The 57,671-nt window shown below is 63.2% G+C and carries 47 protein-coding genes and 1 pseudogene (1 of these 48 cut by a window edge); 14 read left to right on the top strand and 34 right to left on the bottom strand.

The features are described from left to right. From V1279_RS08060 to V1279_RS08025, 8 genes are all read right to left on the bottom strand, one after another. Window positions 1-179: the 5' portion of a Gfo/Idh/MocA family protein gene (locus V1279_RS08060; protein WP_334434169.1), read on the bottom strand. The gene continues 973 nt to the left of window position 1, outside the view; only the first 179 of its 1,152 coding nucleotides appear in the window; its start codon is at window positions 177-179; the stop codon falls past the left edge of the window. Then, window positions 176-1,579, bottom strand: a complete 1,404-nt coding sequence (locus tag V1279_RS08055) for a hypothetical protein (RefSeq protein WP_334434167.1) — start codon at window positions 1,577-1,579, stop codon at window positions 176-178. Before V1279_RS08055 ends, V1279_RS08060 begins: the two co-directional genes overlap by 4 nt. Before the next feature lie 12 nt (window positions 1,580-1,591). Beyond that, window positions 1,592-2,440 carry an ABC transporter ATP-binding protein gene (locus tag V1279_RS08050; RefSeq protein ID WP_334434165.1) on the bottom strand — a complete coding sequence of 283 codons (849 nt, stop codon included), beginning with the start codon at window positions 2,438-2,440 and terminating at the stop codon, window positions 1,592-1,594. A 187-nt stretch (window positions 2,441-2,627) separates the two neighbouring features. After that, window positions 2,628-3,626 carry an ABC transporter substrate-binding protein gene (locus V1279_RS08045; protein ID WP_334434163.1) on the bottom strand — a complete coding sequence of 333 codons (999 nt, stop codon included), beginning with the start codon at window positions 3,624-3,626 and terminating at the stop codon, window positions 2,628-2,630. A gap of 55 nt (window positions 3,627-3,681) precedes the next feature. Continuing rightward, window positions 3,682-4,491: an ABC transporter permease gene (locus tag V1279_RS08040; protein WP_334434161.1), complete on the bottom strand. Its 810-nt coding sequence runs from the start codon at window positions 4,489-4,491 to the stop codon at window positions 3,682-3,684. A gap of 276 nt (window positions 4,492-4,767) precedes the next feature. Then, a complete protein-coding gene (locus tag V1279_RS08035; RefSeq protein WP_334434159.1) occupies window positions 4,768-5,475 on the bottom strand; it encodes a TetR/AcrR family transcriptional regulator in 708 nt (235 codons plus the stop codon). Between the two features lie 88 nt (window positions 5,476-5,563). Next, complete coding sequence (locus V1279_RS08030) at window positions 5,564-6,412, bottom strand: VOC family protein (RefSeq protein WP_334434157.1); 849 nt, start codon at window positions 6,410-6,412, stop codon at window positions 5,564-5,566. Then, window positions 6,409-7,668 (bottom strand): Glu/Leu/Phe/Val family dehydrogenase, encoded by a 1,260-nt coding sequence (locus V1279_RS08025; protein WP_334434155.1) that lies wholly within the window; start codon window positions 7,666-7,668, stop codon window positions 6,409-6,411. The genes V1279_RS08030 and V1279_RS08025 overlap by 4 nt, the downstream gene beginning before the upstream one ends. 225 nt (window positions 7,669-7,893) lie before the next feature. Here V1279_RS08025 and V1279_RS08020 point away from each other — a divergent pair, with 225 nt between their 5' ends. Then, entirely contained in the window at window positions 7,894-8,787 is an 894-nt protein-coding gene (locus V1279_RS08020) for a sugar kinase (protein WP_334434153.1), read from the top strand. A gap of 125 nt (window positions 8,788-8,912) precedes the next feature. Continuing rightward, on the top strand, window positions 8,913-9,827 hold the full coding sequence (gene rbsK, locus V1279_RS08015) for a ribokinase (RefSeq protein WP_334434151.1): 915 nt from the start codon (window positions 8,913-8,915) through the stop codon (window positions 9,825-9,827). A gap of 40 nt (window positions 9,828-9,867) precedes the next feature. Here the strand turns inward: rbsK and V1279_RS08010 are convergent, their stop codons facing one another. Continuing rightward, window positions 9,868-11,088: an NAD(P)/FAD-dependent oxidoreductase gene (locus tag V1279_RS08010; protein WP_334434149.1), complete on the bottom strand. Its 1,221-nt coding sequence runs from the start codon at window positions 11,086-11,088 to the stop codon at window positions 9,868-9,870. Window positions 11,089-11,356: 268 nt separating this feature from the next. Here V1279_RS08010 and V1279_RS08005 point away from each other — a divergent pair, with 268 nt between their 5' ends. Next, window positions 11,357-12,154 (top strand): enoyl-CoA hydratase/isomerase family protein, encoded by a 798-nt coding sequence (locus V1279_RS08005; RefSeq protein ID WP_334434147.1) that lies wholly within the window; start codon window positions 11,357-11,359, stop codon window positions 12,152-12,154. A 264-nt stretch (window positions 12,155-12,418) separates the two neighbouring features. On the opposite strand, the gene V1279_RS08000 is transcribed toward V1279_RS08005, so the two are convergent. The 3 genes from V1279_RS08000 to V1279_RS07990 form a co-directional block, all read right to left on the bottom strand. Further along, complete coding sequence (locus tag V1279_RS08000; protein ID WP_334434145.1) at window positions 12,419-13,720, bottom strand: IS1182 family transposase; 1,302 nt, start codon at window positions 13,718-13,720, stop codon at window positions 12,419-12,421. A 91-nt stretch (window positions 13,721-13,811) separates the two neighbouring features. Further along, window positions 13,812-15,518: an IlvD/Edd family dehydratase gene (locus V1279_RS07995; protein ID WP_334434143.1), complete on the bottom strand. Its 1,707-nt coding sequence runs from the start codon at window positions 15,516-15,518 to the stop codon at window positions 13,812-13,814. A gap of 124 nt (window positions 15,519-15,642) precedes the next feature. Continuing rightward, window positions 15,643-16,461 (bottom strand): NAD-dependent epimerase/dehydratase family protein, encoded by an 819-nt coding sequence (locus tag V1279_RS07990; RefSeq protein ID WP_334434141.1) that lies wholly within the window; start codon window positions 16,459-16,461, stop codon window positions 15,643-15,645. A gap of 93 nt (window positions 16,462-16,554) precedes the next feature. Between V1279_RS07990 and V1279_RS07985 the strand changes: the two genes are divergently transcribed. Then, a complete protein-coding gene (locus V1279_RS07985; RefSeq protein WP_334434139.1) occupies window positions 16,555-17,523 on the top strand; it encodes an SMP-30/gluconolactonase/LRE family protein in 969 nt (322 codons plus the stop codon). A gap of 25 nt (window positions 17,524-17,548) precedes the next feature. Here the strand turns inward: V1279_RS07985 and bla are convergent, their stop codons facing one another. From bla to V1279_RS07970, 3 genes are all read right to left on the bottom strand, one after another. Continuing rightward, window positions 17,549-18,439 carry a subclass B3 metallo-beta-lactamase gene (gene bla / locus V1279_RS07980; protein ID WP_334434137.1) on the bottom strand — a complete coding sequence of 297 codons (891 nt, stop codon included), beginning with the start codon at window positions 18,437-18,439 and terminating at the stop codon, window positions 17,549-17,551. A gap of 150 nt (window positions 18,440-18,589) precedes the next feature. After that, complete coding sequence (locus tag V1279_RS07975) at window positions 18,590-20,020, bottom strand: aldehyde dehydrogenase family protein (RefSeq protein WP_334434135.1); 1,431 nt, start codon at window positions 20,018-20,020, stop codon at window positions 18,590-18,592. A 332-nt stretch (window positions 20,021-20,352) separates the two neighbouring features. After that, window positions 20,353-22,719: a transketolase gene (locus V1279_RS07970; RefSeq protein ID WP_334434133.1), complete on the bottom strand. Its 2,367-nt coding sequence runs from the start codon at window positions 22,717-22,719 to the stop codon at window positions 20,353-20,355. 137 nt (window positions 22,720-22,856) lie between these two features. On the opposite strand from V1279_RS07970, the gene V1279_RS07965 reads away from it, so the two are divergent. Beyond that, window positions 22,857-23,318, top strand: coding sequence for an Lrp/AsnC family transcriptional regulator (locus V1279_RS07965; protein WP_334434131.1), 462 nt, complete (start codon window positions 22,857-22,859; stop codon window positions 23,316-23,318). 728 nt (window positions 23,319-24,046) lie between these two features. Continuing rightward, the gene (locus V1279_RS07960; RefSeq protein WP_334434129.1) at window positions 24,047-24,940 is read left to right on the top strand and encodes a LysR family transcriptional regulator; all 894 of its coding nucleotides are present in this window, start codon (window positions 24,047-24,049) and stop codon (window positions 24,938-24,940) included. An 18-nt stretch (window positions 24,941-24,958) separates the two neighbouring features. Here V1279_RS07960 and V1279_RS07955 read toward each other — a convergent pair whose 3' ends face one another. Next, window positions 24,959-26,398 carry an FAD-binding protein gene (locus V1279_RS07955; RefSeq protein ID WP_334434127.1) on the bottom strand — a complete coding sequence of 480 codons (1,440 nt, stop codon included), beginning with the start codon at window positions 26,396-26,398 and terminating at the stop codon, window positions 24,959-24,961. 275 nt (window positions 26,399-26,673) lie between these two features. Here V1279_RS07955 and V1279_RS07950 point away from each other — a divergent pair, with 275 nt between their 5' ends. Further along, the gene (locus V1279_RS07950) at window positions 26,674-27,834 is read left to right on the top strand and encodes a DJ-1/PfpI family protein (protein ID WP_334434125.1); all 1,161 of its coding nucleotides are present in this window, start codon (window positions 26,674-26,676) and stop codon (window positions 27,832-27,834) included. 12 nt (window positions 27,835-27,846) lie between these two features. Here the strand turns inward: V1279_RS07950 and V1279_RS07945 are convergent, their stop codons facing one another. The 5 genes from V1279_RS07945 to V1279_RS07925 all read right to left on the bottom strand — a co-directional run bounded on the left by V1279_RS07945 (window position 27,847) and on the right by V1279_RS07925 (window position 34,898). After that, window positions 27,847-28,929, bottom strand: coding sequence for a zinc-binding dehydrogenase (locus V1279_RS07945; RefSeq protein WP_334434123.1), 1,083 nt, complete (start codon window positions 28,927-28,929; stop codon window positions 27,847-27,849). 136 nt (window positions 28,930-29,065) lie between these two features. Next, window positions 29,066-32,140, bottom strand: coding sequence for an autotransporter outer membrane beta-barrel domain-containing protein (locus V1279_RS07940; protein ID WP_442894740.1), 3,075 nt, complete (start codon window positions 32,138-32,140; stop codon window positions 29,066-29,068). Window positions 32,141-32,290: 150 nt separating this feature from the next. Further along, window positions 32,291-33,229 carry a DMT family transporter gene (locus tag V1279_RS07935; protein WP_442894879.1) on the bottom strand — a complete coding sequence of 313 codons (939 nt, stop codon included), beginning with the start codon at window positions 33,227-33,229 and terminating at the stop codon, window positions 32,291-32,293. Window positions 33,230-33,418: 189 nt separating this feature from the next. Then, window positions 33,419-34,261 (bottom strand): aldo/keto reductase, encoded by an 843-nt coding sequence (locus V1279_RS07930; protein ID WP_334434117.1) that lies wholly within the window; start codon window positions 34,259-34,261, stop codon window positions 33,419-33,421. 7 nt (window positions 34,262-34,268) lie between these two features. After that, the gene (locus V1279_RS07925; RefSeq protein WP_334446257.1) at window positions 34,269-34,898 is read right to left on the bottom strand and encodes a LysR family transcriptional regulator; all 630 of its coding nucleotides are present in this window, start codon (window positions 34,896-34,898) and stop codon (window positions 34,269-34,271) included. A 128-nt stretch (window positions 34,899-35,026) separates the two neighbouring features. Here V1279_RS07925 and V1279_RS07920 point away from each other — a divergent pair, with 128 nt between their 5' ends. Genes V1279_RS07920 through V1279_RS07910 form a run of 3 tightly spaced genes read left to right on the top strand, consistent with a single transcriptional unit; the run spans window position 35,027 to window position 37,008 of the window. Next, entirely contained in the window at window positions 35,027-35,896 is an 870-nt protein-coding gene (locus V1279_RS07920) for a VOC family protein (RefSeq protein WP_334434115.1), read from the top strand. 1 nt (window position 35,897) lies between these two features. Beyond that, window positions 35,898-36,284 carry a RidA family protein gene (locus V1279_RS07915; protein WP_334434113.1) on the top strand — a complete coding sequence of 129 codons (387 nt, stop codon included), beginning with the start codon at window positions 35,898-35,900 and terminating at the stop codon, window positions 36,282-36,284. 28 nt (window positions 36,285-36,312) lie between these two features. After that, window positions 36,313-37,008 carry an L-2-amino-thiazoline-4-carboxylic acid hydrolase gene (locus tag V1279_RS07910; RefSeq protein WP_334434111.1) on the top strand — a complete coding sequence of 232 codons (696 nt, stop codon included), beginning with the start codon at window positions 36,313-36,315 and terminating at the stop codon, window positions 37,006-37,008. 25 nt (window positions 37,009-37,033) lie between these two features. Here the strand turns inward: V1279_RS07910 and V1279_RS07905 are convergent, their stop codons facing one another. The 7 genes from V1279_RS07905 to V1279_RS07875 all read right to left on the bottom strand — a co-directional run bounded on the left by V1279_RS07905 (window position 37,034) and on the right by V1279_RS07875 (window position 46,379). Further along, complete coding sequence (locus V1279_RS07905; protein WP_334434109.1) at window positions 37,034-37,912, bottom strand: hypothetical protein; 879 nt, start codon at window positions 37,910-37,912, stop codon at window positions 37,034-37,036. A 116-nt stretch (window positions 37,913-38,028) separates the two neighbouring features. Beyond that, window positions 38,029-40,731, bottom strand: coding sequence for a nitrate reductase (locus V1279_RS07900; RefSeq protein ID WP_334434107.1), 2,703 nt, complete (start codon window positions 40,729-40,731; stop codon window positions 38,029-38,031). Window positions 40,732-40,744: 13 nt separating this feature from the next. Then, complete coding sequence (locus V1279_RS07895; RefSeq protein ID WP_334434105.1) at window positions 40,745-41,962, bottom strand: NAD(P)/FAD-dependent oxidoreductase; 1,218 nt, start codon at window positions 41,960-41,962, stop codon at window positions 40,745-40,747. Window positions 41,963-42,017: 55 nt separating this feature from the next. Next, window positions 42,018-42,812 carry an ABC transporter ATP-binding protein gene (locus V1279_RS07890; RefSeq protein WP_334434103.1) on the bottom strand — a complete coding sequence of 265 codons (795 nt, stop codon included), beginning with the start codon at window positions 42,810-42,812 and terminating at the stop codon, window positions 42,018-42,020. 11 nt (window positions 42,813-42,823) lie between these two features. Beyond that, on the bottom strand, window positions 42,824-43,732 hold the full coding sequence (ntrB, locus tag V1279_RS07885) for a nitrate ABC transporter permease (protein ID WP_334434101.1): 909 nt from the start codon (window positions 43,730-43,732) through the stop codon (window positions 42,824-42,826). A 63-nt stretch (window positions 43,733-43,795) separates the two neighbouring features. Beyond that, entirely contained in the window at window positions 43,796-45,115 is a 1,320-nt protein-coding gene (locus tag V1279_RS07880; RefSeq protein ID WP_334434099.1) for a CmpA/NrtA family ABC transporter substrate-binding protein, read from the bottom strand. A gap of 349 nt (window positions 45,116-45,464) precedes the next feature. Further along, a complete protein-coding gene (locus tag V1279_RS07875; protein ID WP_334434097.1) occupies window positions 45,465-46,379 on the bottom strand; it encodes an intradiol ring-cleavage dioxygenase in 915 nt (304 codons plus the stop codon). A 134-nt stretch (window positions 46,380-46,513) separates the two neighbouring features. On the opposite strand from V1279_RS07875, the gene V1279_RS07870 reads away from it, so the two are divergent. Together V1279_RS07870 and V1279_RS07865 are read left to right on the top strand one after the other, a co-directional pair. Then, on the top strand, window positions 46,514-47,788 hold the full coding sequence (locus V1279_RS07870) for a serine hydrolase domain-containing protein (protein WP_334434095.1): 1,275 nt from the start codon (window positions 46,514-46,516) through the stop codon (window positions 47,786-47,788). Window positions 47,789-47,931: 143 nt separating this feature from the next. Then, window positions 47,932-49,440: a sensor histidine kinase gene (locus tag V1279_RS07865; protein ID WP_334434093.1), complete on the top strand. Its 1,509-nt coding sequence runs from the start codon at window positions 47,932-47,934 to the stop codon at window positions 49,438-49,440. Window positions 49,441-49,456: 16 nt separating this feature from the next. On the opposite strand, the gene V1279_RS07860 is transcribed toward V1279_RS07865, so the two are convergent. The 3 genes from V1279_RS07860 to V1279_RS07850 all read right to left on the bottom strand — a co-directional run bounded on the left by V1279_RS07860 (window position 49,457) and on the right by V1279_RS07850 (window position 52,368). Continuing rightward, on the bottom strand, window positions 49,457-50,776 hold the full coding sequence (locus tag V1279_RS07860; RefSeq protein WP_334434091.1) for a TRAP transporter large permease: 1,320 nt from the start codon (window positions 50,774-50,776) through the stop codon (window positions 49,457-49,459). Continuing rightward, complete coding sequence (locus tag V1279_RS07855; RefSeq protein ID WP_334434089.1) at window positions 50,773-51,288, bottom strand: TRAP transporter small permease; 516 nt, start codon at window positions 51,286-51,288, stop codon at window positions 50,773-50,775. Before V1279_RS07855 ends, V1279_RS07860 begins: the two co-directional genes overlap by 4 nt. 81 nt (window positions 51,289-51,369) lie before the next feature. Beyond that, window positions 51,370-52,368, bottom strand: a complete 999-nt coding sequence (locus tag V1279_RS07850) for a TRAP transporter substrate-binding protein (protein ID WP_334434087.1) — start codon at window positions 52,366-52,368, stop codon at window positions 51,370-51,372. Window positions 52,369-53,262: 894 nt separating this feature from the next. Between V1279_RS07850 and V1279_RS07845 the strand changes: the two genes are divergently transcribed. Beyond that, window positions 53,263-53,658: a helix-turn-helix domain-containing protein gene (locus V1279_RS07845; protein WP_212418902.1), complete on the top strand. Its 396-nt coding sequence runs from the start codon at window positions 53,263-53,265 to the stop codon at window positions 53,656-53,658. Between the two features lie 404 nt (window positions 53,659-54,062). After that, window positions 54,063-54,884: an enoyl-CoA hydratase gene (locus V1279_RS07840; RefSeq protein WP_334434084.1), complete on the top strand. Its 822-nt coding sequence runs from the start codon at window positions 54,063-54,065 to the stop codon at window positions 54,882-54,884. A gap of 95 nt (window positions 54,885-54,979) precedes the next feature. Here V1279_RS07840 and V1279_RS07835 read toward each other — a convergent pair whose 3' ends face one another. From V1279_RS07835 to V1279_RS07825, 3 genes and pseudogenes are all read right to left on the bottom strand, one after another. After that, on the bottom strand, window positions 54,980-56,062 hold the full coding sequence (locus V1279_RS07835; protein ID WP_334434082.1) for an isocitrate/isopropylmalate dehydrogenase family protein: 1,083 nt from the start codon (window positions 56,060-56,062) through the stop codon (window positions 54,980-54,982). 163 nt (window positions 56,063-56,225) lie between these two features. After that, window positions 56,226-57,296 (bottom strand): alcohol dehydrogenase, encoded by a 1,071-nt coding sequence (locus V1279_RS07830; protein WP_334434080.1) that lies wholly within the window; start codon window positions 57,294-57,296, stop codon window positions 56,226-56,228. A gap of 134 nt (window positions 57,297-57,430) precedes the next feature. Further along, window positions 57,431-57,607, bottom strand: a pseudogene (locus V1279_RS07825) (oligopeptide/dipeptide ABC transporter ATP-binding protein); the annotation flags it as partial. Between the last annotated feature and the right edge of the window lie 64 nt (window positions 57,608-57,671).

Genomic DNA, 57,671 nt, shown 5'->3' with positions numbered 1-57,671 from the left:
CGCTCGACCTTGTCAGCGTCGCGGCCGATCAGGATCGGGTCGGGCAGCATACGGTCGCCGTTTGCGAGCACCACGCCACCCTGGTCGCGGATCGCGATGATGGAGCGGATCAGATGCTGGTTGAGCCCCATGCGGCCGGTCACGCCGTTCATGATCAGGCCGAGGCGTTTGGTCGTCATACTGCTTTCTCCAGGGGAATTCGTGTTGCCGGCTGCGCCAGCGGCTGCATCGTGGACCAATCCGGATGAACGGAGGTGGCAAAGCCGGGTGCCGTCAGCGATCCCGTCAGGAGATCGCCGTCGTGGATCGCGAGCCGGACCTTGTCGCCGTCGCGGACATAGAGATCGGGATGGCTGGCGAGAAACGCCTCCGCCTCGGCGGCCGGCGTATCGCCAAAGCCGTCGACATAATGGTGACCGTTGCGCTCGGCATGGGTGACGCCGATCAGCGCGCCGAGCGCGAGATCCTGCTGCACCGCCAGTCCCGCCTGGCAGGTCAGGTCCTCGCCGGCGATGAAGCATTTTTCACCGGCGGCGCTCCATTTGGCCGCGCGCGTCGCATTGATCACCGACTTGTAGATGCCCTTGCAGGATTTCGAGGAGATGCCGCGATAGCCAAGCGCTCTTGCCACCGGGAACACGTCGTAGGAATCATCGGCCTCGTCGATGATGAAATCGCGCCGCGCCAGCGCACCGAGCGGCGACTGCCGCATGGTGTCGCGCGGCATCGGCTGCTCGATGTACAGTAATTTTGCCGCGATCGGATTCAACGCAACATCGCGGTCGAGGCGATCGACCAGCGCGCCCAAGGCAGCGAGATCGGCATACTGCTCGTTGGCGTCGAGCGTGACACGGTAATCATAGGGCAGCGTGGCGAGCTCCCTGCCGATGCGGTTCAGTCGTTCCGCATCGTGCTCGGGATCACCGTTGAGCTTCAGCTTGAAGTAGCGGGCGCCGGCGTTTTCCTTTTGGTCGGCCACGCCGCCCTCGCCTTCGACCTTGTCGTCCATGCCGACGGTGTGCCGGATCGCGACGCGCTGCAGCCGCTTTCGGCCAGCGAGAAATCGCGCAATATCTTTATCGCCGAGATCGCGTGACAGGCGCGCATCGACGCCGGCGATATTATCGGCCATGCCGTCGAAGAAGTTGACGCCTACGCAACGCAGCAGGGCATCCAGGATCGCCTTGTCGATTTCAGCCGGTCCATAGGCTGCGGCAAGCGGCGGGATGTCTTCCTTCGCGCACGCCTCGATCTGCGCGCCGATACACGCCGCATGCAGACCGAATGCGGTGTCGAAGATCGAATGCGCCAGATAGATGTCTCGCGCGATCATCAGCGAGCGCCGCAGCTCGGTCACCGTCTCTTGCGGCGAAAGATGCGGCCGCTTATCGAACCATTTTGGTACCAGAAATTCAGCGCTGGCGCCGATCGCCCTGCCCTTGCCTTCGACCTCGATCTCGACGCGCACGAAAGCCTGCGGCGTCGCGTTGATCACGACCGCACCGAACCGGAACGGCCGGGCAAAAGTGACCTGCCGTTCAAAAAAAGCGATGTCCTTTACGGCTAAGCGTAGCGGCATTGAAAGCCTGTCTCAGTCCAGCGCGCTTTGGGTGAAGAAATGCTTGCGAATGCGCTGCACCAGTTCGGTGAAGGCGGGATCAGCCATCGCGTCCAGCGAGCGCGGGCGAGGCAACGGCACGTCGTAGATCGCCGCGATCGCGCCGGGGCGTTCAGTCATGACCAGCACGCGGTCGGCCAGAAACACCGCTTCCGGAATCGAATGCGTGATCAGCAGCACGGTCTTGCCGGTTTCGCGCTGGATGCGCATCAGCTCGACATTCATCTTCTCGCGCGTCATGGCGTCGAGCGCGCCGAACGGCTCGTCCATCAGCATGATCTTGGGATCGTGCACCAGCGCGCGGCAGATCGAAGCGCGTTGCTGCATGCCGCCCGAAAGCTGCCAAGGCAGTTTCTTCTCGAAACCTTCCAGGCCGACCAGTTTCAGCAACGCTTTCGCCCGCGGCAGATACTCGTTGCGCGGCAGTTTCTTCATGTCGATCGGCAACATCACGTTGGACAGGATGTTGCGCCATGGCAGCAGCAGCGCATTCTGGAACACGATGCCGACATTGCCGTGCGGCTTCGTCACCTGTTCGCCCTCGACCAGTATTTCGCCGGTCGACGGCGCGAGCAGTCCGGAGATCATCTTCAAGAGCGTGGACTTGCCGCAGCCGGACGGGCCGACCACGACGAAGAACTCACCCTCGTTGATGTGAAAATCCAGCGGCCGCAGCGACGGCACGTCGCCGTCGCGCGAACGATAGGTTTTTGAGACGCCGGACAGCGTGATGCCAGGCGCCGCGCTGCCGGCGCGATCCGACACCAGGCGCAGATGCGCGCCTGGCTGGTCGATCTCGGTGGGTTTGGTCGCGGGATTCATTTAGCCAAGTCCACTTTAGAAAAGTCTCTCCACCCGTCGCCCCTGCGAACGCAGGGACCCATGCGCCGTGCCCTTTCGTTCGGGCACGGGGGTGGAGACCTTCTGTAACAACGCAGGCCGGTGGCTGTAGGTCCCTGTTCCGTGCGCAACCGCGCACTACGCAGGGACGACGAGATCACAAGGCCCCTCACGAACCGCCCTGCGGCAGGTAGTCGTTGGTGTAAAACGCCTTCGGATTGTCCTTGGCCTTGGCGTCCAATCCGCCATATTCGACCATCAGGTTGACCGTGTCGGTCATGTTCTGGTCGGTGACCTGGAACGGCCGCTTGCTCTTGGTTTCCGCCGTGCGGTAGAGCGGGATGGTCAGTTCGAACCCCTTCGTCAGCGTCTCGATCTTGCCGCCCTTCGGGTTGGCGTCAAGGATCGACTGTGCGGCGCCCTTGGCGTCCTTCTCGGCGGCTTCGACCGCCTTGGTGGTCGCCGACATGAAGCGCTTGACCAGATCGGCGTTGGCCTTGACGAACTCGGTGTTGGCGACGACGCCCGAGCAGACCATGTTGATGCCGTAGTCGGCGAACTTGATCGCGTTGACGTCCTTGCCGGTGGCGTCCTTGATCTTCATCGACTGGTCCATGACGTAGCCGAGCAACAGATCAGCCTGGCCGTTGATCACGGCGTTCAGCTTGGTCTGGCCGTCGCCCGCCACCGTCTGGAAATCGCTTTCCTTCAGACCGGTCTTCTTCAGGAACAGCGGCCAGATCTGCGTCATGGAATCGGCCGGCGTGATCGCCACCGTCTTGCCCTTGATGTCCTCGGGCTTCTTGATGTTCTTTTCGACAAAGCCCATCGCCGACATCGGGCTGGTCTGCAGCAATACGCCGGTGGCGACGATCGGGGCGCCCTTCACGGCCGCGCGCATCATCGTGGGCACGTCGACATAGCCGAAATTGGCGGTCTTGGCCGCAACCGCTTGCGTGGTCGCCGCCGAACCGCGGCCTTCCTGGATCTCCAGGTCGATGCCTTCGGCGGCATAGATGCCCTTGGCCTTGCCGTAATAGAACGGCGCGTGCTCACCATAGACGTACCAGTTCAGCATCAGCACCACCTTGTCGGCGGCCGATGCGGGAACCACTGCAAGCGCGGTCCAGATCAGCGCGGCGGAGATCGCCGTTATCGTTCGTATCATGGTCATCCTCCCGTTGGTGTTGTTGCGAACCTTGGTGGGCCGCTTTTGGTTTGGCTTACGAAGCAAAAATGAGGTCCTCGCGCTGGCTGACATGCCAGGGGATCACGAGGCTTTCGATGCGGTCGACGATCCAGAACAGGACCACGCCAAGCAGCGCCAGGATCACCAGCGCGGCAAACATCGTCGGCAGATCAAAAGTTCCGATCGAGCGCTGCAACACATAACCGATGCCGGAATTGGAGCCGACGAATTCGCCGACCACGGCGCCGACGACCGCGAGCGTGATGGAGACCTTCAGCCCGGAGAAGATCGCGGGCATCGCATGCGGCAGGTTGACGGCGCAAAATACGCGGAAGCGGCTGCCCTGCATGGCTCGCGCGAGATCGACCATGTCAGGGTCGACCGATTTGAAGCCCTGCACCGCAGACACCACCACCGGGAAAAACCCGAGCAGGAATGCCGAGATCACTTTCGGGATGATGCCGAAACCGAACCACACCACGAACAGCGGCGCGATCGCGATCTTCGGCACCGATTGCGAGAATACGAGTAGCGGATAGACGTAGCTTTCCACCGTCTTCGATCCCGCAATCAGCATGGCGACGGGAATGCCGAACACCGCCGACAGCAGGAAGCCGCAAATGGTGGCATAGGTGGTGGGCCAGGCCTGCCGCAGCAGTTCCGGCCAGTCCGTCCACAGCACTGCCACGACATCGCCGGGCGCGGGGATCTGGTAGGCCGGAATCTGGAACAGGCGGATGGTGAGGTCCCACATCACAACGATGAAAAGCAGGAACAGAAACGGCCGCACCCATGCAGCATTCAGCGCTTTCGACACGCCACTCTCGCGCTTCAGCTCGGCCACGTCCCGCTCCCTGATGATCGTCTCTTCTGGAACGAAATTAACCCGTTGGATAAATACTAGCAAGCGGGTTTTCGTGCGGTATTTTGTCGTTCCTGCCGTCGTTCCCGCGAAAGCGCCCCCCCCCCCGGGCGTTATGCCCCCGGAATCCCGTCGCCCCTGCGAACGCAGGGGCCTATAACCACGGGCGCCTGTTTTGCGAAGACTGGGGCCGCCGTCCGGTACGACAACAATCAAGATCGGTGGTTATGGGTTCCTGCGTTGGCAGGGAACGACGGGTTAGACCGGCTGATGCGCCGGCGACCGCACGCCGGGCAATGCCGGCTTGCCGAAATCCGCCGTCGACTTGCCCGTGAGCGCCGCCAGCACCAGCGCCACCATATGGGCGAGGCGCTCGTCCCTCGCCTCTTTCTTCAGGAGGTCGCGGCCGAAGATCACCGAGAGTGTCGCGCTGTTGGAGAGATAGAAGAAGCACAGCCCGGCAATCGAAATGTAGAGCTGCACGGGATCGATGGCCACGCGAAAATCGCCGCTTTCGACGCCTCTTGTCACCACCGTGCGGATCATCTCGACGAACGGCGAGTGCATCGATTTGACCTTGGTCGAGCGCTTCAGATGGCGCGCTTTGGCGAGGTTTTCGGTGTTGAGCAGCGCCAGAAACTCCGGGTTGCGGAGGAAATAGTTCCAGGTGAAGTCGATCAGCCGCTCGATCGCCTCGGGCGGATCGAGATGTTCAAGATCAAGCCCGCGCTCCTCAGAACGGATCTTCTCATAGGCGCCTTCCAGCACCGCGAGGTAGAGGTTTTCCTTGTTGCCGACATGGTAATACAGCATGCGCTTGTTGGCGCCGGCATTGGCCGCGATGCGGTCGACGCGCGCGCCGGCCAGGCCATGGGCAGCGAATTCCTGCTTGGCGGCCTCGAGAATGCGCAGCCGCATGCCCGCGGGGTCGCGCTGCCATTTCTGAACGCGTTTTGCCTTTGCCAAATCAGTCGCCCGGTGCTCGCATGGGCCAAGCTGTAGCATGCAAGGTGCGGTTTGAGAATGAATCCTGCCGCATTTCCTTACCCTCCCCTCATGCATCCTTCCCCGCCGACGGCTGCACCAGCAGCGTCGGGACGCCGGACGTGCCGCTGCGCACCGTCATAACCCGCGTCCCCGGCTTGCGGCCGGTGCGGACTTCCGAGACGTCGACCCCTGCCTGAGTTAGCCGCGCATGGGTGGCGTCGATGTCGGCCACACGCCAGCACAGGCCGCGCAGCTGGTCCTGCGATGTATCTGCCGGCGTGCCCGGCCGGTGCGTCACCTCGACAATGAGGTCGCCGCAGCGGAAGAACATCAGCCGGCCCCAATCCGGGTGCGAGCGGTCGAGCGCCATGTCGAGGCCGAGCCGCGCGCCATAGAGGGCTGCGGCCCGTTCGGGGTCTGACGTCGAGACCACGACATGGTCCAGCGCCGTGATCGATCCGGTCGTGGTTCGCACCGACAGCGGACGCTCCTTGTCACGCTCGAGGAAGAACATGCGGACGCCGCGCGTGGCCTCCGTCGCCGCGCGGGTCCGCTTCCACGCCAGCGTCGCGCCGGAGATCGCATCGCGGCTTTCGACCTCGGCAATGGCAGCGGGCTTCAGCGTGAGCCGGTCGAGTCTGCGATGCATTTTGGCGATATCGCCGGTCCGGAAGCAGATGCTTGCGAGTCCCTCGCCCTGGGCCGCAAGCACCGCGCGAATCCGGGCCGCATTGGCGCCCTCGCCGCTCGGCGCCATCAATTCCAGCGTCGTGTTGTCGAGCGTGAACAGGACGCGGTCGGCGCCATCGCCGCTGTTCTGCCAGGCCGGCGCGCGGGCAAACAGGGTCTGGTAAGCCGCGGAGGCCGCGTTGATATCGCCGGTGAGAACGACGACGTGATCGAGGCCGGTGATCACGGGAACAGGCCTCGCGTGTTCTTGGCGGCGCGGACCTTCTCCACGCCGATCGCCATCGCCGCGGTCCGATGCGGGATATTGTCCGCCTTGGCGCGCGTCACCATGGTATCGAAGGCGCGATCGAGGATGGCGTATTCGCGCCGCGTCACTTCCTCTTCCTCCCAGAACAATTGCTGCAGGTCCTGCACCCATTCGAAGTAGCTGACCACCACGCCGCCGGAATTGCAGAGAATGTCGGGAATCAAAAACACTTCGCCCTGGCGCTTTTCCAGCACGAGGTCGGCCTCCGGCGTGGTCGGGCCGTTCGCGCCTTCGGCCAGCACGCGACATTTGAGATTTTCCGCGACGCTGGCATCGATCACCCGCTCCATCGCCGCCGGCACCAGAACGTCGCAGGGCAACGTCAGGATTTGCTCGGGGTCGAAAGTCATCTGGTTGGAGAATCCGGCGATGCTGCCATGCGCTCCGGCATGCCGCATCAGCGCGGGAATATCGAGCCCGGCCGGATCGTGCAACGCGCCGGTGTGATCGCTGACCGCGATGATCTTCAGGCCATACTGATGCAGCTCCAGCGCCGCATAGGAGCCGACATTGCCAAAGCCCTGGATCACGGCGGTGGCGGTGCCTGGATTGATCGACAGCTCCTTCAGCACGCGCCGGGCGAGATAGGCGACGCCGCGCCCCGTCGCTTCGCGCCGGCCAAGCGTGCCGCCTGACGATACCGGCTTGCCGGTCACGATCTCGGTCACGGTGCGGCCCTGGTACATCGAATAGGTGTCCATGAACCAGGCCATCACCTGCTCATTAGTGCCCATGTCAGGCGCCATCACGTCGGTATGCGGGCCGACGAACGGAATCATCTCCTGCATGTAGCGGCGCGACAGCCCTTCCAGCTCGCGCTTGGAGATCTTGGCGAGATCGACGTTGACTCCTCCCTTGGCGCCACCATAGGGCAGCCCCACCAGCGCACATTTCCAGCTCATCCAGATCGCGAGCGCTGCTACCTCGCCGATGTCGACGGAGGGCGCAAACCGCGTGCCGCCCTTGGTCGGCCCGAGGGTGAGGTGATGCTGGACGCGATAGCCTTCGAACACAGCGACCGTGCCGTCGTCGCGGTGGATCGGGCATGAGACGGTAACTGACCGCTTCGGCATCAGGATTCGGTCGCGCTCGTCCATGGGGATTTCGAGATGGTTGGCGATGACGCCAAATTGGTTAACCGCCATGTCGAACACCGGACCGGAATAAACGGTCATCATTTCCTCCACTTCTGTGGCGCCGCCGGGAAACCCGGGCAGCCGCCAGCCGTTATACGGCAGTATGCCTAGATCCCTAAGGACGGTCGTCGTATTCTCCTCATACTCCCATCTCAAGCTGCAAAGACGGCACGGTTGCGAATAATTTCAGCGAATGCGTCCGATAACCGGTGCTAATGTATCTGCGCCGCGCCGGGACACCCCCCAGCTTATGACGGAAAACGAATGCAGGCTCTCTTCATCGGACAGACCTATATCGACGTTACCTTCATCACCGACCACATGCCGACCGGCGACGAAAAACATGTGGCCTCGGCCTACGCCGTGTCGTTTGGCGGCAACGCCGTCACCGCGGCGTTCTGCTGCGCCAAGCTCGGCGTCGTGCCCGACCTGATCGCAACGGTGGCGAACGACTGGCTCGGCCGCATGTTTCAGGACATGAGCGCGAAATACGGAATCTCGATCCATCCGCGCAAGGTCAACTCCTCGTCGCTGTCGTTCATCATGCCGAAAGATGGCAAACGCGCCATCGTGCGCTGCCGCGACGACGAGCACATTCATCCCTTCCCGATGCTGAACTTGAAGGGCTGCCGCGCGCTGCATGTCGACGGCCATCAGCCGGACGCCGCCATTCATTACGCAAAACTCTGCCGCGAGGCCGGCATCCTGACCTCGCTCGACGGCGGCGGCCTGCGCACCAATACACATGAGCTCCTGGAATTCATCGACGTCGCCATCGTGGCGGAGCGGCTGTGCGAGCAGATGGACAAGACGCCGGAGGCCATGCTGGATTACCTGAAGAGCCGCGGCTGCCGGATCGGCGGCGTCACCATGGGTGAAAAGGGCCTGCTCTGGTATGACGAGACCGGCGCCGTCCGCCGCCTTCCCGCGCTTTCGATTCCGTCCGAACGCGTCATCGACACCAACGGCGCAGGTGACGTCTTCCACGGCGCGTATGTCTATTCCTATCTCGCCAATCCCGCTAAAAGCTGGCAGGAGCATTTCGAGTTTGCGCGCGCTGCCTCGACCTTCAAGATCCAGCGCCTCGGCAACGAGGCCGGCCTGCCGATGCTGGCAGATCTCGAGGCGATCATGCGGGAGTTTCGGATAAGCGCCTGACACGGCATAGCGTTTTCGAGCAAAGTGGGTACCGGTTTGCGTAGTGAAAACGCGTCAAAGCAAAAGGACTAGAGCCGGTTCTGATGAATCAGGACCGATACGGCTCTAGACGGGGAATTGCAAGCATGGGGCGCGTGTTCGTTGCCGGCAGCATCAACATGGATGTGGTGACGACGGCCGACCGGCATCCGAAGGTCGGCGAGACCGTCGCCGGCAAAGCCGTGCATTATTTTCCAGGCGGCAAGGGCGCCAACCAGGCCGTGGCCGCCGCAAAACTCGGGGCGCCGTCGACGCTGATCGGCCGACTGGGCATGGACGCGTTCGGCCAGCAATTGCGGCAGTTTCTCGCCGCGCAAGGCGTCGACCTCGCTCTGGTCAAGGACACCGCGGATATCCATACCGGGACGGCCGTGATCACCATTGCCGACGCCGACAACACCATTGTCGTCGTGCCCGGCGCCAATGCGCTGGTCAGTGCCGAGGATGTCGCCGCGCCCCTCCTTGCCAAAGGTGACGTCGCCGTCAGCCAGTTCGAAATTCCGCAGCCCACGATCGCCGCCTTCTTCAAACGGGCGCGTGCGGCCGGGGCGACCACGATTCTCAATCCCGCGCCGGCGATGGCCTGCAGCCCGCAATTGCTCGAACTCGTTGACATCATGATCCTCAACGAGACCGAGCTTGGGCTTCTCGCACAGGCCGAACTTCATGATACCGACGAGCCCGCCCGTTTCATTGAAGCAGCGCGACGCCTGCCAACCGCTTCAAACAAGATCATCTGCGTTACGCTGGGCAAGCGCGGCGTGCTAGCGCTTGTGGGCGGTGAGTCCTCGTTGATTGCGGGGCGCGCTGTGAAGGCGGTGGACACCACCGGCGCCGGCGATTGCTTTGTCGGCGCCCTCGCCGCGCAGCTTGCCGATGGAAAGCCGATCCGCGACGCGCTTGATTACGCCAATGCCGCCGCATCGATCTGCGTGCAGCGGATGGGCGCCGCACCGTCGATGCCGACAGCGGCCGAAGTGGCGGCGGTTTTGCGTTCGTAGCCCGGATGCAGCGCAGCGAAATCCGGGATCATCCTCCGACTTAAGTCAGGGCACCCTTCAGGTCGAAGCCGGCATCTGCCGCCTGCTCGGGCGTGATCGAGCCGTGGGCGGCAAGCAGGCGCCGTCCGAACATGTGATCGCCGGCGCGATTGACCGACTCGATGCCGACGAGCTGCCCATCCCTGTAGCAGAACGCGGAGAACGCCCCCTGGGCACGATCGCCGCGCACCGCAACGCGGTCGTAGCCGGTGGTCAGTCCCACCATCTGCAGCTTGTCGGGGCCCTGATCGCTCCAGAACCACGGCAAGCCGTCGTACGGCTTGGCATCGCCAGTCAGCCGGGCCGCGACGCAACGCGCGTGGTCGGTGGCGTTCTGCACCGACTCCAGCCGCAACGAGCCGCCGAACCGTGGGCTCGCATACAGCGTGCAATCGCCAATCGCCGAAATATTCGGATCGGCCGTGAGGAGATGCTCGTCGACAACGATTCCGGCCGCCACCGGCAAGCCGGCCTCCGCCGCCAGTTCGACGTTGGGCAGGACGCCGACGCCGACTACGATCAGGTCGGTTTTGATATGCCGCCCGTCGCTGAGGCTCACCCCGGTAACCTTGCTGCCGTCGCTCTCGATGCTCGTGACCTGCACGCCGAGATGAATCCGGATGCCGGCCGCGGCGTGCCGCGATTGAAAGTATTCCGAGATTTCCGCAGTCACCGCGCGCGCCATCACCCGCGGCGCGAGCTCGATGACGTCGACTTCGAGGCCCTTGGCCCGGGCGGTCGCAGCGAATTCCAGGCCGATAAATCCGGCGCCGATCACGATGACGCGCTGACCCGGAGCGATGTAGTCGCGCAACGACTGGCTTTCGTCGAGCGTCCGCAAGTAGCGCACGCTGTCAAGATTGGCGTTGGGAATGTCGAGCAGGCGATTGCGCGCGCCGGTCGCCAGCACCAGATGACCGTAATCGAGTGAAGCGCCGGAGGCGAGCAACACCTTGCGCGCGGCGCGGTCGATCGATACCGCGCGACCTGCGATCAGATCGATGTTCTGGTCATGATAGAATTTTTCCGGGCGGAACATCAGGCTGTCGGGTCCGCCGGTCCCTTTCAGATAGGCCTTGGATAGCGGCGGCCGCTGGTACGGCAGATGGCCTTCATCGTTCAACAGCGCGATACGTTCGGAAAAGCCGTGCTGGCGCAGCGACATCGCGAGCTGGAAGCCTGCGTGGCCCGCGCCAATGATGACAACCGGTCCTGCCGTCATGGGCACATCCTACGTTCGAGCGCACGGGAATGACCCATGTCGTTTCCTCTCCACTGATTTTGGCTTGCCTGTCTCGTCCCTTGGAAGCGGCGCTCGTGTCCGTTCCGAACGATGACAGGCCCTATCTGACCTCATGGCGCGAAGAGACGCAAGAGCGCCGTGGCCCAAGAGGCAGGATTGCGTGGTATTTTGCGGACCTCGCCGGGGATTGTCACCTCCTGCCTTCTGCTATTTAAATGCTGGCCCCGTTCCGAGCCGAGGCCCAGCCATGCCGACCTCCGATGATACCGCCGCCAACGCCCCTGCCCTGCTCAGGATCGAGGGCCCGATTGCCACCATCACTCTGAACCGGCCTGCGGCCTTCAATTCCATCAATCTATCGATCGCGCAAAAGCTCGAGCAGCTCGGCGCGGAGGTCGAGGGCAACGACGATATCCGTGTGCTGGTGATCGAGGGCGAAGGCCGTGCCTTCTCGGCCGGCGGCGATCTGCAGACCATCGGCGCTGCCGCTGCCAATGATACCATCGCGCCCGTGGTCGGCGAGCTGCTGAAGCACTACCACGCCTTTATCGAAACGATGCGGCGGATGCCGAAGATCGTTCTCTCCAGCGTCCACGGCTCCGCCGCCGGTGCCGGCATGAGCCTGGCCTTCGTCACCGACCTCTGCATTGCCGCCGATGACGCCCGCTTCACGCCGGCTTACGCCAAGATCGGCGTCTCGCCGGATGGCGGCAGCACGGTCGGCGTGGTCGGCACCGTCGGCACCCGGCGCGCGCTGCAGCTATTCTTGGCGGAAGACAGTTTTACCGCGCAACAGGCCTATGAATGGGGCCTGGTCGCCCGCGTCGTTCCGGCAGCGGAACTGAAGGGGGAGACGCGCAAATTCGCCGAACGGCTGGCGCAGAACCCGCCCGCGGCGATCGCAGGTACCAAGTCGCTGGTCTATCAGGCCGCGGTTACGCCGACCAGGCAGCAACTCGACGCCGAAGAAGCGAAGATCATCGACGCCATGCACACCGATGAGTTCCGCGTCGCAGTGAAGAAATTCACCAGCAAGTCGAAGTGAAATCGGTGGCGGCGTTAGCTGGCGCACCACTCGCGATGTCGTCCCTGCGAACGCAGGGACCCATACGCCGCGGCACTAATTGTTTGGAAGACGTCAGCCATCGCGCTTCTATCGATAGGACAACGCGGTATGGGTCCCTGCGTTCGAGCCTGTGAGGGAATTGAGCTTAGTAGGGGCGGGTTGCCGCTAGCGATGTCGGAGCGGCGTTTGGTGGGCCGGTCGGTTGATGCGGTTACCTCACTGGCTCTCTCCGTCGAACTCTGGTCACGTGGGTCTGCTTCGCAGCCGGTGCGCGGCCAGCAGATTATTGGCGAGCGCATGCCAGAGCGCCACTGCCGCGGCCTTGATCAGGCCACGCACCGGAATGAAGCCGAAGCCGTGGTTTTTGAGGTTGGCGTTGATCCGCTCGATGAGCTTGCGCCGTGCGTACACGTCGGTGCCCGCCTGCGTCGCCATCCGACTGCGCCACTCTTTGACACTGTCAGGCTCGCGGGCCCGCGCTCTGGCCCGCCTGACAAGCGTCTCGGGTTTGACATCCTGACGGTCTGAAGGTGGTGGCGTATAGACCTTCACCGGTCCGGCCGCATGCTCCGACAGAGTGGCGATGTCCTCGGCAGTCGCGTAACGGGTGTCGATGAGAAGCGTCTGTGGTGCTTTGCCGTAGCGGTTCACCAACTGATCCACCATCGGCATCGCCAGGCCGGCATCGTTGCGTCGATCCGTCATCTCTACTGCGACAATGATGCCTGGCCGGGGCGCCACCGCGATCTGTGCATTATAGGCCGGACGAATGGCCCCGTCCGGAAAGCGCATCGAGCGCGCCTGCGGATCACTCAGCGAGACTTTCGGCTCAGACTTCTTCGCCTCGTCCTTGGCATGGGTCTTTTCTCGTTTCGCCTTCTCCGCCCGCATCCGCTCAAGCGCTGCCCGCGCGCGTTCGGCGCGTTCCTTCACTTCCCGAGACCCTCGCTCCTGCGCCGCCCGCTTGCGGCGCGAAGACGCCTCCGGATCGCTCTCGGTTTCCGCCTTGAGCGCCGCAAGCCGCTGCTCCACGGCAGCTTCAATACGATCAAGCCTGCTGCCGCGCTTGAACGATTCACGGCTGGCATTCGCTCGAACCTTGGTGCCGTCCACCGCAATCTCGGCAAGCGACACCACCCCTTCGGCAATCAACGCCGTTACGCTCTCCGTCAGAAGCCGATCGAGAACCTCCACATGCGCAACCCGGAAGTCCGCAAGTCCGTGATAGTTGAGCGGTACCCCGCCGGCGATCCAGCGGTACGCCGGATCGTGCCGTGCAAGCCGTTCAAGTTGCCGAGCCGAACCTACTCCTTCGATCGTCGCATAGAGCCAAAGCGCCAATAGAACCGCCGGATCGGGCGGCGGGCGTCCAGGTTCCCCTTCACGGGCCTTGATCGCCTCGTAAAGCTGCGAAAGGTCCAAGCTCTCCACAAAACTCATCACAATGCGGGCGCGATGGTCGCTCGGAACCAGAGCTTCCAAATCCACAAAGTCCCACTGCGCCTGCGTCCGATCAGCCTGAATAAACCGTGCGTCACTGCTCATCGAATAACCTCGTTCGATGCAAGTGAATCACAGCGCAACCAGCCGCTCAATCCTATTCCCTCACAGGCTCGTTCGCAGGGACGACATTGACCTAGTCCCTGCCCTGCCCCCGCATGAAATCGAAGTCGCAGCCTTCGTCGGCCTGCAGAATCGTCTCGTTGAACAGATGCGCGTAGCCGCGCTTGGCCCATTCGGGTGTGACGGCCGGCGCAAGCGCTGCGCGGCGCTGCTCCAGCTCCGCCTCGTCGACCAGCACATCGATGCTGCGTTTCGCAACATCGAGGCGGATCATGTCGCCGTTCTTCACCAGCGCCAGCGGACCGCCCACGGCGGATTCCGGCGTGATGTGCAGCACGATGGTGCCGAACGCGGTGCCACTCATGCGCGCGTCAGATATCCGCACCATGTCCTTCGTGCCGCCGCGCGCGAGTTTCTTCGGGATCGGCAGATAGCCAGCCTCTGGCATTCCGGGCGCACCCTTGGGACCGGCATTGCGCAGCACCAGCACGTCATCGGCGTTGACATCGAGATCGGGATCGTCGACCCGCAGCGTCATGTCCTCCACGGATTCGAACACTACGGCACGCCCCGTATGCTGCAGCAGTTTCGGACTTGCCGCCGAATGCTTGATGACGGCTCCGCGCGGCGCAAGATTGCCGTGCAGCACCGCCATTGCGCCTTCGCTCTTGATCGGATTGTCGCGCGGACGGATGGCGTCTTGTCCCGGCACTTCCTCGGCGAGGGCTACGACATCACGCAGCGTTTGCCCCGTAATGGTTTTGGCACCGAGGTCGATGAGATTGCCAAGCTGCGCCATCAGTTTGGGCACGCCGCCGGCATGATGGAAATGCTCCATGTAATGCTCGCCTGACGGTTTCAGGTCGATCAGCACGGGCACCTCGCGGCCGAGCTTGTCGAAAGTCTCGAGATCGATGCGGTGTTTGGTGCGGTTAGCGATTGCCGTCAGATGAATGAGCCCGTTGGTCGAGCCGCCGATCGCCTGCAGCACCACCTGCGCGTTGCGGAACGAGGCGGGCGTCAACAATTCGCTCGGCTTTGGCCCCTTCGCCATCGCCATCGCGGCCGCCACCCTGCCGCTCGCCTCCGCCGAGCGAAAGCGCTCGGCATGCGGCGCCGGGATCGTCGCGCTCATCGGCAGCGACAGACCGAGCGCCTCGGTGATGCACGCCATGGTGCTCGCGGTGCCCATCACCATGCAGGTGCCGACTGAGGGCGCAAGCCGGCCGTTGACGGCTTCGATCTCGTTGTCGTCGATTTCGCCGGCGCGATATTTCGCCCAGAGCCGCCGGCAATCGGTGCAGGCGCCGAGCACCTCGCCCTTGTGATGCCCGACCACCATCGGCCCCACGGGAATGACGACGGTCGGCAGGTCGGCGGAGACGGCTGCCATGATCTGCGCCGGCAAGGTCTTGTCGCAACCGCCGATCACGACCACGGCGTCCATCGGCTGGGCGCGGATCATCTCCTCGGTATCCATCGCCATCAGGTTGCGCAGATACATCGAGGTCGGATAGGCAAAGCTCTCGGCGATCGAGATGGTCGGGAACACCATCGGCGTTGCGCCGCTCAGCATTGCGCCGCGCTTCACCGCTTCGATGATCTGCGGAACGTTGCCGTGACAGGGATTGTAGTCGCTATAGGTATTGGTGATGCCGACGATCGGCCTGTTCAGCGCATCATCCGAATAGCCCATGGCCTTGATGAAGGCCTTGCGCAGGAACAGCGAGAAGCCAGCATCGCCATAGCTCGTCAGTCCCTTGCGAAGTCCGTCGGCCATTTTCTTGCTTCCTGTCTTCGAGGCTTTAGCTTCCGGGCGCCCTGGTGAGCCCGGGCCACGGTATGATCGTCAGTATGGTTTCCGGGGCCGCGCCGCAAGGGCGCATGACCCGGAATTAGAGTTCTCACTTCCAGTCGATAATCCTGTTCTTGTCGCCGTCGAACTCCGTGCTGCAGAACGTACCGCCCTGGTAGTAATCGCCGACCGGATCCGGCCTCAGCTTGGCCTGCTCGGCCATCGCGTGTTCGCGAAAATCCTCTCCGCGGCCGGTCGGCCGGTAGCCGAGCTCGTAGGCGCGATGGTTGTCCCACCAGGCACGCTCGTTGTGGGAGGCGCCGTAGAAGATCTCGAAGTGAATATCGGGATGATCGAGCCCGATGCGGCAGAGCTGCACCAGGTCCTCCGGCTTCAGCCAGATCGACAGGCGCCGATGATCGAGCGGCATCTCGCCGAAATTGCCGATACGGATGCAGGTGACACCCAGTCCATGCTTGTCGGCATAGAGCGCACCCACCGCCTCGCCGAACACCTTGCTGACGCCGTAGCGGCTGTCTGGGCGCGCGGTAACGTCGGTGCCGATCCGGTGATGGCGCGGGTAGAAGCCGACCGCATGGTTCGACGAGGCGAACACCACGCGTTTGACGCCCTTCTTGCGTGCGGCCTCGAACAGATTGTAGCCGCCGATGATGTTGGCCTGCAGGATCGAATCCCAGGGACCTTCGACCGAATAGCCGCCGAAATGCAGGATACCGTCGACGCCTTCGCAGATCGCCTCGACCTGGGCCAGATCGGCGAGATCGGCCGCCTTGAACTTCTCGTCCTTGCCGAGATCGGCCGGCGCCTTCAGATCGCTCAGCAGCAGGTCCGGATAGATCGGCGGCAGCAGCTTGCGCAGGCTCGTGCCGATCCCGCCGGCGGCGCCGGTCATCAATATGCGTGGCATTTCGTTCCTCTTATCTCTCGACCGATTTGCGGTCATTAGCCGACAATGATAGCAAATCCAACTGTCAGGGAAACGCAACAACGAGAACAGCAAATGTCCGATGCAGCATCGCACTCCGCCGGCTGGCGTCCGGCGACGTATTACCCCGATCCGGCCATTCAAGCCCTCGATCCGCGCTTTGAAAAATATTGGCTCAAGCTGTCGGCGGTGGAGCGGCTGACCACCGGCCTGCGCTGGGCCGAAGGGCCGGTGTGGGTCGGCGACGGGCGGTATCTCCTGTGCAGCGACATTCCGAACCAGCGCATCATCAAGTGGGAGGAGGAGACCGGCCACGTCAGCATCTTCCGCAAGCCGTCCAACTTCGCCAATGGCAATACCCGCGACCGCCAGGGGCGGCTCGTGACCTGCGAGCATGGCGGGCGGCGGGTGACCCGCACCGAATATGACGGATCGATCACGGTGCTGATGGATTCCTTTGACGGCAAGCGGCTGAACTCGCCGAACGACGTCATCGTGAAGTCCGACAGCTCGATCTGGTTTACCGATCCGGTATTCGGCCTGCTCGGCAACTACGAGGGCTACAAGGCCGAGCCCGAGATCGACGCCAATGTCTACCGGATCGACGGCGCGACCGGCAAAGCCACCATCGTCGCCGAGGGCGTGCTCGGGCCGAACGGGCTGTGCTTTTCGCCGGACGAGAAGATCCTCTACATCATCGAATCCCGCGGCGTACCGAACCGCAAGATTCTCGCCTATGACGTCGCGGCCAGCGGCGACAAGCTTTCCAACAAGCGCGTCCTCGTCGATGCCGGCCCCGGCACGCCGGACGGCATGCGCTGCGACATCGATGGCAATCTGTGGTGCGGCTGGGGCATGGGCGATCCCGAACTCGACGGCGTCGTGGTGTTCGCGCCCGATGGCGTCATGATCGGCCGCATCGCGCTGCCCGAGCGCTGCGCCAACCTCTGCTTCGGCGGATTGAAGCGCAACCGTCTGTTCATGGCCGCGAGTCAGTCGATCTACGCGCTGTACGTGAACACGCAAGGCGCGCCGGGAGGATAAGTCCGAGCGCCCCTCACGCGTCAATTCATCCCTTCTTTTCCTGTGCGGCGGCGGTTTGCTTGACGAGCGCGTCCTCAAACGCCTTTTCCAGCGTCGCGGCGTAGGCGTTGAACTCGCCGGGATTGACGAACGGATTGGGCCCGCCGTCGGCGAGCTTGTCGCGCTTCTCCGCCATCTTGTACATTTCCGGATGCGGCGCGAGCAGCACATCCACCTTCATGTCCTTTGCCCGCGCGAATGTCTGCCGGTAATCGGTAACGATCCCGGGATAGGTCGGGTTGGTCACGAGCCGGTTCAGCGCCACGGTGCCGCTGCAGAAGATGAGGACGGAGCGCGTTGCGTCACCATCCTTCACCGAGAACGCCCAGCTCGTGCAGCCCGGCGAATGGCCGGGCGTTTCACGGGCGGTCAGCGTGACATCCCCCACCGTAACCGTGTCGCCTTCGCGCACCGTGCGATCCACCTTCACCGGCGGAAACGCCAGCGCGGTATCTTCCCGCGCGCCCGGATAGTAGCCGCCTTCGAGCAGCGGCTTGTCGGCGTCGCCGGCGACAAGCTGGCCGCCGCTGGCCTGTTTCATTTCGGCGAGGCCGCCGGTGTGATCGATATGCGCGTGGGTATTGAGGAGATATTTGATGTCGGTGACCTTGAAGCCCAATTTCTCGACGTTCGCTTTGATCTGCGAGGTTGCTTCCGGCATCACCGTATCCACCAGGATATGGCCTTGCGGAGACGTGATCAGGTAGGACGCCAGGCCGTCGGTTCCGACATAATAGACGCTGCCGATCATCTTGAACGGCTCGGTCGGCGTGTTCCACTTTACCTTGAGGGCCGCGAGCAGATCCTTGACGGTCTGGGCCTGCACTGTCCCGGCAAGCGGCAGCAGCGCAACAAGCGCGACGGCGATTTTCTTCACGGGCATCCTCCATCTTTTCTTGTTGCGTCGTCGCCGTGTCGGCTGCGGCATCGACGTGAGTCTTAGCCTGACGGTGATTCTGGTCAAAAAAATGCCGGCCGCCTTTCGGCAGCCGGCATCTTTCACACACGGCGCGAACGCCGCATCAATTTACGCCGCGTTGTAGCCGGCGACGGCCTTCACCTCGAGATATTCCTCAAGGCCGTACTTGCCCCATTCGCGGCCGTTGCCGGACTGCTTGTAGCCGCCGAACGGCGCGGTGCGGTCGTTCGGCACGCCCTGCAGGTTGATGTTGCCGGCGCGGATCTGGCGGGCCACCCGGCGCGCGCTTTCCACCGTATCGCCCGAGACGTAACCGGCGAGACCATAGGGCGTATCGTTGGCGATCTTCACCGCATCGGCTTCATCCTTGGCGCCGATGATAGTGAGCACGGGCCCGAAGATTTCCTCGCGGGCGATCGTCATGTCGTTGGTGACGTCGGCGAAGATGGTCGGGCGCACGTAGAAGCCCTTGTTGACGCCCTCAGGCAGACCGGGACCGCCGGCGACCAGCGTCGCGCCTTCGTCGATGCCTTTTTTGATCAGCGCCTGGATCTTGTCCCACTGGATACGCGACACCACCGGACCGATGGTGGTCCCTTCGGCGCGGGGATCACCCGCCTTGGTCTTGTCGGCGACCGCTTTTGCGATCGCGGCGACTTCCTTCATCTTCGACAGCGGCACGATCATCCGCGACGGCGCGTTGCACGACTGTCCGGAGTTGTTGAACATGTGCATCACGCCACCGGTGACCGCCTTGGCGAGGTCGGCGCCTTCGAGGATGACGTTCGGCGACTTGCCGCCCAGTTCCTGGCTGACGCGCTTGACGGTCGGGGCGGCGCGCTTGGCGACATCGACGCCGGCGCGGGTCGAACCGGTGAACGAGATCATGTCGATGTCAGGATGCTCGCTCATCGCGGCGCCGACTTCGGGGCCGAGGCCGTTGAGCAGGTTGAACACGCCCTTCGGCACGCCGGCTTCATGCAGGATTTCGGCGAAGATCAACGCCGAGGTCGGCGTGAATTCCGAGGGCTTGAGGATCATGGTGCAGCCGGCGGCGAGCGCGGGCGCGACCTTGCAGGCGATCTGGTTGAGCGGCCAGTTCCACGGCGTGATCATACCGATGACGCCGACCGGCTCGCGCAGCACCACGGCGGTGCCGACGTTTTCCTCGAAATGATAGTTCTTCAACACTTCCAGCGTGGAAGCGATGTGGCCAAGGCCGGCGCCGGCCTGCAGCCGTTCGGCCATCGGCAGCGGCGCGCCCATCTCGTCGGACACGGCGGCGCCGATGTCCTTCATGCGGGTCTTGTAGATCTCGATGATCTTCTCGAACAGCGCGATGCGCTCCTCGCGGCTGGTCTGCGAATAGGTCACGAAGGCGCGTTTGGCGGCGGCGACGGCCTTGTCGACGTCGGCCTTGGAGCCGAGCGCAACTTCGTACATCGCTTCTTCGGTCGCCGGATTGACGACGGGGGTGGACTTCTTGACGGCGGGATCGACCCAGGCGCCATCGATGTAGAATTGCATGCGATTGACCATCGGAAACCTCTTTATCTCGGAGTAATGGAGGGAGGAACGGTAGCGTTCGGCAGGCATCCTTGCACGAAAGCCAGGGCAGTTGAACCCGCCATATGCGGGGTGCCGCGATGCGGCAGGCGCTGGATATAAGGACGGGGATAGGAGGGTGGCAAGGTGCTCGTCGTCATCCTCGCAAAGGCTGGGGCGCGTGGCATCTTGGGTCCCGGCTCAGCGTCGCGTCACTACGTGCCGCGCCGCGTCCGGGACACGAAATATCGCGTCTCGTGCCCCGGATGCTGCGCAGCGCGGAGCGGTGCGCTGCTAAGCCGGGGCCTACGTCTGCATTTCAACGGCTACACCGCCATCTTCCGATGCCGCACCGGCGCCCCCACGGTCAGGCTTTCGGCGGCATCGATGATGGCGTTGGCGTCGATGCCGTAGTGGCGGTAGAGGTCGCCAATTGTACCGGTCTGGCCGAACTGCTCGACGCCGAGCGCCTCGGCGCGGTGGCCGCGCACGCTGCCGAGCCACCCGAGCGCCGCCGGATGGCCGTCGATCACCGTCACAATACCGCAGTCACGCGGCAACAGCGCCAGCAGTTTTTCGACATGGCTGAGATACTGGATACCACGGCGGCCGCGCCGCAAATTCCGCGCGGCGGACCATCCGGCATGCAGCCGATCGGCCGAGGTTACCGCCAGTAAACCGACATCGCGGTGGCTTTCGCCGATGAAGCCGACCGCCTCGATCGCCTCCGGCGCCACCGCGCCGGTATAGGCGATCACGATGTCGCAGTTCGGCCCCGGCTCGCGCAGCCAGTAGGCGCCCTCGGTGATGTCCCGTTGCAGTTCCGGCGTCATGATCCGCTGCGGCTGATCGACCGTGCGAGTCGACAATCGCAGATAGACCGAACCGCCCTCGCCGCTTTCGCCCTGCATGTGGCGGAAGCCCCACCCCATGATCACGGCAAGTTCATCGACAAAGGCCGGTTCGAACGAAGCCAGCCCATCCTGGGCCATGCCGATCAAGGGCGTCGCGATCGACTGGTGCGCGCCGCCTTCCGGCGCCAGCGTGATGCCGGACGGCGTCGCCACCACCATGAAACGGGCATCCTGATAGCAGGCGTAATTCAGCGCATCGAGGCCGCGCTCGATGAAGGGATCGTACAGCGTGCCAACCGGCAACAGCCGCTCGCCATTGATCTGGTGCGACAACCCCAGCGCCGAGAGCATGATGAACAGGTTCATCTCGGCGATGCCGAGTTCGAGGTGCTGGCCCCTGGGTGAAAAATCCCAGTTGAAGGTCGAGGGGATCTTCTCCTGCCGGAACAGGTCGTTGTTTTCGGCTTTGGCGAACAGCCCGCGGCGATTGACCCAGGCGCCGAGATTGGTCGATACGGTGACGTCGGGCGACGCGGTGACGATCCGCGCGGCCAGTTCGCTATCGCCGCGCGCGAGTTCGTTGAGCACCAGCCCAAAACCCTGTTGGGTCGACATCTGCGCCGCCGGCTTGAAGGTGAGCTGTTGCGGAACGTCAATCACCGGCGCGGTCAGACGGCGGCGGCCTTCCTGGTTGAAGGGTGCGGCCGCCAAAAATGCTTCGAGTTCGGCCGGCGCCTGCGGCAGCCCTTCGAACTTGTCCCATTCATGGCCGGAGCGGATGTTCTGCGCGCTACGCCACTTCTCCATCTGCGCGACCGTCATCAAGCCCGCATGGTTGTCCTTGTGGCCCTGCATCGGCAGACCGACACCCTTGATGGTGTAGGCAATGAAGCAGACCGGGCGATCGTGATCGATCGCCTCGAAGGCCTCGATCATGCTGGCCATGTCGTGGCCGCCGAGGTTGGACATCAGCGCCAGCAGTTCGTCGTCGCTGCGCCGGTCGATCAGCTGCGACACCTGCCCCTGATCGCCGATGTCGTCCCGCAGGTGCTTGCGGAAGGCCGCCCCACCCTGGAAGCACAGCGCCGCGTACATCTGGTTCGGGCAACTATCGATCCAGCGCCTCAAGGCTTCGCCGCCGGGCTCGGTGAACGCCGCCTGCATCAGGCGGCCGTATTTCACGATCACCACGTCCCAGCCGAAATTGCGGAACATGGTCTCGAACTTTTCCCACAGCCCTTCGCGCACGACGGCATCGAGGCTCTGTCTGTTATAATCGACCACCCACCAGGTGTTGCGCAGCGCATGCTTCCAGCCTTCGAGCAGCGCCTCGAAAATGTTGCCCTCATCCATCTCGGCATCGCCGACCAGCGCGATCATCCGTCCCTCGGGGCGATCCTTCATCCAGCCATGTGCGGTGACGTAGTCCTGCACCAGCGAGGAGAACAGGGTTTGCGCGACGCCGAGACCGACCGAGCCCGTCGAGAAATCGACGTCGTCGGCATCCTTGGTGCGCGAGGGATAGGATTGCGCCCCCTTGTAGCCGCGAAAATTTTCCAGCTTCTCGCGGGTCTGGTGCCCGAACAGATACTGGATGGCATGAAACACCGGGCTCGCATGCGGCTTCACCGCGACGCGGTCCTGCGGGCGCAGCACCGAGAAATACAGCGCCGACATGATGTTGGCGAGCGAGGCGGACGAGGCCTGATGGCCGCCGACCTTCAGCCCGTCGGCATTGGGCCTGACGTGATTGGCGTGATGGATCGTCCACGACGACAGCCAGAGCACCTTGCGCGCCAGCGCGGACAGCATTTCGAGGCGTGCGGGCTCGATGGGCATGGCCATGCTCCGGACAGGTTCAGTATGCGCCGATTTTAGCGGGTGATGGGGTGCCAAAATTCTCAATCTCCTGCGACATACCGCCCAATATTGAGATATTTTACCACGACACGCCTGAAAACCATGAGTTCATCCCAATGCAAGCCCTCGACGCCATCGACCGCAAGATTCTCAGCCTGCTGCAATCCGACAGCCGCATGACCATGCAGGAACTCGCCGACAAGGTCGGCTTGTCCGTGTCGCCCTGCCACCGCCGGGTCAAACTCCTGGAAGAGCGCGGCGTCATCACGCGCTATATCGCGACCGTCGATCAGAAATCGTTGGGGCTGCATGTCAGCGTCTTCATATCGATCAAGCTGGCGCGGCAGAAGGAAGAGGACCTCAACCGTTTTGCGAAAGCGATTTCGAAATGGGACGAGGTGCTGGAATGCTATCTGATGACCGGCAACCGCGATTATCTCCTGCGCGTCGTCGCCGCCGACCTTTCCTCTTATGAAGCGTTTCTGAAAAACAAGCTGACGCGGCTGGATGGTATTGCCTCGATCGAGTCGAGCTTTGCGCTGAGCCAGGTGAAATATTCGATTGCGCTGCCGGTGTGACACAACTCTCTCCGCGTCATTGCGAGCGCAGTCCCGTAGGATGGGTGGAGCGCAGCGATACCCATCAATGCCGGTGCGTGTGGCGATGGGTATCGCTTTGCTCCACCCATCCTACGATATAACTTCGCGATCTCGCGACGCATTGCGCCCGAGGTTTGCATCTTCGTTTGCCCTCCTCGAAAACAGAGGGCGCAGGGAAGACCGGGTGCTTGCTGCACCCGCGGTCTCGCGTGCGATTTGCGCAAACAAAACTGCACACGAGCATACAGGGCAGCGGGAGCATTCCGGCCTTCCCTGCGCAATGGCTTTACGGCTTATAGCGTGCTCTCCCCGGTGAACGGCTTTCTTGCCACCGTCGCTCCACGAGGTAACCCGTGAAACTTAGCGCCAGCACCGCGGCGTCCGGACCACACGACTTCGCCGTACGCTTCAGGCGCGTACGTCTAGCGCGCCCTTCGCGTCCATCGCATCTCACCGCACGTTCGTGACGATCGCGAGCGCCCCTCATCTGCCGTGAGACGGGCGGAGTTATGCGGGTGATTTGGGTGAGAACGAAAGCAGAATATTTTTGCGCGAAGGGCTGGACAGGTTTTTGCTGATTTGCCCGTCGTGTTAGTTTGTCGCAGGCTGTTGCATGAAGTTGCGCTTGTGCGCGAAGCAAATCAGTCCGTAGGGCGGATTAGCGAAAGCGTACTCCGCCATCTTAGCATAATCGGTGGTAGATCGAATTGGAACGGTTGGACGATCTCGAAGCCTTTCTGGCGGTTATCGAGCGAGGCAGCCAGGCGGCGGCCTCACGTCATCTGCGGCGCCCGTTGCAGTCACTCAACCGGTCGCTGCTGGCGCTGGAACGCGCGCTCGGCGTCGAACTCGTGAAACGCACCACGCGGCGATCGGAACCTACCGAAGCCGGGCGCGTGTTCTACGAGCGCATCAAGCCGGCGGTTGCGGCGATCATCGAAGCGCGGGCCGAGGCAGCCAATCTTCGCGGCGAAATTTCCGGCCCGTTGAAAGTCGGCGCGCCGATTTTGTTTGCATCATCCTACGTCGCGCCGATCGTCAGCCGCTTCCTAAAACTCTATCCCAATGTGGACGTCGAATTGCGGGCCTCCGACGAGCAGGCCGATCTTGTTGCGGAGGGACTCGATATTGCCGTGCGGATCGGCGACTCCGCCGATGAGTCCCTGATTGCCCGGCGGTTGCATACGTTACGCGTCGTTATCGTTGGCGCGCCGTCCTATTTCGCCGAACATGGCCGGCCGAAGCACCCAAACGATCTCGAACAGCACGCCTGCATCCTGCGGGCCGCCACTGACGTAATCGACAAATGGCCGTTTCGCATTGATGGCCAGTTCCAGTCGGTCAAAGTGCACGGCCGTTTCCGTTCGAACAGCGCCGCTTCGATCCGCGCCGCCGCGAGCGAAGGCACCGGCCTTGCCCGGCTGCCGTTATGGCAGATCAGCGATTTCGTCGCGCAGGGCGCGCTTGCGATCGTTCTGCCGGAATTTGAAGCTGAGGGCATGCCGATACAGCTGGTCTGGCCGCCGACACGGGCGCCGCTGGAACGTGTCCGGCGGTTCGTGGATTTTCTGGCGAGCAGCCTGAAGACCGATCTGCTCTGAGCTTTTTTTCGCCGCGCGTCAGAATACATTATAGCCGGGCGCCAACAGATGTCCGGGATCATAGCGCCGCTTGGCCTCGCGAAGCTGCGGCCAGCCTGATCCGAAGTGAACCTCCCAGTCGAAAGGCGACATGGCAAAGGCGCCGACTGGATACTGAACGCCGCCGGCTTCTCGAATGCGATCGTACAGCGCGCGATTTTCTGCGGCCATCCGCTCCACCGCCGCCGCATCGTTCGATGCCGGGATGCGAATGAGATTGAAGACAAAGACAATGTCTTCTGCCGGCAGGCGAACCAGCGGCGTCCGAAACGCCCTTGTGAATAAGGGATAGACGGTTATCCGCCCGAACGGGCCGACAGCATCGCCTGTCAGGCCGGCCAGGATGTCGCCGGCGACCCGTTCGGCGTTGCTGCCGCGCAGGAACGTTAACAGCCAGGGCTGCGGGTTGGACCACTGGCCTTTCGACCGCAGCAGATTCTCGAACTTTCCGAACGCCAGCGCATCCTCGCGATAGGTCAGGTCGGCGATGACGGCGGCGCCGCGCTCATCGGACAATCCGGAAAGCACGGCCCTGTCGTCGGGCGCCGAACCGCTCCCATAAGCTACCGCACCATCGAGCTGATACCGCCAACCGCCGTTTCCGTCGGGAAGAACGGCCCCTTGCAACTGGTCGAAGCGCCCTTCCGTCAGCACGCGCCGCTGGTCCGCCGTCAGCGACGGCAAATCGCGGTAGAAAAGCTGAAAGCGCCTGATACGCTCGGGCGCGCGCACCAGGCGCAACGTCGCCCGCGTGACGATGCCGCATTGGCCGACGCCGGCGCGGACACCGTCAAAAAGATCCGGATTTTCGGTCGCCGAGCAACTCAGTTCATTCCCCTCGCCTGTCACCACGTCCAGCGCAATGACGTTGTCGGTTTGCATGCCATGCCCGGATGACGCCGCGCCGATGCCGCCCACCGCGATCGTTCCGCCGACCGAGAGGCCGAGATAGTTGGTCAGCACCGGCGGCGTAAGCCCCTGCGCCAATGTCGCATCCAGCAGATCTTTCCACGACGCTCCGGCATCGACCACGACGCGATCGGCCTTGATATCGCGGATCGAGTTCATCGCGCCCATATCGACCACGATGCCATCGCTGACCAGGGCGCGGCCGTAGATCGAATGGCCCTGCCCGCGCGCCGCCACCTTGACGCCCTGGCCTTTGGCCCACCGCATCAGGCTCGCAATATCGGCACCCGATGCGGGCTTCAGTACGCCGCGCGGTTGTCTGTGAACGAGGCGGCCAAAATCATGGGCCGTCGCGGCGCGAACGTCCGGGTCGAGGCTGACATTGCCCGGAGGAGGCGCGTTGTCGAATGAGACCGCTTGCGCCGCGGTCGTGAACCCGCTGGCGTGCGAAGCGAGCGCGGCGGTGACGCCGAGGCCTGCGCCCAGGAACATACGTCTGTCCGATGGCATGAAGCCCTCCTTGTCCAGAGGCCGTGATGCTTATCCGCTAAGCTGCGGCGTCGCACGGCATGGGACAATGGCCGCCGCGCCGGATGGACAATCCCGCAAACCGGGAGGATCCCGCCTGCAGCGGTCGCCGTTCATGCGTGTGAGCAAGACATGGAACTCGCCCCGCCGTTCCTCGGCGTATGACCGTTTTCGCCGGATTTACGTCATTTCAGATGGATCATGGCGGCAGTAGAACTGGAACCGATTAAAATGAATGAGGCGCGAGCCAGCAAACCATGAATTCGCGACGTGTATTGTGGAGCGCGCTCGGCGGAGTCGTGCTTGTCGCCGTGATCGGTGGGGCCTGGATTGTTTCGCTGCCGACGACGCCTTCCATCGCAGCCCCGCCGGGGATCGTGCAAGACGAGCGCGATGCGACGGTCGCGGCGCTGAAGCCACCGAAGCGACAGCGCCCGCTGATCGCCATCATCGGCATCAACGACGCTACCGAAACCACCGATTACCTGATGCCCTACGGCATCCTCAAGCGCGCCGATGTCGCCGATGTCGTAACGCTGGCAGCGGCGCCCGGTCCCGTGACGCTGTTTCCGGCACTGAGGGTCGAGCCGCAGGCGACGATCGCGGAGTTCGATGCGCAGCATCCCGATGGGGCCGACTATGTCATCGTTCCCGCGATGAGCCGCGACGACGATCCGGTGGCGCTGCAATGGATCAGGAGCCAGTCGGCCAAGAAGGCGATCATCATCGGTGTTTGCGCCGGCGCCAAGGTGGTCGGCGATGCCGGGCTGCTGCATGGCAAGCGGGCGACCACGCACTGGTATTCCATCAAGGAATTGCGCGGCAAGTATCCCACGATGCGCTATGTCGAAGACCGCCGGCTGGTAGTTGACGGCGGCGTGGCCACCACGACAGGCATCACGGCGTCGATGCCGATGTCACTGACGCTGATCGAAGCCATCGCCGGACGCGACAAGGCCAAAGCGGTCGGCCGCGATATCGGCCTGGCCGATTGGGACGCGCGCCACGAGAGCGACGAGTTCAAGTTCACGCGGCCGTTTGCACTGACGGCGATCGGCAATACGGCTGCGTTCTGGGCGCACGAGCGGCTCGGCATCGAACTCAAGGAGGGCATGGACGAAGTCTCGCTGGCGCTGGTCACCGACGCATGGTCGCGGACCTATCGGTCGCAGGCGGTGACGTTTGCCGGCACGGCCGGCATACAACAGACCCGCAACGGCATCCGTATCCTGCCCGATGAGGTCGCCACGAACTGGCCGGCGGAACGGCTATTGCCGGCGCTTGACGATCGTAAACCAACGGAAGCGCTGGACAACGCGCTGAACGAGATTGCAGCCCGCTACGGCACGCGCACGACCGACTTCGTCGCGATGCAACTCGAATATCCCAGGCACCGGCAACACAGTGAGAGTCCGTAGATGGGATAACGATCACCGCCACGGCTCGACGATGATCTTGGTATGCGCTTCCGGGTTGGCGAGATCGGCGAAGGCCTTGGCGACGCCGTCGATGCCGACGCTAGCAGTCACCATCGAGGCGGCATCGACCTGCCCTTCCGCGATCAGGCGCAAGGAATACGCGAATTCCTCCGGCGTGTAGCCCAGCACGTACTGAACGTTGAGTTCCTTCAGGATGCCGAGCATCGGCTCGGCGCGGTCGGTTTCCATGCAGACGCCGACCACGACGATGCGCGCATCGCGCGGCGCGCCTTCGAACACCTGCTGGATCAGGCCGGGAACGCCGACGCATTCGAAGATCAGCGCGGGTTTTAGCGCCGGCAACAGCGCCTGCAGCGGCGGGCGCGCGGCCTTTTCCTCCGGCGACATCTGGGCATGCTCGGCCCACGTCGCATAAGGCAGCGTGCGCGCAGGGTCCACGACGACGTCGGCGCCGAGCTTTTCGGCGAGCGCGCGGCGTGCCGGCGAATAATCGGCGGCGACGATCGGGTGCAATCCCCTGATCTTCAGCGCCGCAATGACGGCGAGGCCGACCGGCCCGCAGCCGATCACCAGCGGCACCTCGCCACCCCTGATGTTGGCTTTTGCCACCGCGTGCACGCCGACCGCGAGCGGCTCGGTCAGCGCGGCGTGCTCGGCTGCCAGGCCGTTCGGGACTTCCAGCAGCAAGGCTTCGCTGAGCAGCATGCGCTCGGCGTAAGCGCCGACATTGTCGTTGGAGTAGCCGATGCCCTGCGGGCCGTCCGCGGCCAGAAGCGCCGGGAGCGAGCAGACCGTGGTGCCGGGCTTGAATTTGCCCGTGGTGCCCGGACCGTGGTCGAGCACCTCGCAGCAGAATTCATGGCCGAACACGACGTCGCGAGAAAGGTCCATCGGCTTGCGGCCGGGAAAATGCTTTGCAAGCTCAACCATGCGATGCGCGTGCTTGCGGGTGTGCAGGTCGGAGCCACAGATGCCGCAGGCGAGCGACTTGACCAGCACCTGCCCAGCACCGGGTTTTGGCTCCGGCATCTGATCGACGACAATTTCTCCGTTGCGGAAAATGGCTGCGCGCATGGTTCCTCCCGGTGATTTTCTTTCACCTTAGAGCATCATAGGTTCTGATTGCATCAGAACCTATGCACTGGATTTTTGTTTGACGCGTTTTCTTCACGCGAACCGGCGGCCACTTCGAAAACGCTATGGCCGAGGATCACCACGCATAGCGCACGACACCCTTGCCAGCGTAGGAATTGGTGACGTTGGAGAACTGGCCTTCGAAGATCGCAGCCGCAGACCAGCCGTTCAGCCATTTCATCTCAGCCGCGCCCGTGACCAGCGCGGAATCATGCGCCTGCGCCGCGCCGTTGACGACGAAGGCCGCGCCCGGCAGCGTCTGGAACAATGCCGTGACGTTGCGGTCGGTGTTGAAATCATGCGCCCAGGCGGCGCGGCCGCGCAGGGTCAGGATGCCGTTTGGCACGGCAAAGGATTTGTCGGTGCGCACGCCGATTTCGCTACGCGAGGCCGTGACGTCCTTGGCCGCATAGTTCAGCGCGAACGTGCCGGCGCCCGCCAGCACCTGCTCCGCATAGGCCGGAAGGCTGTAGGTGGTAAACTGCCCGGCGCCATAGGGCGTGATGCCCATCCAAGGCGTCACATAGCGGTAGCCGCCCTCGATGCGGCCCGAATAAGCGTTGGCGTTGAACTGGGCGCGCAAGCGCTCGAAGCCCGCCACCGTGACCGTGCGCTCGGTCGTCACGTCCTGCCAGCCATAGGCCGCTGCCGCGGTGACGTAGGCCGCGCCGATGTTGTGGCGAACGAAGGCGCCGGCCTGGAACAGATCCGAGCGCCCGGAGCCGAAACCGGAGACACTGAAATTGGTGCCGCCGCCTGCAAGCGCAAAGCCGGCCAGCGTGTCGCGCGAGAAGCGATAGTCGGCGCCAACAGCAAAACCGAACGCCTGCGCGGTCGCGTCGTTCGATCCAAGCGCGGCGTTGCCTGAGGTGTTGCTGCCGCCGCCAAAGGCTGCGCCCCAGACGCTCCAGCGCTGATCGAACAGATCGTTGCGCGCGATATCGGCCTTGGTCGGGAATTTGGCAAAGGCGTCGCGCGCGGCGCGGGGCTTCTTTGCGGCATAGCCAAGCGCGCTCTCCTCCGTGAACGGGAGCGCGCCTGCATTGCCACCAAAGCCGCCATTGCGACCCGCCACGAATGGATCTGACATGAGCGACAGGAACAGGTTCATGGCGTCGAAGGTGGCCTGCTGCGATCCGGTCGCCAGTTCGCCGGAGACCTGCGTCAGGCCGGCCGGCGAGAGCCAGGCGAAGCCGACCGGAATGCCGCCGGTCGTATTGAAGAAATTGGTCAGCGCGTTGGCGACGTTCTGCTGATTGACATTGAGGCCGCCGCCGTAATTCAGCGCGAAATTCAGATAGACGTTGTTGGCGTCGTAGCTGAGGGTCGGGTTCAGGTTGGCCGGGACGCCCGATACGACCGGATTGAACGTGTCTCCCAGGCCGCTGATGGCGGTAAGGATCGTGTACTGCTTGGCCACCGTGCCGGTCGGAATGACCACGACGGAAGCACCGCCGAGGGTCGCCGCGCCGGTGACCCGGGTCAGATCGCTGCTCGCGCCCGAGATCTCGACCATGTAGCTCGACGCCGCCGAGAATATCAGGCTGCCCGCCACGTTGAGGGTGCCGATCGAATTGCCCGGCGCCAGCACACCGCCATTGACGAAGACATTGTCGATCGCGCCGGTGCCGCCGAGCGTGCCGCCGGCGTTTACGGTCACGAGGCCATTGATGACGCCGTTGACTGCGAGCGTACCGCCGAGGATGTTCCAGCTCTGCGCACCGGCGCCGGTGACGCTCCAGTTCGAGCTATCGACCTTGTTGAAGGTCGAGAAGCCGTCATACTGCTGGCCGCCGCCGATCAAGCTGAGGTTGAAGGTATCCTTGCCGGTGCCGCCGAGCTGAAACGTGTCGGTGCCGTTGCCGAGTACGAGGCCATTCATGACGTTGCCCGGGCCGAGCGTCAGCACGCTATTGCCGCAACCGCAGAACTCGATCGCGGCGAATCCGGTCGCGGCGTTGATGGTACCCGAATTGAAGACAGTGCCGGTGTCGCCGACGGCAATGCCCACGGCCCCCGCGCCGACATTGATTGTTCCGGTGTTGATGATGTGGCTGCTACCGCCGAGGCTGTTGACCTCGATGCCAGAACGGAAGCCTCCGACGGAGATCGTGCCGCTGTTGGTGATGGTGTTGGAATCGCCGACTACGAAGATGCCGAACGTAAAGTCGCCGCCAACAATATGGCTGCTGTTGGTGATCGTGGAGGACGAGCCATTATAGGCTATGCCGGCGCCGAAAGCGCCAACGGTCAGCGTGGCGCTGCTTGTGACCACGGCACGATTGCCCTGCACGGAAATTGCGGCCGCATTGTCGGCACCGGTGATCGTCCCGCTGCTGGTCACTCTCGCGTCGTCGCCAAACACGTCGATGCCAACGCCAAGAGCGCCCGCCGTAATGGCGCCGGCGTTGGTGACCACTGCGCTATCGCCCTGCGCGGAGATGCCGGCGGCACCGTCCCCGACGGTGATGGTGGCGCCCGCGGCGTTGATGATCGTGTTGAAGTCATTGGTCGCAAAGATGCCGGCCGCCGGCGCGAGCGAATTGCCGACCGTGATCGCGCCGGCATTCGTTACCGTGGTGTTGCCGGCGACAAAAATTCCGGAGCCGAACTCGCCGACGGTGATGACACCCGCCGCAGCGTTGGTAATGGTGTTGTTCACGCCAGCGAAGATACCCATGCCACCTAATCCGGCGACAATCGAGCCGTTGTTGACGACAATGTTGTTGTCGGCTCCCGCCAGACCGAACCCGCCATCGTCGACGACAATCGAGGCGTTGTTGGTGACGGCGTTGAAATTGCCGAAGTTGACGCCGTTGACGCCGGGGCCTACCGCCGTCAACGTTCCTCTGTTGGTGACCGTATTGGTATCGTTGACGATGATCGCGGCCGTGCCGTTGTCGCTTACGGTCGCCAAAGGATGCACATTGACAGTGAGATTGTTGAGGGCGCCGGCGTCAAAGCCGTCCGCGTCGTTGCCGCTGCAGGTGACGGTCTGACCGCTCAAGACGCAATCCGCCTTCGCGGGCGTCACCGAAAAGTGCAGGCCAACCAGAAACGCAGCCAGGCTTAGGCATAGCCGGCCCTGCACCCGCAATAGAAATTCCAAACCCACGCCCGAACCCCATTCCCCGGCGCTCTGCGGCGCCATCGGAACTCACTAGCATGGGTTCCGCCGTGGAATTACGGATGCGGGGTTGAATTCGTCAGATTTGCGCCACAACCAAGCGTTTTGCGGCGGCGCTGTGGCACTCGCGCCACGTTTTTGGCGGCCTGGCTATGACTGCCTGGCCTGCCAGGATCAGGCGTTCGGCGATGGCTCGCCCGAGACAGCCAAAAGCTGCGACCGACGCACCCGCTCGCGATGGGCGGTGTAGAGCCCAGAGGCGACGATGAAGGCGGCGCCGGTGATGGTATAGACGTCAGGGACTTCGCCGAAGATCAGGAAGCCGAGCACGCTGACCCACAGCAATTGCGTATAGGAAAACGGCGCCAGCACGGAAGCGTCGGCATAGCGGAACGCCAGCACCACGATCCACTGCCCCGCGGTCGAGGCGACGCCGATCAGAATGCCGAACGCGATGTCGTGCCAGGTCGGCGTCACCCAGACGGACGGCACCAGCGCGGAGAGAATGAGCAATCCCGCGATCGACGAATAGGTCATGGTCGTGATGGCGCGCTCGGTGCCGCTCATCATCCGCGTCATGATCAGCGTGCAGGCCCAGGCCAGCGCCGAGACCAGCGGAAAGAACGCCGCGGGGTGAAACGCGCCGGTGCCCGGGCGCAGGATGATGAGCACGCCGATCAGGCCAACGCCAGTCGCGATCCAACGACGCAGGCCGACCTTCTCGCTGAGGAAGATGATAGACAGCGCGGTTACGAACAGCGGCGCGACGAAGCCGGTGGCGGAAGCTTCCGCAATGGGAAGGAACCGCAGGCCGGAGATGAAGAACAGCGACGAACCCAATAGCGCCGCACCGCGCATCAGATGCAAGCCGAGCCGGTTGGTCTGCAGCGCATAGAGCGGGGAACCCGGCATCATGGCCGGCGTCATGATCATCGCGAACACCAGGAAGCGGATCCAGGCGATCTCGATCGAGGGCAGTGTCGCCGAGAGATATTTCGCCGTCACGTCGGAGGCGCCGAGAAAGGTCGTCGAAGCCAATACCAGCGCGATGCCCTTGAACGGCCGGTCGGCGCGCGCGGGCGCAGTCGGAGCGGCGGATTTCTTCTCGGGCAAAGGTAATGGAGCGCTGTCCAGCCTCGCGGCTGCGGCGGGGGGCGGTGTCACGGCAATCTCGAAAGACAATGATCGAATCGGGCGAGGCTGTAAAAAACACCAATTGCCCCGGCGCGACTAGGCCCGAAAACAGGATGCGGATATGCGCAGAGGACGCGATGGCAACACTTTGTTAAGCACCGTGTTCCGTTACAGCATCGGCAAGCCGCGCGGCTTGGGCCCGCGCGGGAAGGCCTTGTCGAGTGCGGCGATCTCGCCGTCGCTGAGCGACAACTTTCCGGCACTCGCATTGTCCGCAGCGTGCTCCGTGCTCGACGCCTTCGGAATCGCGAGCACCGATGGCAGGCGCGTGAGAAACGCCAACGCGATTTGGCGTGGCGTTGCCTTGTGCGCATCCGCGATCGCCTGCAGCACCTCGCCGCCCTTACTGCGCGCGGACGGAAAATCATTATGGCCGAACGGCGAATAGGCGACGACAGCGACACCGTGTTTCTCGCACCACGGGATGACAGCATGCTCGATCGCGCGCTCCTGCAGATGATAGAGCACCTGGTTGCAGGCGATCTTGCCCTCGCCCGTGACATCGAGCAGTTCGTCGAGATCGTCGCTGTCGAAATTGCTGACGCCCCACGAGCGAATTTTTCCGGCCGCCACCAGTTCGTCGAAGGCAGCAACCGTCTCCTCGAATGGATAGGAGCCGCGCCAGTGCAAGAGATAGCAATCGAGATGATCGGTCTTCAGCCGCTTCAGCGACCGCTCGCAGGCGGTGATGGTGCCGCGCCGCGAGGCGTTGCTCGGCAGCACCTTTGAGACGAGGAACAATTTTTCACGCGGCAGCCCCGCGATCGCGTCCGCGATGACGAGCTCCGCGTCGCCATACATCTCGGCGGTGTCGATATGCGTCATGCCTGTCTCGATCCCTCGGCGCAGCGCTGCGACCGCGGCCTTGCGGTCGCCACGGTCGAGATACCAGGTGCCCTGCCCGATCACGGAAACGTCCGGGCCGTTGATGCCGAATTTTTTCTGCTTCAAGATCACCTCAACTTCTGACGATGCCGGCCAAACGACGACGACGGTGCAGCGCAAGCACGTTCTCCGCCGGCAGACGGCGCAGCCAATCGCGGAAGCTTGATATCTCGGGGCAATCGGCCGTGCCGGCAGGCGCAATCAGCCAATCGCCGAGTCCGGATCCCTCCGTCACGCGGTCGCAGCGGTAGCCCGGATGGTGGCCGAGACCGCGGGCTATCAGCACATCGACCTTGCCCTCGATCAGCTCGTGCAAGCCCGCGGGCTGCAGCACCCGCAAACCGATTTCCGCGTGGTTTGCGCGAAACTCCGCCAGCTCCAGACGGCGCAGATCGAAGCTGCCGTGCACGCCGAGCTGCAGCAGTACTGCGCCCACCGGCTTCAATTGCGCGGTCGCATCGGCGATGCGACGAAAGCCGTCGGAAATTTCGGGCAGATAGGCCTGGCCGGCCGCGGTCAGGATGAGTTGTTTATGCAGCCGCTCGAACAGGCGTACGCCCAGACGCGCTTCCAGCGCTTTCACCTGCTGCCCCACGGCGGCAGGTGTCACATGCAGCTCATGCGCGGCCAGCTTGAAGCTGAGATGCCGCGCTGCGGCTTCAAATGCGCGGAGCGCGTTGAGCGGTGGAAGGATGTAGGTCATCGCCGTCCAGTTTGTCACTGATAGGCTGCGGCCTTGCAATAGATTTTCTTGCGCTGGACCGCAGCAACAATGCTTTGCCCCGCGGGGCTGCCGCCGGTTACGGTCGGTCCACAGCAGCCGGAGATCCCATGCCCCGTCGAATCGATCATCTCGTCATCTGTGTTCACGATCTGGCGCAGGCCGCGCTGGACTGGCGAACGCTCGGTTTTAACCTCACGCCGACCGGCGTGCATCCGTTCGGAACCAGCAACCGCCTGGCGATGTTCGGGAACAATTTTCTGGAGCTGCTGGCCGTCACCGATGCGGCGGCGGTGCCGCCAGCCGCGCCCGGCCGGTTCAGCTTCGCCGCCCACAACCGGGATTTTCTTGCCACCGCTGAAGGCATGTCGATGCTGGCTGTGCACAGCGACGACGCCCATGCCGATGCGGCGCGCTTCAAGGCCAATCACATCGGCGCCTATGCGCCGTTTGATTTCGGCCGCGACGCGGCGCTTCCGGGCGGCGGCACCGCTCGCGTGGAGTTTTCACTGGCCTTCGCCACCGATCCCGCGATGCCCGAGATTGCGTTCTTCACCTGCCAACAGCGTCACCCGCCGGAACTGTTCTGGAAGCCGGAATATCAGCGCCATCCCAATGGCGCCTTGCGCGTGATCGAGGTCGTGATGTCGGCGCCGGAGCCGGCAGCGCACCGCGGTTTCCTCGAGCGCATCACGGAAAGCGCAGCCGAGCTTGCACCCGGGCGACTGACGGTCGGCGAGCGCGGTGACCGGATCACCGTGCTCGGCCCGTCCGAGATGGCGCGCCGGCTGCCGGACTTAGCCGGCGATACGTCGCCGCGCTTCTGCGCAGCGCGTTTGGCGGTCACCGACCTGGATGCGACCAAGCGGGCATTGAAAAGCAACGGCGTCGACTTCGAACTTGCCGGCGCTGTGCTGCTGATTCCACCCGCAGCGTCGCATGGTCTGGCGCTGGAATTCGTCGAACAGGAGACAATCTGACATGGCTCAAATCGCCCGCCATAATCCCGCAAGCGTCCACGCGCCTTCCAGCGGCTACAGCATGGGGCTGGAATTGGGACAGCATCGCCGGCTGCTGTTCGTCAGCGGCCAGGTACCGGAAAGACCTGATGGCAGCGTGCCCGAAGGTTTCGAGGCGCAATGCGAGCAAGCCTGGCGCAACGTCATCGAGGTGCTCACCGCCGCCGGCCTCGGCGTCGAGCATCTGGTCAAGATCAATACGTTCCTGACCGACCGAAGGCAGGTCGTGGCCAACCGCGCTATTCGCCGCAAGATGCTCGGGGGAAACGAGCCAGCGTCCACGGTGATGATCGCTGAAACCGTCGACGGCAAATGGCTGCTGGAAATCGAAGCGATCGCTGCGGAATGAAAAGGCTGATCCTGCGGGGGGACATCTCATGGGCGAAATTCATCCATTTTATCAGGCGCATCGCGGCGCAATGGAAGCCGCCATGCGCCAGCGCCTCGATCTTGCCGAGACGATGTTGCGCGAACGCGCGCATCTCGCGGATTTGGACAAGGTCAGACAAGATGTGATGGATGAGTTCGAAATCGTACTCAGCCAAATGCCTTATGTCGGTGGTGCGGCTAGCCGCATGAGCGACTTCTTTGTGCGCTTGATGGGCTTTATGGCTATCGGGCGCGTGCTCCGGCGGCATGGCGTTGCTCTCCCAATAATTGGCGATATAGAGCGAGAAAGTTACAAGGCTCAATTGCTGACCGTGCCGAAGGCCGAACGGCTCGCTTCGGGACGTCAGTTCATGTCTCGGGAGAACCAATCCTTACTCCGCGAGCAGGCAGCAAAAAGCCTGGCGAACGAATATCCAGAGGATTTTGTCTACGATTTCGTCGAGCCAGGGCCCGGCGACAGCTTTGAATTCGGTATCGATTACAAGGCTTGCGGCTTCTGCAAATTCGCCGCTCGTCACGGAGATAAAGAAATCCTGCCGCACATTTGCGGGCTTGATTTCGAAGCCTATGCAACGCGCGGGATCCGCCTGGAAAGGACACAAACGTTGGCTGGTGGCGCGAACCACTGCAATTTTCGATTCTCGCGGCTCCCGTCGGAGCAGGACGAAGCGGGCGCACCATAGAGACTGTCCTCGGCGTCGATGGTGGCTAGGCGCGGGGTACCACCGTTGCTCCCTTTGCCTTGAGCGCCGCGAGAATACCCGATGCACCGGTGAGAACACCGAGAGGAAACAGAATGAAGCGTTGCTCATCGGCCTGCTTCGTCATCAAATCGAACGCACGTTCAAATGCAAGGTTTCGCAGCCGGTCGCTCTGGTGAAACTGCGACGACGAGATAACACCGTGGCGCTTCATGTCGGCTGTGAACCGCTCGATCTCCTGCGCTCTGCGCTGGCGATAAAGCTGCTCCAGATAACCTCCAATCGGGCCGAAGCGGTCGCGAAGGTCGAGGAGATAGGAGATGCCCTCATCACCGATGCCGCCATTCAACGTCGCCAGGTCCGGCGGCTGCCAGGCTGATTGTACATCCGGTTCCGACAACAGTTGATCGATCGGCTTCTGCTTCGCCCGGGCGTGATCGACGATGGTGCCGCCAGCTGTGATGTCGGCATTGTGGCGCCCTTCTCCTGCAAGTAATATCATCGCTTCGATACCGGAGAGTTTGTCGGCGAGGGAAGCCACCGCCGAGGCCGCCAGCAGTTTTCGGAGTCGCTCGGCGGTTCGAGGTGCGACGACCTGCAGAATCGGCTTGATCCGGTCGCGGTCGAGATCGACGGTCGGAAATTTGATGTTCCCCGGCATGTCGAGAACAACGCGTTGACAGTCGTCAACCAACGAGATTCCGTCGTTGATGATCTCCGGCGTGACCGCCGCCGCAACTCGATCGTAGCCAAATAGCACCGCGCTCTGGCGACCGGGCGGGCTCACCGTCCAGTACAAGGCAATCTGGTCATCCGACGCGCGCACCTGACGCGAGACCAACAAGCATCCCGTAGCGATTAACAGGGCTCTGCGACCGATGATCATGGCGATCTCCGGAATTAGGCAACCTGTTATCGCAACGCCTGACGATCTTTCGCGTTCCCTCAAATCAAATGTGACAGCTCGAAGACGAGGTTCCAACTGCGAATCGGCTGAAGCGATTATTGAGCTGTGGCGAGTTGGCGCGGCTCGGGTGCGGTGGCCGTTTGCGCAATCAGCCGCTTCAATTCCGGAATGCAGGAGCCGCAATTGGTGCCCGCTTTCAGCTTGGCGCCGATGTCCGCCGCCGAACGCGCGCCGCCCGCGATGGTATCGCAGATGGTGGTGCGGCCGATGCCAAAGCAGGCGCAGACGATCGGTCCGGCATTGGCCAGGCCGTCCGTCGATTTGCCCGACAGCAGCATGCGGCGCTGATCGTTGCTGAGCGTATCGGCGGCAAACAGCCCTTTCACGACGTTCCAGTCGCCGGCATCCCGCGCCGGTCCGATGAACAGGCAGGTCTCGATACGGTCAGCGGCGAACGACGCCGCGCGATAGACGCCGCCGCCAAAATCCTTGTATTCAGCGAGATCGTCGCCGGCGATCGATCCGAGCCAGGATTGCCAGTCCCGGAGATCGGCGTTGTCGGCGAGCAGATAGCCATGGCCGCCATTGACGGCGACGCGCGCCCACCAGGCGTGCGCAGGCAACTCGAGCGGCGTGCGCGACAGCGCGAAGCCGCGGAATACATATTCGTAAGGCGTGATCGATACCGGCGTCGCCTTGTTCTCGGGCTGGCCGGAGAACGGATCGGTGATGGGAGCCACCAGCGAACCGACCCGCGCGCCGGTGGCGTTGGCCTCGCTCCAGTGGATCGGCGCGAACAGCATGCCGCGCTGCTGGCGTTCGCTGACGACGACGCGAAGCGTGCACTGCCCGTAATCGGTGGTAACACGCGCGAAGTCGCCATCGGCGACGCCAAACTTCAAGGCATCGTCGAGATGAACCTCAACGAACGGCTCCGGCAGATGCTGGCCGAGCCGCGGGCTCATCCCCGATCGGGTCATGGTGTGCCATTGGTCCCTGATGCGGCCAGTGTTGAGCCGCAACGGGCGTGCCGCTGTGGTCTCGGTGCGCAACGCGGGAATTTCCGGCGCGACAAAGCGAGCCTTGAAATCGTTGGCGAAGAAGCCGCCTTCGGCGAAGAAGCGCGCTTGCGGCTCGGTGCCCTGCCGGACCGGCCACTGCACCGGCGCCATCGCGTCGAAATCGCTGTCCGACAGCGACTGCAGCGCACCGATGTCGAAGTCGCGCGCGCCCTCGTTCTCAAAGGCCGAGAGAGAAGCGTGCTCACGGAAAATATCCGCCGCCGAGTTGAAGCCGAAGGCAGCGCCGAAGCCGAGGCGCCGGGCAACCTCGCTCATGATCCACCAATCGGGCCTGGCTTCACCGGGCGAGGAAAGGAACGCGCGCTGCCGCGAAATGCAACGTTCCGAGTTGGTCACGGTGCCGGATTTCTCGCCCCAGGCCTGCGCTGGCAGCAGCACATGCGCGCCGACGCCGACCGTGTCGTTGGAAACCACGTTCTCGGAAACGACAAAAAGCTCGAGCTTTTTCAGCGCCTCGCGAACGCCGTCGGCGTTCGGCAGCGACACCGCCGGATTGGTGCCCATCACCCACAACGCCTTGATCTCGCCGCGCGCGATCGCCTCAAACATCTGGACCGCCTTCAGCCCCTCATGGGTGGCGATGCGCGGCGCCTTCCAGAACCGGCGCACGCGATCGATATCCGGCGGCGTGAATCCCATGTGGGCGGCGAGCTGGTTGGCTAATCCACCGACCTCGCGTCCGCCCATCGCGTTGGGCTGCCCGGTCAGCGAGAACGGCGATGCGCCCGGCTTGCCGATCCGTCCCGTCGCGAGATGGCAATTGACGATGGCGTTGACCTTGTCGGTGCCCTGCGCCGATTGGTTGACGCCCTGCGAATAGAGCGTCACCACGCGCGGCGTATTGGCAAACATCTGGAAGAATGCCGCGACGTCCTGCTCGGCGAGACCGGTCGCCAGCGCGGTGGCCCCGACGCTGCTCGCGATGCTGCGCGCGCGGGCGATGGCGTCGTCAAAGCCGGTGGTGTGGAGTGCTATGTAGTCGGGATCGAGCGCGCCGTTATCGGCAAGATGCACCAGCAACCCGCTGAACAGCGCCGTATCGGTGCCCGGCTTCAACCCCAGGAACAAATCATCGTCACCGACGGTATCGGTCCGGCGCGGATCGATCACGATCATCCGCGCGCCGCGCGTCTGCTTGTTGGTGAGCATGCGCTGGTACAGCACCGGATGGCACCAGGCCGCGTTGGAGCCGACCAGCACCAGAAGATCGGCCTCGTCGAGATCTTCGTAGCATCCCGGCACCGTGTCGGCGCCGAAGGCGCGGCGGTGGCCGGCGACGGACGAGGCCATGCAGAGCCGCGAATTGGTGTCGACATTGGCGCTGCCGATGAAGCCCTTCATCAGCTTGTTGGCGACGTAATAGTCTTCCGTCAGCAACTGGCCGGAGAGATAGAACGCGACCGCGCCCGGGCCGTCGCGCGCGATGATGTGCTGAAAACGATGCGCGACATGGTCGAGCGCGTCGCTCCAGGCCACCCGCTCCATGGTCCCCTTGCCGCAGCGGATCATCGGATAGAGCAACCGGTTGGTCAGGCCGAGCGTCTCGCCGAGCGCCGATCCCTTCGAGCACAGCCGGCCGAAATTAGCGGGGTGCTCGGGATCGCCTGATATCGCCGCCCCGCCCCGCCCGTCCGGCGTCGCCAGAATGCCGCAGCCGACGCCGCAATAGGCGCAGGTGGTGCTGATAGCGCGCAGGTCGGGATCGATGGCAGTCATGGCGGCAACCGGATCATGCAGCTTCCGAACGGATCGCGAGCGAACGGCCGAACATCATGTCGGCGCGAATTCTTTGCGTCGGCTGCCGCGTGCGGATCAGTTCAAGATACCAGAGCGCGTCACCGACATCGCCGATCAGGACCGCACCGGTCAATCGCCCGTCCGCGATCACAAGCTTCTTGTAGGTGCCGTGATTGATATCGGAGAGCACGATGGTCTCGCTGCCGGCACCGCCGATGAAATCGCCCGCCGAAAACACGCTGACGCCGGAGACTTTCAGGTTGGTCGCGACGACGCTGCCCGCGTAGGAGGCCTCGCGGCCCGCGAGGTGCCGCGCCAGCACCCGCGCCTGCTCATAGGCGGGCTCAACCAGCCCATAGCAGATACCGCGATGCTCGGCGCATTCGCCGATCGCAAACACATCCGAAGCGCCGGTCTGCAGATGGTCGTCGACCATGATGCCGCGGTTGACGGCAATGCCGGCGTCTTTCGCCAGCGCAATGTTCGGCCGGATGCCGGCGGCAAAGATCACCGCATCGGCCTCGATCCGGCGGCCATCCGCCAGTTCGACGCCTTCGACACGTGTCTCGCCATGGATGTGCGCGGTGTTGGCGTTGAGCAGGATCTCGATGCCTTTGCGCTCAACGAGGGATTTCAAAAGTTCGGCCGCGGGAGCATCCAGCTGGCGCTCCATCAGGCGGTCCATCAGATGCACCAGCGTCACCGGTGCGCCGGCCTTGGCGAGCCCATAAGCCGCTTCGAGGCCGAGCAATCCGCCGCCAACCACCACCACGCGCTTCTTCTGCGCCGCCAGCGTCAACAGCAAATCGACGTCCCGGCTGTCGCGGAACGTATGGACGCCCGCAAGGTTAGCACCGGGTACATTCAATCGCAGCGGCGACGAGCCCGTGGTCAGAACCAGTTTCGAGAACGGAATGCTCTCTTCGTTTTCGATCTTGAGTTCGCGGCGGCCGACATCGATCTCGGTGGCGACGCAGCCGTATTTCAAAGTAACCCCGCGGTCACGCCACCATATCGCGGGCCGGAGCTCGATATCCTGCGAGGCGGTCTCGCCGGCGAGCACCGACGACAACAGCACGCGGTTATAGGCGAGCCGCGGCTCGTCGCCGATCACGGCGATGGCGTAGCGGCCCAACGCCACCTTGGCCAATTCGTCGACCAGACGGGCAGCGGCCATGCCGTTACCGACGATCACCAGCGGTTCGCTCACGGCATCCTCCTGCCTCTTCCAAAGCCCCGTCACGAACGGGACGAGGCTGACAAGCCTACGCCGCCTCGACGAAGCGATGCCGCTCGTAGAGGAATTCGAGCACGCGCTGCCGGCACTTGAGGTAGCCGGGGTTGGTCGCGAGCTCGAGCCGCTTGCGTGGACGGGCCAGCGGCACCTCCAGCACTTCGCCGATTCTCGCGCTCGGCCCGTTGGTCATCATCACGATGCGGTCCGACAGCAGCACGGCCTCGTCGACGTCGTGCGTGATCATCAGAATGGTGTTGCCGAGCTTCTGGTGCAGCGCCATCACCGAATCCTGCAGATGCGCGCGGGTCAGCGCATCGAGCGCGCCAAAGGGCTCGTCGAGCAAAAGCACCTTTGGCTCCATCGCGAGCGCGCGCGCGATGCCGACGCGCTGCTTCATGCCGCCGGAAATTTCCGACGGACGCTTGTCCTTGGCGTGGGCCATCTGCACCAGGTTGAGATTGTGCATGGTCCAGGCGTCGCGCTCGGCGCGGGTCTTGGTCGATGAGAAGACCTTGTCGACACCGAGCCGGACGTTCTCATAGACCGTCAGCCAGGGCAGCAGGCTGTGGTTCTGGAACACCACAGCGCGATCCGGTCCCGGCGAATTGACCTCGCGGTTCTCCAGCAGCACGCAGCCCTGGGTGGTGTCGGTGAGGCCGGCGACGATGTTGAGCAGCGTGGACTTGCCGCAGCCGGAATGGCCGATGATCGAGACGTATTCGCCCTTCTCGATCGTCAGGTTGATGTCCTTCAGCACCTCGGTCGTGGCGTTGCCGCGGGTGAAGGTCTTATCGATGTGGTCGAGCTTCAGATAGGCCGGCATGACATGCTCCTTCAGTTCAGCGCGGTGCCGCGGGTCACGATCTTCGCCAGTCCCGCGATCAGGCGGTCGAGCACGAAGCCGATGATGCCGACATAGAACAGCGCCAGGATGATTTCGCTTATGTGCGAGGAATTCCAGGCGTCCCAGATGAAGAAGCCGATGCCGACACCGCCGATCAGCATTTCTGCCGCGACGATCGCAAGCCACGACAGGCCGATGCCGATGCGCAAGCCCGTAAAGATGTAAGGCGCCGCCGCCGGGATCATGATCTTCCAGAAAAATTCCAACGGGTTGAGCTGAACGACCGCCGCGACATTGCGGTAGTCCTGCGGGATGTTGCGGATGCCGACCGCGGTATTGATGATGATCGGCCACACCGAGGTGATGAAGATCACGAAGATCGCGGAGGGCTGGCCGTCGCGGAACGCGGCGAGCGACAGCGGCAGCCATGCCAGCGGCGGGATGGTGCGTAGCACCTGGAACAGCGGATCGAGCCCGCGCATCGCCCACACCGATTGCCCGACCAGCGTGCCGAGCGCGATGCCGACGATGGCGGCAATCGAATAGCCGTACGCAACGCGCTGGAGTGAGGCGGACAAGTGCCAGAACAGACCCTTGTCGATGCCGCCATTGTCGAAGAACGGATCGAAGATCAGTTCCTTGGTGTCCGCGAAGACACGCGACGGCGGCGGCAAGGTCGAGCCGGTGCGACGGCAGACCAACTCCCAGAACAGCATCAGGAGCGCGAGCACGACCAGCGGCGGCACGACCCGCGCCGCGGTCTCTTTCGCCATCTTGATGTACTTCTCGGCACGAGGCGCCTGCTTCGGCGTCATCGTCACCACTGGTGCCGTCGCAGTCGGCGACGCGCTCGGAATGGCCACCGCGGTGGCTTCGGCTTTGATCGCGGGCATCGACATTGAAAGTATATCTCCGTGTTCAAAAAGCGGGCCGCTCACATCCAGCGCGCGGCCCGGGCTTGATCAGACATCAACACGCTTGATCGACAGCGACTTCAGATACGCAGCCGGGTTTTCCGGATCGAACACCTTGCCGTCGAAGAAGGTCTCCTTGCCGCGCGACTTGGAGGTCGGAATCTCGGCAGCGGAAACGCCCATCTCCTTGGCCGCGTCGCGCCACATATCCTCGCGGTTGACCTTGGCGATCAGCGCCTTGCTGTCGAAGCCCGCTTCGTATTTGCCCCAGCGGATGTCCTCCGTCATGAACCAGAGATCGTGGCTCTGGAACGGATAGGAGGCATGGTCGCGCCAGTACTTCATGATGTGGGGCGAGTTCTCGACGACCTTGCCGGGAACGCCGTAGTTGAACTTGCCCTTGGCGCGATCGGCGATGTCCTCGACCGGACAGTTGATCCACTGGCGCTTGCCCATGATGGTGGCAAGTTCGTCCTTGTTCTCCATCTTGTCGGCCCACTGTTGGGCCTCCATGACCGCCATCAGAATCGCCTTGGCGGCCTTCGGATTCTTGTCGACCCACGCAGCCCGCATGCCGAGCGATTTTTCCGGGTGCTTGCTCCAGATTTCGCCGGTGTTGATCGCGGTATAGCCGATGCCCTGATGAACCAGCTGTCCGGGCCACGGCTCGCCGACGCAGAAGCAGTCCATCGTGCCAACCTTCATGTTGGCGACCATCTGCGGCGGTGGCACGGTAATGGTCTCGACGTCCTTGTCAGGGTCGATGCCGCCGGCGGCCAGCCAATAGCGGAGCCAGAGATCGTGGGTGCCGCCGGGGAAGGTCATCGCGGCCTTGACGGATTTGCCGGCGGCCTTCTTCTGCTCGAACACCGCCTTGAGCGGTGCCGCATCGACGCCGACCTTGAGGTCGGCATATTCCTTGGCGACCGAAATACACTGCGCATCGAGATTGAGCCGCGCCAGGATGTACATCGGCGTCGGCTGATTGTTCTGCGTCACCTTTCCGGCCGAGATCAGGTAGGGCATCGGGGTCAGAATATGCGCGCCGTCAATGCCGTTGCCTTCCGAACCGAGCACGAGGTTATCGCGCGTGGTGCCCCATGACGCCTGCTTCTGCACCTCGACGTCAGGCATGCCGTATTTGGCGAACAGGCCCTTGTCCTTGGCCACGAACAACGGGCCGGCATCGCTGAGCGCGATGAAGCCGAGCTTGGCGGCCTTCACCTCAGGGCCCGCGCCTTGCGCGAAAGCGCCGGCGGGGAAGTTCAGCTTGGCGGCGGCGAGCAATGCTGCCGTGCCGCCGGTCGCCTTCAGGAGCTGGCGGCGGCTGAAACCGCGGCGTGAGGTTGGATTGGTAGGCTTCGTCATGGGTATCGCTGTCCTTTGCTGCTCTGGTCAGGTGCGTTTGAAACGGGGCCGTCCGTCTGGTGTCACCGCGCAAGGCGCAGAAGGGCGCGTTCCAGGGAGGCCCCGGAATGGCGGCGTCACGATTCGGATGAGTGGTCTCAAGGGACGGCATCAATGGCGTCAGCACTAGCTATTCAAGCTTCGTGCCAAGCCTCGTGCAGCGCAAAAAACTTACTGATATCAGTATATTGCCGGACAATTGCCGTAAAAAACGGCAGCGATCAGGAACCAGTCACAGCTTTTCAAATTTGCGATTCGCTCAAATCTTGTGCGGCGCACAATATTTGAGCAGGGTGTAGGGCGCCCTGGCTTAAGCGTCCTCGGTGGCCTTCGCCGTCATCGGTTTCGGCGCACTTCCCTCGCCCGGCTTCATCCGGAATTCGTAGATCATGAGGTGCCACGGCGTGGTCGCCGGCTTGCCGTCCGGCATCGTTGGATCGGTCCGCTTTTCGATCTTGGCGACAAGCTCGTCCTTGACCCCGAACACCACGTCGGAATCGAGATATTTGTCGCCGTCCATGAAGACATGCGTGATCAGCGGCTGGTAGCCGGGTGCGTCGACCAGGAAATGCACATGGGCCGGCCGCATCGCGTGGCGGCGGGTCTGCACGATCATCTCGCCGACCGGCCCGTCGGTGGGAATGGGATAGCTGCACGGCAGGATGGTGCGGAAGAAAAACCGTCCGTCGGCGTCGGTGATGAAGCGCGCCCGCGACGACGGCCCCTGCGTCGCATAGGTAGGCTTCTGGGAGTCATAAAAGCCCTCATCGTCGGCGTGCCAGACGTCCACCGGCACGCCTGCCAGCGGCTTGCCCGCGAGGTCGGTGACGCGGCTCTGCACGAACATCCGCTCGCCCGGCAGCGCGGCCGAGATATCGGTGCCATGCGGCGTCACCTTGTGCTCGCCGACATAGAACGGGCCGAGCACCGTGGTCTCGGTGGCGCCCTCCCGCTCCCTGTGGTTGACGGCGTCGACCAGCATCGACACGCCGAGCACGTCGGAGAGCAAAATGAACTCTTGACGGATCGGGGTACATTTCTGGCCGGTCCGGGTCAGGAAATCGATCGCATATTCCCATTCCTCGAAAGTGAGATCGGTCCTGCGGACATAATCGTGCAGCGATTTCACCAGTTCCTGCAGCAGGAATTTGGCGCGCGGATCTGGCGTATCGTCGAAGCTGCGGATCACGGCGGCGGTCAGTTCGGTCTCGTTGAATTGAGGCATTTGGGCTGTCCTGCGGGGTACGCGATGGCTGGCGCGAGCTTACACCACCGCCCCGCGCCGGGTAAGCACGGCCGGTTGGAACAAGGCGCACTTTTCGGCTATCAAGGCCGCATCGCAGCCGGAGATCAGCGCCGATGTTAGCCCCTGCCCCCGCCTCGCCCGAGTCAGCCGGAATGTCCCAGGCGGCGCTCGACCGTCTCGAAAATCACCTGAAGCAGCGCTACGTCAACGCCGGCCGTTTCCCGGGGACCCAGCTCCTGATCTATCGCCGCGGCAAGGTCGTGCATTCGAGCGTTCAGGGCTTTGCCGACCTCGAACGCAAGGTGCCGGTCAAGGACGACACGATCTTCCGCATCTATTCGATGACCAAGCCGCTCACGAGCGTAGCCTTCATGATGCTGGTCGAGGAAGGCCGCATCGCGCTCGATGAGCCCGTGCACAAATACATTCCGGAATGGAAGAACCTCGGCGTGTTCGTGGCCGGCACGCACCCGGCTTTCCTGACCCGCCCGGTGTCGCGGCCGATGCTGATCGTGGATCTGCTGCGCCACACCTCGGGCCTGACGTATGGCTTCCAGCAGCGCGGCAATGTCGATGCCGCCTACCGCGAGAACAAGATCGGCGAGGTCGTCAAGGCCGGCACGCTGCAAGGCATGATCAACGACCTCGCAAAAATCCCGCTGGAGTTTTCGCCGGGAGAGGCCTGGAACTACTCCGTCGCCACCGACGTGATCGGCTATCTCATCGGCCTGATCAGCGGCAAGCCGTTCGAGCAGTTCCTGAAGGAGCGGATCCTCGATCCACTCGGGATGAACGACACCGATTTCTTCGTGCCAAAGGACAAGGCGCATCGGTTCGCGGCGTGCTATTCGGCCGATCCGCAAGGCGGCTTCAACCCGCTCGCCGCCGAGCGCAATGGTACGCTGACGCTGCAGGACGATCCGGCGACGAGCTCGTTCCTGGAGCCGCCTTCATTCATCTCCGGCGGCGGCGGCCTGTGCTCGACGGTGGCCGATTATCTCACCTTCTGCCGGGCGCTGCTCAATGGCGGCGAGCTCGGCGGCGTCCGCCTGTTGGGCCCGAAGACCTTGAAGCTGATGACATCGAACCACCTGCCCGGCGGCGTCGATCTGCCGGCGATGTCGCGCTCGCTGTTCTCGGAAGCCGCCTATAACGGCATCGGTTTCGGGCTCGGCTTTGCCGTCACCATGAACCCGGCGCAGACGTTGATCGCCGGCAGCCCCGGCGAATTCAACTGGGGCGGCGCGGCGACGACCTCGTTCTTCATCGACCCAGTGGAAGAGCTGATCACGATCTTCATGACGCAGGTGCTGCCGTCGAGCGCCTATCCGTTGCGGCGCGAGCTGCGCACCATGGTGTATGCCGCCATCACCGACAGTAATCTTTGAAGCCGGGAAGTCCGGACGCGAGGGCAAGCAATCCTGGAACCCGGCGCTTTGTCGAGAGCGGGTTTACATCCCTCTAATATCCTTGGCGAAATTCGGCGGCTTCTCCTATGCTTTGACCGATTGGCGCCGACCCGGGGCTTGCGTTGCCGAAACCTTCATTGCCAGTGCGTCTCGCTCTTCTGGTCGCGGGAACCACGCTGCCGCTGATTATTTTCGCGGGCGGCCTCGTCTACAACAATTACAAACAGGACCGGCAGAATGCGACCCAACGGGTGCTCGAAAACGTGCGCAGCATTCGCCTTGTGCTCGATTCGGAGATGCAGCGGATCACCGGCGCGCTCCAGGTGTTGTCGCTGACAAACGCGCTGCGCGACGGGGATTTCGAGGGATTCCGCCGCATCGCCCAGGGCTTCCTCGACCAGTATGGCGAAGGCGGCGTCGTGCTGGTGGCGGACCGCGAAGGCCGCCAGCTGTTCTCCTCGCTCACATCGGACACCACAAGCCTGCCGCTTCGCAACAACCTCGGCATGGTCGAGAAGGTTTTTGCGGAAAAGAGGCCGGTCTATTCCAACCTGTTCTTTGGGTCGGTCAAGCAACGGCTGATCGTGACGGTCGAGGTGCCTGTTGTCAGCGACGGCGAGGTGCTCTACGATATCTCCTTCAGCCCGCCGATCGAGATCTTCCAGGCCATGGTCGAGCAGCAACGGCCGAGCAAGGACTGGACGATCTCGATCTTCGACGGCGAAGGCACCAATTTCGCGCGCGTGCCGAACCCGCAGGAGACCATCGGCAAGCGCGCATCGCCCTCGCTCTATGCGGCGATGTTCCAAAATCCCGAAGCCACCGTGCCGACGATATCGCTCGAGGGCGTGCCGCTGATTACAAGCTTAGCCCGCTCCTCGCTCACCGGTTGGACAGTTGCCGCCGGCGTCGCCGAGAGTTCGCTGGTCGCGCCGCTGTGGCGCAATCTCGCGATCACCAGCGTGATGGGCGCCGTTCTCCTGATGGTCGGCCTCGCCTTTGCGGTGCGGATGGCGACCCAGATCGCCCGCGGCGAGATGCTCCACAATCTCCTGATCGAGGAGCTCAACCATCGCGTCAAGAATACGCTCGCCGTCCTGCAGTCGATCGCCACCCAGACGTTCCGCAGCGCGAGCCGGGCGGAGCGCGAGAAGTTCGAGGGCAGGCTCGGCGCGCTGGCGGAGGCGCATAACCTTCTGAGCCAGGAGAAGTGGCAGGGCGCGGAGCTGCGGGAAGTGATTGCGCGAGTGCTGCAGCCCTATCTGCTCAACAACCCGGAACGGGCGCGGATGTTCGGACCGCGGGTTCCGCTGTCGCCGCGGCTCGCCGTGGTGCTGTCGATGATCGTGCATGAGATCGCAACAAATGCCGCCAAATACGGCGCGTTATCGAACGACACCGGCACCGTCGCGGTGGATTGGGAAATTCTCGAAGAAAGCGACGGGCGCAAATTGCGGCTGATCTGGACCGAGGCCGGCGGCCCGCCCGTCACGGCGCCGGTGCAGCGCGGCTTCGGCTCGCGGCTGATCGAGCGCAGCGCTCGCGACCAGCTCGGCGGCGAAGCAACCGTCGATTTCCTGCCGCGCGGCGTGGTCTATACGGTGAGCTGCGCTCTCAACAGGGAAGAATAGGCCGATACGGAGACCACTATTTCAGCATCTCCGGCACGATCAGGCGCGGCAGGAACAGCGAAACGCTCGGCCAGATGATCAGCGCGGCCAGCACCAGCAGCATCGGTATCAGCATGATGACCGTGTCCTTTAGCGCATAGCGCAGCCGCACCCCCGCGATCGAGCAGGCAATCATCAGGCATAGGCCATAGGGCGGCGTCACCAGCCCGAACGCCAGCGAGACGATCGAGATGATCGCGAACTGAACGGGGTGCAGATCGACCGACTTCGCCAGCGGCTCCAGCACCGTGCCGACGATGATGATCGCTGGAATGGCGTCGAGGAAGCAGCCCACCACCAGAAAGCAGAAGGAGATGAAGAAGCCCGCTGCGATCGCGCCCATGCCCCAGGTCGAGACGTTGGCCAGCAGTTCCTGCGGAATCTTGTAATAAGCCAATAGCCAGCCGAAGGCGCTCGCGGTACCGATGCAGAACAGCGCGACGCCGGCGAGACGTCCGGTGTCCAGCAACGCCTTGTAGAGTTGGCGCGCGCCGGTTTCACGGTAAAAGAACGTCGACAGCGCAACGGAATAGAGCACCGCGACGCAGGCGGATTCGGTCGCGGTAAACCATCCCAGCAAAATGCCGCCGACGATAATGAACGGCGTCGTCAGCGCCGGTATCGACCGCAAGATCGCCCACCACATGTCACGCCAGCTATCCTTCGGGTAGGTCGGATAGCCGCGGCGCACGGCATAGACATGCACGGTCGCCATCTGCGCGCCTGCGATCAGCAATCCCGGCACGATACCGGCGAGGTACATCGCGGCGATCGAGGTCGAGATCAGCCCGCCCCACACGATCATCAGGATCGAGGGCGGGATGATGACGGCGAGCACGGCCGATACCGCGGTGATGGCGATGGAGAACGAGAGGTCGTAACCCTCCTTGGTCTGGGCGTCGATGAAGATCTTGGATTGGCTCGCCGCGTCCGCGGTGGAAGAGCCTGAGATGCCGGCAAAGAACACCGACAGCACCACATTGATCTGCGCCAGCGACCCCGGCCAATGCCCGACCATCGAGCGCGACAGCTTGACCAGGCGGTCGGTGATGCCGCCGATGCTCATCAGATTGGCCGTCAGCAGGAAGAACGGCACCGCCAGCAGGATGAACGAATTGTAGGCGTTGAAGGTCTCCTGCGCGAGCGACATCATCGACAGGCGGGGCTCGATCAATAGGATCGGCACGCAGGCAAGGCCGAGCGCGAAGGCGACCGGCACGCGAATGATGAGCAGGCCAACGAAACTCCCGAACAGGACCAGTGCGGCCTCTCCGGCAGAAAGAACACTACCACTCATCGTTTCGCCCCAACCAAAATCCGCGCCTCGTCGACGATCTGTTCACCCGCAAATACGATCCACGTCACGCCGGCCACGGGCCATGCGACATGAATCAGCCAGAGCGGCAGATCGGCCAGTTCCGACGTTCTGTTCCATGCAAATCGCGTAAATTCGCCGCCGGCCCACAAAAACACCAGCGCCAGCGCCAGCACGCCGACGCGCGCGACGATCCGCAGTGCGGCTTCGCTCCGACGCGAGAGGTCGGGCCAGACGTCGATCTCGAAATGCTGCGCCTCCCGCACGCCGACCATGGCGCCGATCATGATGGTCCAGATGAAGAGGAAGCGCGCCATTTCTTCAGTCCAGATGTAGGACGGAATGAACGGCGTGTAGCGCGAGATGATTTGCAGCGTGACCGGAATGACCAGAATGCCGACGCAGGCGGCGAGCAGGATTTCCAGCAATTTTGCATAGGCCGCCGTCGCTCGGCGCCATAGCGACGGGTTCGGCGGCATCGATATTTCAGTCATCATGGCTCCGGAGGGATAGCGATCACCGACGGGGCAAGCCGCAAGGCTTGCCCCGATGTGCTGTCGGTCGGTGTGATAATCCTACGCGACGTTGATCTTCTCGAAGATGGCTTCGGCGCCGATTTCCTTGGCGTAGGTGGCCATCACGGGATCGGCGAGCTTCTTCATGGCGTCACGCTCCTCGAACGGAACGCGCTTGAGCTTGCCGGCCTTCTCCAGCGTGTCGAGCTTGATGACTTCCTCGCTCGACTCCAGTTGACGGCCGTAATCCCCGGCTTCCTTGCCGGCCTTCATGATCGCGTCCTGCAAATCCTTGGGCAGGGTCTTCAGCGTTTTCACCGAGAAGCAGATCGGCCGGATCGATACCGCGTGCTGCGTCAGGTTGAGGTGGGGTGCTACTTCGTAGAACTTCATCGCCTCGACACCGGCCGCCTCGTTTTCGCCGGCCGAGATCACGCCGTTCTGGATGGCGTTGTAGACTTCGTTGTAGGCGATCACGGTCGGGCTCATGCCGACGGCTGCAAACGTCTTCGACCAGATCGGAGCGCCCTGCACGCGAACCTTGAGGCCCTTGAGATCGGCGAGGTTCTTGAGCGGCTTGTTGGCGAAGATGTTGCGGATGCCGCCGCCCGCATAGCCGATCAGGACGACCTCGGCCTTGCCAGCGATTTCATCGGCGACCGGCGCCAGGATGTTCTTCTCGACGACCTTGTTCATGTGCTCGATGCCCTTGAATACAAAAGGCGCATCGATGAACGGCGCCGCCTTGGCGAAGGTCGACATGTGGGCCGGCGAGACAATGCCGTAATCAACCGCCTTACCTTGGGACATGTACTCGAAATACTGCTTTTCGAGGCCGAGCGATGAATTCTTGTGCAGCGTGAAGTTGACTGGCTTGCCGTAATACTTCTTCACCAGCTCTTCGAACCGGGTCAGCGCCTTGGTGAAGGCGTGATCGTCGTTGAACTGCACGGCTCCGTTGAGCGTGACGGGCGTCTGTGCCCTCAGGATCGATGGCATGCCCAGCGCGCCGGCAGCCGCCGTCGCACCAAGGCCCGCAAGTACGGTTCTTCGCTTCATGGTGTTCCTCCCCTGTAATGCCCGTCCCTTGTAAGCGGGACTTTGGCCTGGCCGACGATGCGGCACTACCGCAAAGCGTATGCAAAACGGCGCGGCTGTGGAAGCCAATTTAAGTAGTATCCCGGGCCAATAGGCCGCAGACGGCTGGGCCGATGATCGCAGTCATTTCGGCGCCCCCCGCACGCGGCGGGGGCCGAACCCGTGTCCCCGTTCGCACATGGCCGCAAGCGCCCGTCACGGCTTCCGCCGGCCTATCAGTTGCCGAGGCAACGTCTAGCGATTCCATCTGACGCCGGCGGCGATGTTCATTTTGCAGGCAACCGACACGCCGCAAATGTTGCGCGAGGTCGAGTCTGGCCCGCTCCGTCAAGGCGCGGATGACGTGCGAGCACGCGGCTTGCCGCAATTTCCCGGCACGCTTGATCTGAAAACCGGAACTGAACTTTGCTGCATTTTGTCAGGCATCACTGCCCGCGGGCATTTCACGCGATGCACGCCGATGTCGAGCCGGCACGCGCTGTGAGCGATCGCATTATCGGCGGCAAACCCCGTAAGAATCCGGTGCTTGATCGCGACGCAGTCAGTATGCGGGCCAAAATCTGTGGCCATTGAACTCGCGGTGGTTGTGGTTTGTCGAATATTTTGTCAAATGTAGGGGGCGGGGTTTTTGCCAAGATACGCCCCGGGCGCCGACAGCTTTAAGTAGTTGGCGGCGCCGGTATCAGGATGCTTCCAATACGCACATGCGTTTGGCTACCATCCCGTAATAACTCAGGATTCCTGTGGTTCACTATACAACCTCACGGTTCGAACTGACTTTAAACACGGCAAATGCGGATGAACCTCTGACCTACTTTTGCCAGGGTTTCCCGATTGAAGGACGGTAAAACCAGAATGAACAGATCAGCAGCGAAAAAGATGAAACAGCGCAGCGCCGGCAAACCCGATATCGAATTGGGCAAACGGATTCGCCTGCGGCGCGTGGAACAGAAAATCTCCCAAGCGGAGCTCGGCGACAAGCTCGGCGTCAGCTTCCAGCAGGTGCAGAAGTACGAGAAGGGCGTCAACCGTGTCGGCGCTGCTCGTCTTCAGGCAATCGCGACCGCGCTCGACGTGCCGGTGACGTTCTTCTACGACGGCGACGGCAAGGCGCGCGAAGTCGAGAGCCTGCTGTTCCTGGACAGCGCGTTCAGCCTGCGGCTGTTGCGTGCCTACAGCAAGATCAAGGACCAAACTGTACAGCGTCAGCTGGTGTCCTTGATGGAATCGATCGCCGCCAACGAAGGCTAGGCATTATCGCGCCTGGATCGCAGCACCGCGGACCCGATCAATCGACGCGAGAAATCGCCGGGTAGCCTGTTGCTGCGCTAGGCCTGATCTTGATCTGGCCGGGACAAGATCGGTTTGTTGCCATCGCGAAATGGCGGAATCCGGCCGTATCGCAGCAAGAATGCTGTGCGGCACATTCCGGCGAACAGCCGCGGGCTAGCTTCCGCAAAATCTCCACCACCGTCATGGCCATGCCCGCCACGCGCGTGAGCTTAGGCCCTGCGCCAACGATCTCGCATTCCTTCCCCGCACCTGCTGCTGGTCTCAATGCAACGGAAGATGCAACGATTGACCCCGGCAACGATTGACCCCGGCGCGAAGCTTGTCCGACAATGGACCAGCTTCCCGACTGAAAGCCGCAACCGATGCTCGACATCCCCAAAAGCGCCGAAACATCCCATGCCGACGGCAAGATCCTGCAAAGCGTCGGCGATGGCGTCGGCGTCATCACCTTCAACAATCCCGACAAGCGCAACGCGATGTCGCTTGAAATGTGGGAGGGCCTGGGCCACGCGCTGGTCGAGCTGCGCGACAATCCCGACGTTCGCGTCGTGATCCTGGTCGGCGCCGGCGACAAGGCCTTCGTCTCGGGCGCCGATATCAGCCAGTTTGAAAAGATCCGCCACAATGCAGCGGCCTCGGAAGAATATTCGAAGCGGAGCGAGGCGCAGCGTGCGCTGCTGGCTGATTACCCGAAGCCGACGATTGCCTGCATTCGCGGCTTCTGCCTCGGCGGCGGCATGCAGGTGGCGATGCTGACGGATATCCGAGTCGCTTCCGACAACAGCCAGTTCGGCATTCCTGCCGCCAAGCTTGGCATTGCCTATGGCTATGACGGTCTCAAGCATCTGGTCTCGCTGGTCGGGCCATCCTGGGCGCGGCTGATCATGTATACCGGCATGCGGATCGAGGCTGCGGAAGCCTTACGGATCGGATTGATCGACCGCGTGCTGCCGGATGCGGAATTGTGGGACGCGACCATGGAAATCGCGCGCACCATCTCCGGCAACGCGCCGCTCGCCATCAAGGCCGCCAAGATCACCATTGCCGAAGTGTTGAAAGACGAAAGCAAGCGCGACATGGGCGCGATCAAAAAGATTGGCTTGGCCTGCATGGATAGCGAGGACTTCCGCGAAGGCCGCACGGCCTTCATGGAAAAGCGCAAGCCGCAGTTCAAGGGGCGGTGACATCGGTCATCTCGTAGCCCGGATGGAGCGCAGCGCAATCCGGGAATCTTGCAACAGCAGCCCCGGATTGCGCTTCGCTCCATCCGGGCTACAAGCTACAACGCCGCGATCACCGCTTTCGTAATATCCGCCGTGCCGTCGCTGCCGCCGAATTCCATCGGCTTGATTCCACCGGCATAGGCTTTGTCCACCGCGCGCTCGATGCGCTCGCCGGCTTCAGCGGCGCTTTCGAGGCCGTGCTTGTCGGCGAGCCAGTCCAGCATCATCGCGGCCGACAGGATCATCGCAGTCGGATTGGCCTTGCCCTGCCCCATGATGTCGGGCGCAGTGCCGTGACACGGCTGGAACACCGCGTAGCGGTCGCCGATATCGGCTGAGGGGGCCATGCCGAGCCCTCCGATCAGGCCGGCGGCCAGGTCGGAGAGAATGTCGCCGAACATGTTCTCGGTCACCATGACGTCGAAGTCCCAGGGACGCTTCACCATCATCAGCGAACAGGCGTCGACATAGAGCCGGTCGGCCTTGACGCCGGGATGGCGCTTGGCCGCCTCATCGAACATCTCGCGGAAGAAGGCGAACGCCCTGAACACGTTGGCCTTGTCGACGCAGGTCAAGCCGCCGTTCGCCTTCCCGCGCGCCTTGCGGCGTTCGGCGAGGCGGAACGAAAACTCGAACAGCCGCTCCGAGGTCTTGCGCGTAATCACGAGCGTCTCGCGCGCCTCGGTGTCCGTCACCACGCCCTTGCCCATCGAGGCGAACAGGCCTTCGGTCGATTCCCGGATCAGCACGAAGTCGATGCCGCGCTGATCGGCGCCGACGATCGGGCTCGGCACGCCCGGAATCAGCCGCGCCGGGCGCACGCCGGCATAAAGGTCGAAATGGAAGCGCAGTTCGATCTGCGGCGCGATCTCGGTGTTATCGGGATAGCGCACCGACGGCAGGCCGCAGGCGCCGAGCAGGATGGCATCCGCCTCCTCGCACAGCCGCACGGTGCTGTCGGGCATCGATTTGCCGGTCGCGAGATAATTGTTGGCGCCGGCCGGGGCATCGGTGAAGCGGAATTTGAGGTCCGATGTCGCCTCGATCTTGCGCAGGACTTCCAGCGCCGGCGCCATCATTTCAGGGCCGATGCCATCGCCGCCGAGTACGGCGATGTGGAGGGCGTTGTTTGCAGCCATGGGGATTCCTAGCGAGTTCAAACCGGAATTAGCGACGTCTTTGCGAGCGAAGCGAAGCAATCCATAGCGCGGCATAACGGATGGATGGATTGCTTCGTCGCTTCGCTCCCTTGCGCAAACGCTTCGCGTTTGTCGCAGCCAATGACGGTAGCAGCAGCGGGGCCTACGGCGTCAGCACCGCGCGGCCGACCAGTTTGCCCTTTTGCAAATCGGAGAGCGCTTCATTGGCTTTCGCGAGCGGCATCGTCGTGACCGGAATCGGCGCGATCATCTTGTTGCGAACGAGTTCGAGCAATTCCTCGGTTTCGCGCAAATTGCCGACATAGCTGCCCTGGATCGTGATCGCCTTGATCGGGATCAGCGGCAGCGCCCAGGGCGCGCCGCCGCCGAACAGGCCGACGATGACGAGCTTGCCGCCCTTGGTCAGGCAATCGAAGCCGAGCTGGGTGGTCTGCGCGTTGCCGACGAGATCGATCACCGCGCGGATCGGACCGCCGGCCGCCTTCGCCAGTTGCTCCAGCGCATCCGGCGCCTTGCCGTCGACGGTGGCGAGCGCACCGGCGGCTTCCGCCGCTTCGCGCTTGCGCGCATCGATATCGACAACGATGGCACCCTTGCCGCCCATCGCTTTCAACAGCGACAGCGCCATCAGCCCGAGCCCGCCGGCGCCGAAGATGACGATCGGCGAATTGAAGGCGAATTCGACCTTCTTCAGCGCGCTGTAGGTGGTGACGCCCGAACAGGCATAGGGCGCCGCGGTAACGGGATCGAGCCCCCTGAGGTTCAACAGATACTTCGGGTTCGGCACCGTCATGTGATCGGCATAGCCGCCGTCGCAATAGACGCCGAGCGAGTTCGGCTTGACGACGCACATGTTCTCGTCGCCGCCCACGCACGTCGCGCATTTGCCGCAGCCGAGCCAGGGATAGACCAGCGCCGTGTCGCCCACCTTGAGATCGCCCTTGTCGGCGGCGGTGACGTCGGGCCCGAACGCCGCCACCTCGCCGACCGTTTCGTGCCCCATCGTGCGCGGCAGCGACACGCCACGGTCCTTCAGCGACAGCGGCTTGCGGCCATGGCCGAGATCATAGCCGCCCTCCCAGATGTGAAGGTCGCTGTGGCAGACGCCGGCCGCCTTCACCTTGATCAGCACCTGCGTGCCCGTCGGCTGCGGCGTCTCCTGATCCACCTCTTTCAGGGGTGCGTTGAACTCGGCGACCTGAAAACTCTTCATCGCTTCTCTCCCGTCATTCTTGTTCTTGGTCGTGGATTCTTGGTCGTAGCTTCTTGGGCGTGGACACTTCCTGAGGACGGACATTGCCACGTCCATCCCATCGAGACAAACGCGCGCAGCGGTCTTGCCGGTATTCAGATCAGCGGGTGATGGCAAGCCACGAACTGGCCAGGGGCCACGGCGCGGAGTTCCGGCACCTCGTCGCTGCATCGCTGATCTGCACGGGGACAGCGGGTGCGAAACCGGCAGCCGGACGGCGGCGCGATCGGCGACGGCGGCTCTCCCACCGGCACGGTCTCTGTGGGACGACGTGCTCGATGATGCGGGTGACACCCGGCGACAGAGAGCGCCTGTTCCAGCGTACGCGGCTTTGCG

Source organism: Bradyrhizobium sp. AZCC 1610 (genome assembly GCF_036924515.1).
Taxonomy (GTDB): Bacteria; Pseudomonadota; Alphaproteobacteria; order Rhizobiales; family Xanthobacteraceae; genus Bradyrhizobium.
This window is presented reverse-complemented; position numbering and strand designations above follow the sequence as displayed.

Coding starts and splice junctions, on each gene's coding strand:
- V1279_RS08055 (WP_334434167.1), bottom strand. CDS start 1,579: ATGCCGCTACGCTTAGCCGTAAAGGACATCGCTTTTTTTGAACGGCAG.
- V1279_RS08050 (WP_334434165.1), bottom strand. CDS start 2,440: ATGAATCCCGCGACCAAACCCACCGAGATCGACCAGCCAGGCGCGCAT.
- V1279_RS08045 (WP_334434163.1), bottom strand. CDS start 3,626: ATGATACGAACGATAACGGCGATCTCCGCCGCGCTGATCTGGACCGCG.
- V1279_RS08025 (WP_334434155.1), bottom strand. CDS start 7,668: ATGACCGTTTATTCCGGTCCGGTGTTCGACATGGCGGTTAACCAATTT.
- V1279_RS08020 (WP_334434153.1), top strand. CDS start 7,894: ATGCAGGCTCTCTTCATCGGACAGACCTATATCGACGTTACCTTCATC.
- rbsK (WP_334434151.1), top strand. CDS start 8,913: ATGGGGCGCGTGTTCGTTGCCGGCAGCATCAACATGGATGTGGTGACG.
- V1279_RS08010 (WP_334434149.1), bottom strand. CDS start 11,088: ATGACGGCAGGACCGGTTGTCATCATTGGCGCGGGCCACGCAGGCTTC.
- V1279_RS08005 (WP_334434147.1), top strand. CDS start 11,357: ATGCCGACCTCCGATGATACCGCCGCCAACGCCCCTGCCCTGCTCAGG.
- V1279_RS08000 (WP_334434145.1), bottom strand. CDS start 13,720: ATGAGCAGTGACGCACGGTTTATTCAGGCTGATCGGACGCAGGCGCAG.
- V1279_RS07995 (WP_334434143.1), bottom strand. CDS start 15,518: ATGGCCGACGGACTTCGCAAGGGACTGACGAGCTATGGCGATGCTGGC.
- V1279_RS07990 (WP_334434141.1), bottom strand. CDS start 16,461: ATGCCACGCATATTGATGACCGGCGCCGCCGGCGGGATCGGCACGAGC.
- V1279_RS07985 (WP_334434139.1), top strand. CDS start 16,555: ATGTCCGATGCAGCATCGCACTCCGCCGGCTGGCGTCCGGCGACGTAT.
- V1279_RS07975 (WP_334434135.1), bottom strand. CDS start 20,020: ATGGTCAATCGCATGCAATTCTACATCGATGGCGCCTGGGTCGATCCC.
- V1279_RS07970 (WP_334434133.1), bottom strand. CDS start 22,719: ATGCCCATCGAGCCCGCACGCCTCGAAATGCTGTCCGCGCTGGCGCGC.
- V1279_RS07965 (WP_334434131.1), top strand. CDS start 22,857: ATGCAAGCCCTCGACGCCATCGACCGCAAGATTCTCAGCCTGCTGCAA.
- V1279_RS07955 (WP_334434127.1), bottom strand. CDS start 26,398: ATGCCATCGGACAGACGTATGTTCCTGGGCGCAGGCCTCGGCGTCACC.
- V1279_RS07950 (WP_334434125.1), top strand. CDS start 26,674: ATGAATTCGCGACGTGTATTGTGGAGCGCGCTCGGCGGAGTCGTGCTT.
- V1279_RS07945 (WP_334434123.1), bottom strand. CDS start 28,929: ATGCGCGCAGCCATTTTCCGCAACGGAGAAATTGTCGTCGATCAGATG.
- V1279_RS07940 (WP_442894740.1), bottom strand. CDS start 32,140: ATGGCGCCGCAGAGCGCCGGGGAATGGGGTTCGGGCGTGGGTTTGGAA.
- V1279_RS07925 (WP_334446257.1), bottom strand. CDS start 34,898: ATGACCTACATCCTTCCACCGCTCAACGCGCTCCGCGCATTTGAAGCC.
- V1279_RS07920 (WP_334434115.1), top strand. CDS start 35,027: ATGCCCCGTCGAATCGATCATCTCGTCATCTGTGTTCACGATCTGGCG.
- V1279_RS07915 (WP_334434113.1), top strand. CDS start 35,898: ATGGCTCAAATCGCCCGCCATAATCCCGCAAGCGTCCACGCGCCTTCC.
- V1279_RS07910 (WP_334434111.1), top strand. CDS start 36,313: ATGGGCGAAATTCATCCATTTTATCAGGCGCATCGCGGCGCAATGGAA.
- V1279_RS07905 (WP_334434109.1), bottom strand. CDS start 37,912: ATGATCATCGGTCGCAGAGCCCTGTTAATCGCTACGGGATGCTTGTTG.
- V1279_RS07900 (WP_334434107.1), bottom strand. CDS start 40,731: ATGACTGCCATCGATCCCGACCTGCGCGCTATCAGCACCACCTGCGCC.
- V1279_RS07890 (WP_334434103.1), bottom strand. CDS start 42,812: ATGCCGGCCTATCTGAAGCTCGACCACATCGATAAGACCTTCACCCGC.
- ntrB (WP_334434101.1), bottom strand. CDS start 43,732: ATGTCGATGCCCGCGATCAAAGCCGAAGCCACCGCGGTGGCCATTCCG.
- V1279_RS07880 (WP_334434099.1), bottom strand. CDS start 45,115: ATGACGAAGCCTACCAATCCAACCTCACGCCGCGGTTTCAGCCGCCGC.
- V1279_RS07875 (WP_334434097.1), bottom strand. CDS start 46,379: ATGCCTCAATTCAACGAGACCGAACTGACCGCCGCCGTGATCCGCAGC.
- V1279_RS07870 (WP_334434095.1), top strand. CDS start 46,514: ATGTTAGCCCCTGCCCCCGCCTCGCCCGAGTCAGCCGGAATGTCCCAG.
- V1279_RS07860 (WP_334434091.1), bottom strand. CDS start 50,776: ATGAGTGGTAGTGTTCTTTCTGCCGGAGAGGCCGCACTGGTCCTGTTC.
- V1279_RS07855 (WP_334434089.1), bottom strand. CDS start 51,288: ATGACTGAAATATCGATGCCGCCGAACCCGTCGCTATGGCGCCGAGCG.
- V1279_RS07850 (WP_334434087.1), bottom strand. CDS start 52,368: ATGAAGCGAAGAACCGTACTTGCGGGCCTTGGTGCGACGGCGGCTGCC.
- V1279_RS07845 (WP_212418902.1), top strand. CDS start 53,263: ATGAACAGATCAGCAGCGAAAAAGATGAAACAGCGCAGCGCCGGCAAA.
- V1279_RS07840 (WP_334434084.1), top strand. CDS start 54,063: ATGCTCGACATCCCCAAAAGCGCCGAAACATCCCATGCCGACGGCAAG.
- V1279_RS07835 (WP_334434082.1), bottom strand. CDS start 56,062: ATGGCTGCAAACAACGCCCTCCACATCGCCGTACTCGGCGGCGATGGC.
- V1279_RS07830 (WP_334434080.1), bottom strand. CDS start 57,296: ATGAAGAGTTTTCAGGTCGCCGAGTTCAACGCACCCCTGAAAGAGGTG.